Source organism: Rhizobium sp. BK049 (genome assembly GCF_014193135.1).
Lineage (GTDB): Bacteria > Pseudomonadota > Alphaproteobacteria > Rhizobiales > Rhizobiaceae > Rhizobium.
The window spans coordinates 57,468-112,683 of sequence record NZ_JACHYV010000026.1; the positions used below are offsets into that span (position 1 = coordinate 57,468).

Annotated in this window: 57 protein-coding genes; 33 read left to right on the forward strand and 24 right to left on the reverse strand. The window is 62.7% G+C overall.

The genetic code is table 11. The features are described from left to right. Positions 1 to 339 precede the first annotated feature (339 nt). The gene (locus FHT70_RS23775; RefSeq protein ID WP_183705248.1) at positions 340 to 1,011 is read right to left on the reverse strand and encodes an invasion associated locus B family protein; all 672 of its coding nucleotides are present in this window, start codon (positions 1,009 to 1,011) and stop codon (positions 340 to 342) included. 315 nt (positions 1,012 to 1,326) lie between these two features. Here FHT70_RS23775 and coxB point away from each other — a divergent pair, with 315 nt between their 5' ends. From coxB to FHT70_RS23805, 6 genes are all read left to right on the forward strand, one after another. Then, positions 1,327 to 2,211 carry a cytochrome c oxidase subunit II gene (gene coxB, locus FHT70_RS23780; RefSeq protein WP_183705249.1) on the forward strand — a complete coding sequence of 295 codons (885 nt, stop codon included), beginning with the start codon at positions 1,327 to 1,329 and terminating at the stop codon, positions 2,209 to 2,211. Between the two features lie 18 nt (positions 2,212 to 2,229). Beyond that, positions 2,230 to 3,930: a cytochrome c oxidase subunit I gene (ctaD, locus tag FHT70_RS23785; RefSeq protein WP_183705250.1), complete on the forward strand. Its 1,701-nt coding sequence runs from the start codon at positions 2,230 to 2,232 to the stop codon at positions 3,928 to 3,930. A gap of 66 nt (positions 3,931 to 3,996) precedes the next feature. Beyond that, the gene (locus FHT70_RS23790; RefSeq protein ID WP_183705251.1) at positions 3,997 to 4,947 is read left to right on the forward strand and encodes a heme o synthase; all 951 of its coding nucleotides are present in this window, start codon (positions 3,997 to 3,999) and stop codon (positions 4,945 to 4,947) included. Next, complete coding sequence (locus FHT70_RS23795) at positions 4,947 to 5,087, forward strand: hypothetical protein (RefSeq protein ID WP_004672998.1); 141 nt, start codon at positions 4,947 to 4,949, stop codon at positions 5,085 to 5,087. Before FHT70_RS23790 ends, FHT70_RS23795 begins: the two co-directional genes overlap by 1 nt. Continuing rightward, entirely contained in the window at positions 5,084 to 5,692 is a 609-nt protein-coding gene (locus FHT70_RS23800; protein WP_183705252.1) for a cytochrome c oxidase assembly protein, read from the forward strand. Before FHT70_RS23795 ends, FHT70_RS23800 begins: the two co-directional genes overlap by 4 nt. A 60-nt stretch (positions 5,693 to 5,752) precedes the next feature. Further along, positions 5,753 to 6,631 (forward strand): cytochrome c oxidase subunit 3, encoded by an 879-nt coding sequence (locus FHT70_RS23805; RefSeq protein WP_183705253.1) that lies wholly within the window; start codon positions 5,753 to 5,755, stop codon positions 6,629 to 6,631. Between the two features lie 110 nt (positions 6,632 to 6,741). On the opposite strand, the gene FHT70_RS23810 is transcribed toward FHT70_RS23805, so the two are convergent. After that, a complete protein-coding gene (locus FHT70_RS23810) occupies positions 6,742 to 7,005 on the reverse strand; it encodes a hypothetical protein (RefSeq protein WP_097597707.1) in 264 nt (87 codons plus the stop codon). A 240-nt stretch (positions 7,006 to 7,245) separates the two neighbouring features. Next, entirely contained in the window at positions 7,246 to 7,887 is a 642-nt protein-coding gene (locus tag FHT70_RS23815; protein ID WP_183705254.1) for a chloramphenicol phosphotransferase, read from the reverse strand. A 236-nt stretch (positions 7,888 to 8,123) separates the two neighbouring features. On the opposite strand from FHT70_RS23815, the gene FHT70_RS23820 reads away from it, so the two are divergent. From FHT70_RS23820 to rnhA, 5 genes are all read left to right on the forward strand, one after another. Further along, entirely contained in the window at positions 8,124 to 8,504 is a 381-nt protein-coding gene (locus FHT70_RS23820) for a DUF983 domain-containing protein (protein WP_183705256.1), read from the forward strand. Then, on the forward strand, positions 8,497 to 9,252 hold the full coding sequence (locus FHT70_RS23825; RefSeq protein WP_183705258.1) for an SURF1 family protein: 756 nt from the start codon (positions 8,497 to 8,499) through the stop codon (positions 9,250 to 9,252). The genes FHT70_RS23820 and FHT70_RS23825 overlap by 8 nt, the downstream gene beginning before the upstream one ends. 76 nt (positions 9,253 to 9,328) lie before the next feature. Next, positions 9,329 to 10,330 (forward strand): 4-hydroxy-3-methylbut-2-enyl diphosphate reductase, encoded by a 1,002-nt coding sequence (gene ispH / locus FHT70_RS23830; RefSeq protein WP_183705259.1) that lies wholly within the window; start codon positions 9,329 to 9,331, stop codon positions 10,328 to 10,330. A 55-nt stretch (positions 10,331 to 10,385) separates the two neighbouring features. Then, positions 10,386 to 11,351 carry a homoserine kinase gene (locus FHT70_RS23835; protein ID WP_183705261.1) on the forward strand — a complete coding sequence of 322 codons (966 nt, stop codon included), beginning with the start codon at positions 10,386 to 10,388 and terminating at the stop codon, positions 11,349 to 11,351. Then, the gene (rnhA, locus tag FHT70_RS23840) at positions 11,348 to 11,803 is read left to right on the forward strand and encodes a ribonuclease HI (protein ID WP_183705263.1); all 456 of its coding nucleotides are present in this window, start codon (positions 11,348 to 11,350) and stop codon (positions 11,801 to 11,803) included. Before FHT70_RS23835 ends, rnhA begins: the two co-directional genes overlap by 4 nt. A gap of 423 nt (positions 11,804 to 12,226) precedes the next feature. Here rnhA and FHT70_RS23845 read toward each other — a convergent pair whose 3' ends face one another. The 3 genes from FHT70_RS23845 to FHT70_RS23855 all read right to left on the reverse strand — a co-directional run bounded on the left by FHT70_RS23845 (position 12,227) and on the right by FHT70_RS23855 (position 14,289). After that, positions 12,227 to 13,300 (reverse strand): putative zinc-binding metallopeptidase, encoded by a 1,074-nt coding sequence (locus FHT70_RS23845; protein WP_183705265.1) that lies wholly within the window; start codon positions 13,298 to 13,300, stop codon positions 12,227 to 12,229. 90 nt (positions 13,301 to 13,390) lie between these two features. Beyond that, the gene (locus tag FHT70_RS23850; protein ID WP_064800933.1) at positions 13,391 to 13,582 is read right to left on the reverse strand and encodes a CsbD family protein; all 192 of its coding nucleotides are present in this window, start codon (positions 13,580 to 13,582) and stop codon (positions 13,391 to 13,393) included. Between the two features lie 101 nt (positions 13,583 to 13,683). Continuing rightward, positions 13,684 to 14,289 carry a YqgE/AlgH family protein gene (locus tag FHT70_RS23855; RefSeq protein WP_011424313.1) on the reverse strand — a complete coding sequence of 202 codons (606 nt, stop codon included), beginning with the start codon at positions 14,287 to 14,289 and terminating at the stop codon, positions 13,684 to 13,686. A gap of 141 nt (positions 14,290 to 14,430) precedes the next feature. Between FHT70_RS23855 and FHT70_RS23860 the strand changes: the two genes are divergently transcribed. From FHT70_RS23860 to FHT70_RS23880, 5 genes are all read left to right on the forward strand, one after another. Beyond that, on the forward strand, positions 14,431 to 15,270 hold the full coding sequence (locus tag FHT70_RS23860) for a protein-disulfide reductase DsbD domain-containing protein (protein ID WP_183705267.1): 840 nt from the start codon (positions 14,431 to 14,433) through the stop codon (positions 15,268 to 15,270). 75 nt (positions 15,271 to 15,345) lie between these two features. Then, a complete protein-coding gene (locus FHT70_RS23865; protein WP_183705269.1) occupies positions 15,346 to 15,831 on the forward strand; it encodes a peroxiredoxin in 486 nt (161 codons plus the stop codon). Positions 15,832 to 16,314: 483 nt separating this feature from the next. Beyond that, positions 16,315 to 17,064: a metal ABC transporter ATP-binding protein gene (locus tag FHT70_RS23870; RefSeq protein ID WP_183705270.1), complete on the forward strand. Its 750-nt coding sequence runs from the start codon at positions 16,315 to 16,317 to the stop codon at positions 17,062 to 17,064. Further along, positions 17,061 to 17,933, forward strand: coding sequence for a metal ABC transporter permease (locus FHT70_RS23875; RefSeq protein ID WP_183705272.1), 873 nt, complete (start codon positions 17,061 to 17,063; stop codon positions 17,931 to 17,933). The genes FHT70_RS23870 and FHT70_RS23875 overlap by 4 nt, the downstream gene beginning before the upstream one ends. 16 nt (positions 17,934 to 17,949) lie before the next feature. Beyond that, on the forward strand, positions 17,950 to 18,849 hold the full coding sequence (locus FHT70_RS23880; protein WP_183705274.1) for a zinc ABC transporter substrate-binding protein: 900 nt from the start codon (positions 17,950 to 17,952) through the stop codon (positions 18,847 to 18,849). 61 nt (positions 18,850 to 18,910) lie between these two features. Here the strand turns inward: FHT70_RS23880 and FHT70_RS23885 are convergent, their stop codons facing one another. The 6 genes from FHT70_RS23885 to thrC all read right to left on the reverse strand — a co-directional run bounded on the left by FHT70_RS23885 (position 18,911) and on the right by thrC (position 26,104). Next, positions 18,911 to 19,219: a Dabb family protein gene (locus FHT70_RS23885; protein WP_097597683.1), complete on the reverse strand. Its 309-nt coding sequence runs from the start codon at positions 19,217 to 19,219 to the stop codon at positions 18,911 to 18,913. Positions 19,220 to 19,323: 104 nt separating this feature from the next. Beyond that, entirely contained in the window at positions 19,324 to 19,743 is a 420-nt protein-coding gene (locus tag FHT70_RS23890; RefSeq protein ID WP_097597680.1) for a hypothetical protein, read from the reverse strand. An 84-nt stretch (positions 19,744 to 19,827) separates the two neighbouring features. Then, on the reverse strand, positions 19,828 to 22,740 hold the full coding sequence (locus FHT70_RS23895; RefSeq protein WP_183705276.1) for a sensor domain-containing phosphodiesterase: 2,913 nt from the start codon (positions 22,738 to 22,740) through the stop codon (positions 19,828 to 19,830). Positions 22,741 to 22,761: 21 nt separating this feature from the next. Beyond that, positions 22,762 to 23,352, reverse strand: a complete 591-nt coding sequence (locus tag FHT70_RS23900) for a GNAT family protein (protein ID WP_183705278.1) — start codon at positions 23,350 to 23,352, stop codon at positions 22,762 to 22,764. Positions 23,353 to 23,380: 28 nt separating this feature from the next. Beyond that, positions 23,381 to 24,676, reverse strand: coding sequence for a pitrilysin family protein (locus FHT70_RS23905; protein WP_183705280.1), 1,296 nt, complete (start codon positions 24,674 to 24,676; stop codon positions 23,381 to 23,383). Between the two features lie 3 nt (positions 24,677 to 24,679). Further along, positions 24,680 to 26,104 carry a threonine synthase gene (gene thrC / locus FHT70_RS23910; protein WP_183705282.1) on the reverse strand — a complete coding sequence of 475 codons (1,425 nt, stop codon included), beginning with the start codon at positions 26,102 to 26,104 and terminating at the stop codon, positions 24,680 to 24,682. A 264-nt stretch (positions 26,105 to 26,368) separates the two neighbouring features. Here thrC and FHT70_RS23915 point away from each other — a divergent pair, with 264 nt between their 5' ends. Continuing rightward, a complete protein-coding gene (locus FHT70_RS23915; protein ID WP_183705318.1) occupies positions 26,369 to 27,016 on the forward strand; it encodes a hypothetical protein in 648 nt (215 codons plus the stop codon). Between the two features lie 757 nt (positions 27,017 to 27,773). Here the strand turns inward: FHT70_RS23915 and FHT70_RS23920 are convergent. Continuing rightward, on the reverse strand, positions 27,774 to 28,463 hold the full coding sequence (locus FHT70_RS23920) for an HAD family hydrolase (protein WP_183705283.1): 690 nt from the start codon (positions 28,461 to 28,463) through the stop codon (positions 27,774 to 27,776). A 153-nt stretch (positions 28,464 to 28,616) separates the two neighbouring features. Further along, a complete protein-coding gene (locus tag FHT70_RS23925; RefSeq protein WP_183705284.1) occupies positions 28,617 to 30,005 on the reverse strand; it encodes an MFS transporter in 1,389 nt (462 codons plus the stop codon). A 118-nt stretch (positions 30,006 to 30,123) separates the two neighbouring features. Here FHT70_RS23925 and FHT70_RS23930 point away from each other — a divergent pair, with 118 nt between their 5' ends. Continuing rightward, positions 30,124 to 31,023, forward strand: a complete 900-nt coding sequence (locus tag FHT70_RS23930) for a LysR family transcriptional regulator (RefSeq protein ID WP_097597667.1) — start codon at positions 30,124 to 30,126, stop codon at positions 31,021 to 31,023. Between the two features lie 218 nt (positions 31,024 to 31,241). Here FHT70_RS23930 and FHT70_RS23935 read toward each other — a convergent pair whose 3' ends face one another. The 4 genes from FHT70_RS23935 to FHT70_RS23950 all read right to left on the reverse strand — a co-directional run bounded on the left by FHT70_RS23935 (position 31,242) and on the right by FHT70_RS23950 (position 33,850). Beyond that, the gene (locus FHT70_RS23935; RefSeq protein ID WP_183705285.1) at positions 31,242 to 31,685 is read right to left on the reverse strand and encodes a hypothetical protein; all 444 of its coding nucleotides are present in this window, start codon (positions 31,683 to 31,685) and stop codon (positions 31,242 to 31,244) included. 9 nt (positions 31,686 to 31,694) lie between these two features. Then, positions 31,695 to 32,039: a hypothetical protein gene (locus FHT70_RS23940; protein ID WP_085777237.1), complete on the reverse strand. Its 345-nt coding sequence runs from the start codon at positions 32,037 to 32,039 to the stop codon at positions 31,695 to 31,697. A 54-nt stretch (positions 32,040 to 32,093) separates the two neighbouring features. Then, complete coding sequence (locus FHT70_RS23945) at positions 32,094 to 32,666, reverse strand: hypothetical protein (RefSeq protein ID WP_085777238.1); 573 nt, start codon at positions 32,664 to 32,666, stop codon at positions 32,094 to 32,096. Positions 32,667 to 33,166: 500 nt separating this feature from the next. Further along, a complete protein-coding gene (locus FHT70_RS23950) occupies positions 33,167 to 33,850 on the reverse strand; it encodes a metalloregulator ArsR/SmtB family transcription factor (protein ID WP_183705286.1) in 684 nt (227 codons plus the stop codon). A 69-nt stretch (positions 33,851 to 33,919) separates the two neighbouring features. Here FHT70_RS23950 and FHT70_RS23955 point away from each other — a divergent pair, with 69 nt between their 5' ends. From FHT70_RS23955 to FHT70_RS23970, 4 genes are all read left to right on the forward strand, one after another. Then, positions 33,920 to 34,249, forward strand: coding sequence for an NIPSNAP family protein (locus FHT70_RS23955; protein WP_183705287.1), 330 nt, complete (start codon positions 33,920 to 33,922; stop codon positions 34,247 to 34,249). Further along, positions 34,246 to 34,596 (forward strand): antibiotic biosynthesis monooxygenase, encoded by a 351-nt coding sequence (locus tag FHT70_RS23960; protein ID WP_183705288.1) that lies wholly within the window; start codon positions 34,246 to 34,248, stop codon positions 34,594 to 34,596. Before FHT70_RS23955 ends, FHT70_RS23960 begins: the two co-directional genes overlap by 4 nt. Before the next feature lie 248 nt (positions 34,597 to 34,844). Then, the gene (locus FHT70_RS23965) at positions 34,845 to 35,111 is read left to right on the forward strand and encodes a hypothetical protein (protein ID WP_246721958.1); all 267 of its coding nucleotides are present in this window, start codon (positions 34,845 to 34,847) and stop codon (positions 35,109 to 35,111) included. A 156-nt stretch (positions 35,112 to 35,267) separates the two neighbouring features. Then, positions 35,268 to 36,398 (forward strand): site-specific DNA-methyltransferase, encoded by a 1,131-nt coding sequence (locus FHT70_RS23970; protein WP_183705291.1) that lies wholly within the window; start codon positions 35,268 to 35,270, stop codon positions 36,396 to 36,398. A gap of 118 nt (positions 36,399 to 36,516) precedes the next feature. Here the strand turns inward: FHT70_RS23970 and FHT70_RS23975 are convergent, their stop codons facing one another. From FHT70_RS23975 to mutY, 3 genes are read right to left on the reverse strand one after another with little or no spacing between them, the layout of a single operon-like run. Further along, a complete protein-coding gene (locus FHT70_RS23975) occupies positions 36,517 to 36,882 on the reverse strand; it encodes a nuclear transport factor 2 family protein (protein WP_183705293.1) in 366 nt (121 codons plus the stop codon). A 5-nt stretch (positions 36,883 to 36,887) separates the two neighbouring features. Beyond that, positions 36,888 to 37,502 (reverse strand): HAD family phosphatase, encoded by a 615-nt coding sequence (locus FHT70_RS23980; protein ID WP_183705295.1) that lies wholly within the window; start codon positions 37,500 to 37,502, stop codon positions 36,888 to 36,890. A gap of 2 nt (positions 37,503 to 37,504) precedes the next feature. Then, positions 37,505 to 38,596 (reverse strand): A/G-specific adenine glycosylase, encoded by a 1,092-nt coding sequence (gene mutY / locus FHT70_RS23985; protein ID WP_183705297.1) that lies wholly within the window; start codon positions 38,594 to 38,596, stop codon positions 37,505 to 37,507. Between the two features lie 96 nt (positions 38,597 to 38,692). Between mutY and FHT70_RS23990 the strand changes: the two genes are divergently transcribed. After that, complete coding sequence (locus tag FHT70_RS23990) at positions 38,693 to 39,184, forward strand: DUF721 domain-containing protein (protein WP_183705299.1); 492 nt, start codon at positions 38,693 to 38,695, stop codon at positions 39,182 to 39,184. A 45-nt stretch (positions 39,185 to 39,229) separates the two neighbouring features. On the opposite strand, the gene FHT70_RS23995 is transcribed toward FHT70_RS23990, so the two are convergent. Further along, complete coding sequence (locus FHT70_RS23995) at positions 39,230 to 39,673, reverse strand: RbsD/FucU domain-containing protein (RefSeq protein WP_097597641.1); 444 nt, start codon at positions 39,671 to 39,673, stop codon at positions 39,230 to 39,232. Between the two features lie 52 nt (positions 39,674 to 39,725). Between FHT70_RS23995 and FHT70_RS24000 the strand changes: the two genes are divergently transcribed. From FHT70_RS24000 to FHT70_RS24040, 9 genes are all read left to right on the forward strand, one after another. Beyond that, entirely contained in the window at positions 39,726 to 39,929 is a 204-nt protein-coding gene (locus FHT70_RS24000) for a hypothetical protein (protein ID WP_183705301.1), read from the forward strand. Continuing rightward, positions 39,913 to 40,917: a LacI family DNA-binding transcriptional regulator gene (locus tag FHT70_RS24005; protein WP_183705303.1), complete on the forward strand. Its 1,005-nt coding sequence runs from the start codon at positions 39,913 to 39,915 to the stop codon at positions 40,915 to 40,917. Before FHT70_RS24000 ends, FHT70_RS24005 begins: the two co-directional genes overlap by 17 nt. 1 nt (position 40,918) lies before the next feature. After that, on the forward strand, positions 40,919 to 42,406 hold the full coding sequence (locus tag FHT70_RS24010) for a sugar ABC transporter ATP-binding protein (RefSeq protein ID WP_183705304.1): 1,488 nt from the start codon (positions 40,919 to 40,921) through the stop codon (positions 42,404 to 42,406). 13 nt (positions 42,407 to 42,419) lie between these two features. Then, positions 42,420 to 43,355 carry an ABC transporter permease gene (locus tag FHT70_RS24015; protein WP_097597634.1) on the forward strand — a complete coding sequence of 312 codons (936 nt, stop codon included), beginning with the start codon at positions 42,420 to 42,422 and terminating at the stop codon, positions 43,353 to 43,355. 25 nt (positions 43,356 to 43,380) lie between these two features. After that, the gene (locus FHT70_RS24020) at positions 43,381 to 44,382 is read left to right on the forward strand and encodes a substrate-binding domain-containing protein (protein WP_097597631.1); all 1,002 of its coding nucleotides are present in this window, start codon (positions 43,381 to 43,383) and stop codon (positions 44,380 to 44,382) included. 191 nt (positions 44,383 to 44,573) lie between these two features. After that, positions 44,574 to 44,849 (forward strand): type II toxin-antitoxin system ParD family antitoxin, encoded by a 276-nt coding sequence (locus tag FHT70_RS24025; protein ID WP_097597629.1) that lies wholly within the window; start codon positions 44,574 to 44,576, stop codon positions 44,847 to 44,849. Next, the gene (locus FHT70_RS24030) at positions 44,839 to 45,141 is read left to right on the forward strand and encodes a type II toxin-antitoxin system RelE/ParE family toxin (RefSeq protein ID WP_097597627.1); all 303 of its coding nucleotides are present in this window, start codon (positions 44,839 to 44,841) and stop codon (positions 45,139 to 45,141) included. The genes FHT70_RS24025 and FHT70_RS24030 overlap by 11 nt, the downstream gene beginning before the upstream one ends. Positions 45,142 to 45,288: 147 nt before the next feature. Beyond that, positions 45,289 to 46,065: a DsbA family protein gene (locus tag FHT70_RS24035; protein WP_183705306.1), complete on the forward strand. Its 777-nt coding sequence runs from the start codon at positions 45,289 to 45,291 to the stop codon at positions 46,063 to 46,065. 321 nt (positions 46,066 to 46,386) lie between these two features. Next, positions 46,387 to 49,848: a chromosome segregation SMC family protein gene (locus tag FHT70_RS24040; RefSeq protein WP_183705308.1), complete on the forward strand. Its 3,462-nt coding sequence runs from the start codon at positions 46,387 to 46,389 to the stop codon at positions 49,846 to 49,848. Between the two features lie 559 nt (positions 49,849 to 50,407). On the opposite strand, the gene FHT70_RS24045 is transcribed toward FHT70_RS24040, so the two are convergent. Next, complete coding sequence (locus FHT70_RS24045; RefSeq protein WP_183705310.1) at positions 50,408 to 51,061, reverse strand: glutathione S-transferase family protein; 654 nt, start codon at positions 51,059 to 51,061, stop codon at positions 50,408 to 50,410. An 896-nt stretch (positions 51,062 to 51,957) separates the two neighbouring features. On the opposite strand from FHT70_RS24045, the gene ppdK reads away from it, so the two are divergent. Further along, on the forward strand, positions 51,958 to 54,624 hold the full coding sequence (gene ppdK / locus FHT70_RS24050; RefSeq protein ID WP_183705312.1) for a pyruvate, phosphate dikinase: 2,667 nt from the start codon (positions 51,958 to 51,960) through the stop codon (positions 54,622 to 54,624). 19 nt (positions 54,625 to 54,643) lie between these two features. Here ppdK and FHT70_RS24055 read toward each other — a convergent pair whose 3' ends face one another. Then, positions 54,644 to 54,919: a hypothetical protein gene (locus tag FHT70_RS24055; RefSeq protein ID WP_183705314.1), complete on the reverse strand. Its 276-nt coding sequence runs from the start codon at positions 54,917 to 54,919 to the stop codon at positions 54,644 to 54,646. Between the last annotated feature and the right edge of the window lie 297 nt (positions 54,920 to 55,216).

Here is a 55,216-nt window from a genome sequence, read left to right on the forward strand (position 1 = left end):
CGTACGAGGTATTATGCAGCAACGGCACTCTAACCTTCGTCGTCCCATGCCCCCGAACTTGGGATCATCGGCGCCTCCGAGTGCGGCGTGGATGCTCGGGTCAAGCCAGGTCAAGCCGGAGCATGACGGAGTGTGAGGGGACATGCGGAGTAACACATGGAAGGCGAGGGAAGAGCACCGGCCATGCGCTGTCGTCGAGTTTGGCGGCAGCCCACCCCAACCTCCGTCATCCCAGGCCTTGAGCCTGGGATCCATGGCTGCCTCGCGGGCCCCGTGAAATGCTCGGGTTTGAAGGGTAGCGGAGCTGCGCTCAGCGTTCGAAATCCGCAGCCGCCAGCCTCACGGCAGCGCGTCAAAACCTTCGGCGAAGCCCTTGAGGTCGACGGGGATGCCGATGCCTTCTTCCGGGGTCTGGAAGACGATGAAGGTGGCCTGGGCGCCGCTGCGGAAGGTCTTCAGCAGCTCGTCCTCGAGCACGACTTCGGCATAACAGCCGTCGGCGAAGCAGCGGACGAAGTAGGCGCGGCCGATATCCTTGCCGTCGACATTGAGGCCGAGGCCGTTCGGCAGAAGCACGCCGAGCGGCGCCAGCACGCGCAGGATCTTCGATTTGCGGTCGGCCGTCTTCAAGACGACGACGGAAAGCCCGACCTCCGGCCGGTCCTCGGCGATGACATTCTGCATCAGCGCGCATTGCTCGGTCGCCGCCCCCGCCGGCTTGTCGCAGACGACAGACCATGCGCCGTGATTGGATTTCACTGTGCCCGGCGCCTGCGGCTGGGTCTGGCCGGGCGTCACCTGGATATTCGGGTTGGCAGCCGGGGGCTGCTGGGCCGGGGCAGGGGCGGCCGGTGCAGGGGTGGCCGGTGCAGGGGTGGTGGGCGTGGCCGGGGAAGGGGCGGGTTGCTGCGCGAAGACGGGCGTCGTCGCTGCGGCCGCGATGCTTGCAGTCACGAGAAGCGACCGCGCGAGGGAACGGAAACCCATGGAAACCTCTGGATATCGAATCATTGCGGCTATTGTTGAAGCTGCCCACCGGAAATGAAAAGCCCCACCCCGTGAAAACCGGGGGACTGCGGCAGAAATTGGACCTTTGTCATATAATGTACGGCGGGCGGATCGGCCGGAAAGGGCATTTTTCATATGCCGATGAAAAACTTGGGATGTTTTGCCGTTCGGCCTGCCTGTGCTTTAAGCAAAAATGCCGCATAGACAATTGCTCCTGCCTGTTGCGGCAAATGCCAAACTGTGGTTTGAAGCGCTGAAGATGGCAAGGATTCTGCGTTCGATTTAGCAGGTCAAGCGCTCGAGGGAGATAATAAGGTGATGAAGAAGGCTTATGCAGCCCTGACCACGCTGGTCTGTCTGCTTTTTGCTTCCGGCACATATGCCGACCAGCCGACGCCGTGGCAGGCGACGCTGCAGCCGGCGGCGACGCCGATCATGCGGGAAATTCATTGGTTCGAACAATATACCCTGTGGTTTATCGTTCCGATCACGCTCTTCGTCCTGATCCTGCTCATCGTCGTCTGCTTCAAGTTCCGCGCCAGCGCCAATCCAGTGCCTTCGAGGACGAGCCACAATACGCTGATCGAGGTCATCTGGACCGTGGGGCCGGTCCTGGTGCTGCTCTTCCTCGCCATTCCCTCCTTCAACCTTCTGACAGCGCAGCTGACGCTGCCCGAAAATCCTGACGTGACGATCAAGGCGACCGCCACCCAGTGGCAGTGGAACTATGAATATGAAGGTTCGGGCGACAGCCCGCTCGCCTTCGATTCCTACCTCTTGAAGGATCAGGATCGCGCGGCCGCCGGCAAGGAAGACAAGTCGGTCTATCCGAGACTGCTCGCCGTCGACAACGAGCTGGTGCTGCCGGTCAATAAGACGGTGCGCGTTCTCGTGACCGCGGCACCGACCGACGTCATCCATGCTTTCGCCATGCCGTCCTTCGGCATCAAGATCGACGCCGTGCCGGGCCGCCTGAACGAGACCTGGTTCAGGGCCGAGCGCGAAGGCCTGTTCTATGGCCAGTGTTCCGAGCTTTGCGGCAAGGACCATGCGTTCATGCCGATCGCCATCCGCGTCGTCTCCGAGGACAAGTACAAGCAGTGGCTGACCACGGCCGCCAGCGACCTGCCCGGCGCCTACAAGACACTCATGGCCGCAACCGATGGTCCCGCAAAGACCGTCGACGTTGCCGAAGCACAGTAATTAAAAGGGATCGGGACAATGGCTGGACCTTCCGCTCACGACGATCATTCTCACGCCCATCACGATCATGCGCATGATGATCACGATCACCATGATCACGGGCACAAGCCGAGCTTTGTCAATCGCTGGCTGTTCTCGACCAACCACAAGGACATCGGCACGCTCTACCTGATCTTCGCGATCATCGCCGGCATCATCGGCGGCGCGCTGTCGGTGGCCATGCGCATGGAGCTGCAGGAGCCGGGCATCCAGATCTTCCATGGCCTGGCCTCGATGGTCTACGGCTATGAAGGCGATGCCGCCATCGACGGCGCCAAGCAGATGTTCAACATGTTCACGACGGCGCACGCGCTGATCATGATCTTCTTCATGGTCATGCCGGCGATGATCGGCGGATTCGCCAACTGGATGGTGCCGATCATGATCGGCGCCCCCGACATGGCCTTCCCGCGCCTGAACAACATCTCCTTCTGGCTGATCGTTCCGGCCTTCGCGCTGCTCTTGCTGTCGATGTTCGTCGAGGGCCCGGCAGGCGCTTACGGCACCGGCGGCGGCTGGACGATGTATCCGCCGCTGGCGACGAGCGGCACGCCCGGACCGGCGGTCGATTTGGCGATCTTCGCGCTGCATATCGCCGGCGCCTCGTCGATCCTCGGCGCGATCAACTTCATCACAACGATCCTCAACATGCGCGCCCCCGGCATGACGCTGCACAAGATGCCGCTGTTTGCCTGGTCGGTGCTGATCACCGCTTTCCTGCTCTTGCTGTCGCTGCCGGTTCTGGCAGGCGGCATCACCATGCTGCTGACCGACCGCAACTTCGGCACCTCCTTCTTCTCTCCGGAAGGCGGCGGCGACCCGATCCTCTACCAGCACCTGTTCTGGTTCTTCGGTCATCCCGAGGTCTACATTCTCATCCTGCCGGGCTTCGGCATGATCAGCCACATCATCTCGACCTTCTCGAGGAAGCCGATCTTCGGTTATCTCGGTATGGCTTACGCCATGGTCGCGATCGGCGCCGTCGGCTTCGTCGTCTGGGCCCACCATATGTATACGGTCGGTCTGTCGCTCGATGCGCAGCGCTACTTCGTCTTCGCCACGATGGTCATCGCCGTCCCGACGGGCGTGAAGATCTTCTCCTGGATCGCGACGATGTGGGGCGGCTCGATCTCGTTCCGCACCCCGATGATCTGGGCGATCGGCTTCATCTTCCTGTTCACGGTCGGCGGCGTCACCGGCGTCCAGCTTGCCAATGCCGGTCTCGACCGCTCGCTGCATGACACCTATTACGTCGTGGCTCACTTCCACTACGTTCTGTCGCTCGGCGCCGTCTTCGCGATCTTTGCCGGCTGGTATTACTGGTTCCCGAAGATGACCGGCTACATGTACAACGAGTTCCTCGGCAAGCTGCATTTCTGGGTCATGTTCATCGGCGTCAACCTGGTGTTCTTCCCGCAGCACTTCCTTGGTCTCGCCGGCATGCCGCGCCGCTACATCGATTATCCGGATGCCTTTGCCGGCTGGAACTATGTTTCCTCGATCGGCTCCTACATCTCGGCCTTCGGCGTGCTGATCTTCCTCTTCTCGGTCTTCGAAGCCTTCGCCAAGAAGCGCATTGCCGGCGAAAATCCGTGGGGCGAGGGTGCGACGACGCTGGAATGGCAGCTGCCTTCGCCGCCGCCCTATCACCAGTGGGAACAGCTGCCGCGCATCAAGTAAGTCGCGCGGAAAACCGGACGCCGCACTCGAAACGGCGTCCGGCGTAAGTAAATTCAGGACGGAATGATGACGGTTATCGACAATCACGAGGCGCTTGCAGAGGACGGCGAAATGTCGGAAGCGAGCGCGCGCGATTATTTCGAGCTCTTGAAGCCACGGGTCATGTCGCTCGTGGTCTTCACCGCCTTTGCCGGCCTGGTGCTGGCCCCGGGCCACATCAACCCTGTCCTCGGCCTGATCGCGATCCTTTGCATCGCCGTTGGCGCCGGTGCCTCGGGCGCACTGAACATGTGGTACGACGCCGATATCGACGCCGTCATGAGCCGCACGGCCAAGCGCCCGATTCCGGCCGGCCGGGTCGCGCCGTCGGAAGCGCTCGCCTTCGGCCTGGTGCTGTCGGGCTTTTCCGTCGTCATTCTCGGCCTTGCCGTCAATTGGCTGTCGGCCGGCATCCTCGCCTTCACCATCTTCTTTTATGCCGTCATCTACACCATGTGGCTGAAGCGCTCGACGCCGCAGAACATCGTCATCGGCGGTGCTGCCGGCGCCTTTCCGCCGATGATCGGCTGGGCCTGCGTGACGAATTCGGTGACGATCGAGAGCACCGTTCTCTTCCTGATCATTTTCCTGTGGACGCCGGCGCATTTCTGGGCGCTTGCCCTCTTCAAGATGCGCGATTACGAGGCCGTCGGCGTGCCGATGCTGCCGAACGTCGCCGGGGAGCGGATGACCAAGCATCAGATCGTCGCCTATGCGGTGCTGACCGCCATCTGCGCGGTGCTGCCGTCCTTCCTCGGTTTTGCAAGCTTCGGCTACGGCCTCGTCGCCGCCGCTCTTGGAGCGATCTTCATCACCTGTTCCATCGCCGTCTGGCGGATGCCGGACGGCGATCTGAAGATGATCCCGGCAAAGAAGCTCTTCGCCTTCTCGATCTTCTATCTCTTCGCCATCTTTTCCGCGCTGATGATCGACCGGCTGGCCGCTACGCTGGTCTCGCAAGCAGGAGGCTCGTTCTGATGGATCTCGTCAAGCTCACCGAAAAGCAGATGAAGTCGCGCCGCAACCGCAACATCGCCCTCGGGCTGGTGCTAGCCGGCCTTGTCGTCCTGTTCTATGCGATCACGATCGTGAAGATCGGCGGAGGAATGGCCGGATGAGCGAAAAGGCCGCCGCACCCAGGATGCAGGGCCGTAACAACGGCGCCGTCGTGTTGATGTGCCTGAGCTTCGTCTTCGGCATGGGCGCGATGAGCTATGCCGCCGTGCCGCTCTACCGCATCTTCTGCCAGGTGACCGGCTATAACGGCACGACGCAGCGCGTCGAGCAGATGTCGAGTGTCGTGCTCGACCGCAAGATGCGTGTGACCTTCGACGCCAATGTCGCTCCCGGCCTGCAGTGGAATTTCAAGCCGGTCGAGCGCGAGGTCAATCCGAAGATCGGCGAAACCATCCAGGTCAATTTCGTCGCCGAGAACCGCTCGAACGAGACTCAGCGCGGCCAGGCGGTGTTCAACGTCACGCCGGGCGAGGCGGGCGCCTATTTCAACAAGGTTCAGTGCTTCTGCTTTACGGAAACGGACCTGAAGCCGGGCGAGAAGCTCGAAATGCCGGTCGTGTTCTATATCGACCCTGAAATCGTCAAGGCGGTGGAATCGAAGGATATCCACACGGTGACGCTGTCATATACGTTCTACCCGAAAGAGGGTCCGAAGCCCGTCGCTTCGAATGAGGGTGGAGCGGTAAAGATTGAAAAGAAACTTTGATCAAGGCTCGTTTCCGGCTAAGCCGGGAGCGAAGTGAGGAAGACATCCGGGGATAGCCACATGGCCGATGCGCATCAGAAGAACCACGACTACCACATCATCGATCCGAGCCCATGGCCGATTCTCGCCTCGCTCGGCGCCTTCATCATGGCGATCGGTGGTGTCTGCTACATGCGTTACCTGAACGGCGGCTCCTTCAAGGTCGCCGGCGCCGAACTCGCCAATCCCTGGCTCTTCTACATCGGTCTCGTGCTGGTTCTCTACGTCATGTACGGCTGGTGGGCCGATACGGTGAAGGAAGCCCATGAGGGCTCTCACACCCGCGTCGTCTCGCTGCACCTGCGTTACGGCATGATCATGTTCGTCGCTTCGGAAGTGATGTTCTTCGTCGCCTGGTTCTGGGCCTATTTCGACGCCAGCCTGTTTCCGAATGAGGCGATCCAGGCCTCGCGCATGGCCTATACCGGCGGCGTCTGGCCGCCGAAGGGCATCGAAGTCCTCGATCCCTGGCACCTGCCGATCTACAACACCGTTATCCTGCTGCTCTCCGGCACGACGGTCACCTGGGCGCACCATGCGCTGCTGCACAATGATCGCAAGGGCCTGGTTCAGGGCCTGACGCTGACCGTGCTGCTCGGCATCCTGTTTTCCTGCGTGCAGGCTTACGAATATGCCCACGCTCCGTTCGACTTCAAGAATTCGATCTACGGCGCGACTTTCTTCATGGCGACCGGCTTCCACGGTTTCCACGTCCTCGTCGGCACGATCTTCCTGCTGGTTTGCCTGCTGCGCGCGCTGCGCGGCGACTTCACCCCGAAGCAGCATTTCGGCTTCGAGGCAGCCGCCTGGTACTGGCACTTCGTCGACGTCGTCTGGCTGTTCCTGTTCTTCTGCATCTACGTCTGGGGCGGCTGGGGCGCTCCGGTGGCCGCAGGCTGATCGGGAGCGATGTTCAAGCGAAAGGCGGGCCTCGGGTCCGCCTTTTCTGTTTTTTGCTCCACGCACCGTGATCGCAGGGCTTAATCCACGGCGCGGCCCCTGACGTCCCGCTACGATTGAGTGAGAATCACCAAGGTCTCCGGCAACACTCCGTCATACTCCATCGCATCCGCCGCTTGCTTGGACTTCATAAATTCCTCCAGGCGGCCCATGTCGGGAACGTCCATGACGAGGCCAACGCGATTGGACGCCTGTGGATCGACAAACGTACGAATGTTCGTGCAGCCGAGGGGCTCGAAGACCTCTTTGCGGCGCGGTGAAGTGAGCCAATGCTTGACGTCCTTGACGTCGTGGTAGGCCAATATGGTAGGCATAGCATCCTCCTCTCAAAGCCAAATGGAACACTACGCCGCGATTGATCGCATTGATATTACCCGGATGGGCGGGCGCATCGTCGTCGTCAGATGGCAAAGATGTCGATGTTCTCGTCGCTTTCGGCCCCAGCTTCGCACCTGGAAGCGATCATGGTGGCATTTGCCGCCGAACTCGGCGTCGATGCTCGGGTCAAGTCGGTCAAGCCTGAGCCTCATGGAGAGTGGGACGTACGATCGGCATCACCGCCCGCTGGCGATCCGTTCGAAGGCCGAGGGGGCGGGTATGCCGAGGTCGAGTTGGTGGCGGATCGCTTCGGCGCATTCCAGCGCGGTCAGCACCGACGTATCGACCTCCATATCGTAGATGCCAGGCCGATGCACCTCGTCCTGCCAGCGCTGCACCGGTTCGGGGACCGGCATGTCTTCGGATGCTCTTGCATAAAGTGTCTCGCGCCCCTCTTGCTTGATCTCGCGCCGCTGCACGATGCTCTCGATCGGACAGCGCACGCCGACGAACAGCACGGGATATCCCTCCAGCCGCCGGGCGCAATCGGCGAGAATGCCGAGCGGCTGCGAGTAGCTATCGTGATGGCCGAGATCGGCCACCACATTGAGCCCCAGGCCGGCATGAATGGCGATCGATTCGTAAAGGGCTGCGTAGAGGAACGGCACGAGTTCCTCGAGATCCGGGCGCTCGCCGCCGGGCCTCAGGCCAATGCCGGGCAGGTAGCGCTTCGGCGTCATGTCGTTATAGGCGTCGACGCCGAGGTTGATCCACGGCCCTTCGAATTCGTCCTGAATCGCGCGCGCAATGCTGGATTTGCCGCTTCTCGGCGCCCCGTTCAGGATGATGATCTGTCCGGCATGGCTGTCATTGGTCATCAGTCTTCTTCTTCTGTTTGGCGCGAATCATTACAGCGCCGCGTGTCTTCTCAGACACGCAAAGGACGCCGTAACGCCTTGAATTGCTGCATCATTCCTCACATCGATTCCGATCGGAGGAATTATGAAGCGGCGAAACCGCGCAGGCATTTCCATTCGGGATGCGAATACTTTATGGGAGAGTTAAGGCAGCATCGAAAATGCCGCGGCCGCAAGTGGTCGCGCAAAGGAACAGCATGAGCGAAGACAGCGCGCAATTTCCCCCCCTCGATCCGGTGAAAACCGGCATCAAGGGCTGCTGCCCGCGCTGCGGCCATGGCAAGCTGTTCGATGGCCTGCTGGGCCTGCAGCCGCGCTGCGCCTCCTGCGGCCTCGACTATTCCTTCGCCGATTCCGGTGACGGTCCCGCCGTCTTCGTCATCCTGATCGTCGGCTTCATCATCATCGGCATGGTTCTGTGGCTGCAGGTCAATTACGGGCCGCCGATCTGGGTGCATATCCTCATCTTCGGGCCGCTGACGATCATCCTGTCGCTTCTGACGCTGCGCTGGTTCAAGGGCATCCTCATCGCCATGCAGTACCGCCACAATGCCCGCGAAGGACGTCTGAGTGACTGACATCGATCGCGCCGCGCCGCGCCGCCGGCTGCCTGTGATAACCGGCATTCTGGTGCTGATTGCGCTTGCCATCCTGCTGTCGCTCGGCACCTGGCAGCTTCAGCGCCTCCACTGGAAGCAAGGTCTGCTCGCCGATATTGCCGCGCGCCAGGCTGCCGCGCCGGTGCCGCTCGCCGACATCGAGGCACTGGCGGCCTCCGGCGGCGATATCGAATACCGCAAGGTCACTGCCACCGGCCGCTATATCAACAACAAGGAACGGCACTTCTTCGCCACCTGGCGCGGCCAGACGGGCTTTTACGTCTATACCCCGCTCGAGCTTGCCGACGGGCGCATCCTCTTCGTCAACCGCGGCTTCGTTCCCTATGAGAACAAGGAGCCCGAAATGCGCATGCAGGGCCAGCTGACGGATCAGCAGACGGTCACGGGCCTGGCGCGCGCCAAACTTGCCGGCAAGCCCTCTTGGCTGGTGCCTGACAACGACGTCCGCAAGAACATCTTCTACTGGAAGGATCTCGACGTCATGGCCGATAGCGTCGGTCTGGAGAAGGCGCGCGTCATCCCGTTCTTCGTCGATGCCGATTCCACGCCCAACCCGGCCGGCCTGCCGATCGGCGGCGTCACCCAGGTCGATCTGCCGAACGATCATCTGCAATATGCCCTGACCTGGTACGGACTTGCCGCCGTGCTCGTCGCCGTGGTGGCGATCTCCTGGTTTCGAAAACCCGGCAAGGCGCCTCGGCAATAGTATCGCTTCAATTCCCGGCCATATTGGGCTAGAGGTCCCTTACTCCCACGCTGGACGGAATTTTGACGGAACGGACATGAATATTGCGGCGAAACCTCCTTTGACGATCAGGCTCTGCGGCCCGCGCGGCTTTTGCGCCGGAGTCGACCGCGCCATCCAGATCGTCGTGCTGGCGCTGAAATCCTATGGCGCGCCGGTCTATGTACGCCACGAGATCGTCCACAATCGTTATGTCGTCGAGGGACTGGAGGCAAAGGGCGCCGTGTTCGTCGAGGAACTGGACGAGATCCCGGCCGAGCATCGCACCCAGCCGGTGGTCTTCTCCGCCCATGGAGTGCCGAAATCGGTTCCGGAGGATGCGGTGAGCCGCAATCTCTTCTATCTCGACGCCACCTGTCCGCTGGTTTCCAAGGTCCACAAGCAGGCGATGCGCCACAATCGCCTTGGCCGCCATGTCGTCCTCATCGGCCACGCCGGCCACCCCGAAGTGATCGGCACGATGGGGCAGTTGCCGGAAGGCGCGGTTTCGCTGATCGAGACCATCGAGGATGCCGACGCCTACGCCCCCGCCGATCCCGACAACCTCGGCTATGTCACTCAGACGACGCTGTCAGTCGATGATACGGCCGGCGTCATTGCCCGCCTGCAGGAGCGCTTCCCGAATTTGACTGCGCCGGCGGCGGACTCGATCTGTTACGCCACGACCAACCGCCAGGAAGTGGTGAAGCAGGCAGCCCCCGGCTGCGATCTCTTCATCATCGTCGGTGCGCCGAATTCGTCCAATTCCAAGCGCCTCGTCGAAGTGGCGCTGAGGGCAGGGGCGAAGAAATCGATCCTGGTGCAGCGCGCCGCCGAGCTCGACTGGGAGGAGATCGGCGCGATTTCGACGCTGAGCCTTTCCGCCGGCGCCTCGGCGCCTGAGGTGATCGTCAACGAGATCATCGAAGCCTTCCGCGCCCGCTTCGATGCCCGCGTCGAACTGGCCGAGACGGTGCAGGAAACCGAAAACTTCCTGGTCAACCGCGAATTGCGCAGCATCGAGCTGACGGCGGCCGACATGGCCTTCGTCAACGGCTAGGCCGCCACCCGCGTCCCGGTCATCTACCATCCACAATACAGAGACGAGACCTCACTTGGCAGTCTACACCGATATCGCCGAAGACGATCTGAAATGGTTCCTGACGGAATATGATGCAGGCACGCTGCTCTCCTATAAGGGCATTGCCGAAGGCGTCGAAAACTCCAACTTCCTGCTGCATACTTCCAAGGCGCCGCTGATCCTGACGCTTTATGAGAAGCGCGTGGAAAAGCGCGACCTACCGTTCTTCCTCGGCTTGATGCAGCATCTTTCGGCCCGCGGCCTCTCCTGCCCGCTGCCGCTGCCGCGCCGCGACGGCGCGCTGCTCGGTTCGCTCTCCGGCCGCCCGGCCGCGCTGATTTCCTTCCTCGAAGGGATGTGGCTGAGGAAGCCGGAGGCGAAGCATTGCCGCGAGGTCGGCAAGGCGCTGGCCGAGATGCATGTGGCGGGCGAGGGCTTCGATCTGAAGCGCCCCAACGCGCTGTCGATCGACGGCTGGCGGGGGCTCTGGGAGAAATCCGAGGCGCGTGCCGATGAGGTCGAGCCCGGCCTGCAGGGCGAGATCCGCAATGAGCTCGATTCTCTCGCCGCCGTCTGGCCGAAGAGCCTGCCGTCCGGCGTCATCCATGCCGACCTCTTCCCCGACAACGTCTTCTTTTTGGGTGATGAGCTCTCCGGCCTGATCGATTTCTATTTCGCCTGCAACGACCTGCTCGCCTATGACGTCTCGATCTGCCTGAATGCCTGGTGCTTCGAGAAGGACGGCGCCTACAACATCACCAAAGGCATGGCGATGCTCGAGGGTTACCAGAGCGTCAGGCCGTTGAGCGGTGAAGAAATCGCCGCCCTGCCGGTGCTCGCGCGCGGCTCGGCGCTGCGCTTCTTCCTGACGCGGCTCTATGACTGGCTGATGACGCCGGAAGGCGCCATGGTCACCAAGAAAGATCCGCTCGAATATCTGCGCAAGCTGCGCTTCCACCGCCAGATCGGTTCGGCCGCCGAATACGGGTTGAGCCTATGAAACATGTCGATATCTTCACCGACGGCGCATGCTCCGGCAATCCCGGTCCCGGCGGCTGGGGCGCGGTGCTGCGCTACGGCGAGGTGGAAAAGGAGCTTTGCGGCGGCGAGGCGGAGACGACCAACAATCGCATGGAACTAATGGCGGCGATCTCGGCGCTGCAGGCCCTGAAGAGCCCTTGCGAAGTCGACCTCTATACCGACAGCGCCTATGTCAAGGACGGCATCTCCAAGTGGATCTTCGGCTGGAAGAAAAACGGCTGGAAGACATCGGACAAGAAGCCGGTGAAGAATGCCGAGCTCTGGCAGGCGCTTGAGGAAGCCCGCAACCGCCACAAGGTGACGCTGCACTGGGTCAAGGGCCACGCCGGCCACCCGGAAAACGAACGCGCCGACGAACTCGCCCGCAAGGGCATGGAGCCTTTCAAGAAGGGCAAGGCGGTTTCGTTTTAAGGGTGCGCGGTTTGCCGTCTCGCTCCTATTCCTATCATCTCGCTCGCGGCTTGAATGAGCCCGTCGGTCCAACCCAATCCCCGTCATGCTGGGGCTCGACCCTAGATCCACGCGACACCCACCAGATTGGGCATGGATCCTCGGCTCAAGGCCGAGGACGACGGAATGTGCGGTGACATCCCATGAACGCAGTTCCGCTGTCTCGGACATGGTGGGATCTTGCTGTTTTCGAGGGCAGAGCAAAGCCCGCAATGGAGGCTGGCATCTCGCCATGCTCCCTCATTCCTGTGACGAGCACAGGAATGAGGGTGGAGATATGGCGGGCGCCACGACAACCAGGGTGCCGATCTGGCGTTCCCCTGCACTGGTGGTTGCCTCCTGCTCTCTCATTTCGGTGACGAGCTCGGGGAGAGGCTTTGCCTCTCACGGCTGCCGCACCGCTGCCCCCTGGATCAGCCGATGCAGATATTCGAGCTTGGCCACAACAGGCGAAGAGAGCACGAAGGGGTAGGAATCCGGCTGACCCATGCTGCGCTGGATGGCGTTGATCGCGATGCTGAGCGGCACCCAGGCGCTGACGAGCTGCTCGGCGCTCTTTGCCCTATAGGGAAGAAAATCGACCTCGCCGGCGATTTCCTCGTGGCCGCGCGGATCGATGGCGATGCCGAAGGCGCGGGCCGTCTCCAGCGTGTCGACTATATGGAGGTAATGCGCGAAACATTCGGCGAAATCCTCCCAGGGGTGCGACGAAGCATAGGCGCTGATGAAATTATCCTGCCATCCCAAAGGCGGGCCGTTGGCATAGTGGTTTTGCAGCGCGGCCGCATAATCCTGCCGCTCGTCGCCGAAGACGGCGCGGAAATCGTCGAGGCCGTTCTGGTCGCGCACCAGCTTGTTCCAGATGAAATGGCCGGCCTCGTGGCGGAAATGGCCAAGCAGCGTGCGGTAGGGCTCGTTCATCGAGCTGCGCGCCTGTTCGCGCGTCGCGTCGTCGGCTTCGGCGGCGCGGATGGTGATCAGGCCTTCCTCATGACCGGTCATGGCGGGCACGACATTGCCGTTGCCCTGCAGTGAATCTTCGAGGAAATCGAAGACCAGGCCGCCTTGCGGATCTTGGCCGCGATCGGGATGCGGCAGCTTCCAGCGCAAGAGTGAATAGAACAGATGACGCTGCGCCTGACCGATGCGCCGCCAGCGATCGATGCCGTCCTGGGTGTCGGTATTCGGAACCAGGCGGTTATGGCGGCAGGCGGTGCAGAATTCACCGTCGCTCTCGACGTCTACCAGCCAGTTGCAAATGTCGAGGCCGGCATTGGCGCAGAAGCGCACGTGCCGGTCGGGGTCGGAAACGAGCTGCCAGACCATTTCGTCGCGCGGCTCCAGCGCATGCATGGCAAGGTCGCCTGGGAGGAAGCCGAGACGGTGATTGCAGCGGACGCAGTGCCGGTTATCGAAGTGGACGACCTGATCGCAATTGTCGCAGGCAAAGAGTTTCATCGTTTTGATCTCTGCAAAGCAGGGGCGGATGAAAAATGCCCGCCGCGCGCGTGCGCGGCAGGCATGGTTCATCCGGGCTGAGCTGGTGGTTCAGAGCCGGTCGACGGCGCCTTTGAGCTTGTCCTTGACCTTGCCTGTTGCGACCTGTCCCTTGCCTTTGGCTTCCTGGACGTCGCCCTCGGCCTGCATGTCGCGATTGCCCGTGGCCTTGCCGGCGGCCTGCTTGGTCTTGCCGGCAATTTCGTTTGCCTTGCCTGAAATCTTGTCGCTGGTGCTACCCATCTGTGATGTCTCCATGCTTCGGCGTCGGACCTGTCGTCCGCGCGGAAAGGGAACGTCACTGGCGGCTATTCGTTCCCGCGACCGCCAGGGAGCCGCGACCGTCAGGCGTGGCCGGCCTCGGCCGATAGCATGGCGGCGTTGATGCCCATGCCGGCAAGCGCCCGCTCGTACTTGTCGTCGAGGTTGCGGTCAAAGATCAGTTCCTCATTGGCCGGGCAGGTGAGCCAGCCATTGTTGGCGACCTCGTTTTCGAGCTGGCCGGCCGCCCAGGAGGAATAGCCGAGCAGCATGGTCGCGCGCTTCGGCCCGGCGCCCTTGGAGATGGCGCGCACGATATCGAGGGTCGCCGTCAGGCAGATGTCGTCGCTGACCGGGATCGAGGAGTCGCTGGCATAATCGTCCGAATGCAGCACGAAACCGCGGCCGCTCTCCACCGGGCCGCCCGTCTGGATTGGGAAATCGCGCGCCCGCTGCGGCAGCACGATCGGTTCTTCCTGCTTGATCATGTCGAGATGCAGGAGCACGTCGGTGAAGGTGAGGCTCTGCGGTCGGTTGATGACGAAGCCCATGGCGCCGGCATCCGAATGCGCGCAGATGTAAATCACCGTGCGCGCAAAATTGCGGTCTTCCATGCCTGGCATGGCGATGAGGAACTGGCCATCGAAGAAGCCGCGTTCCCGTCTGTTCTTCAGCGTCGATAAGGACATCATTCCTCCTGCTGCCAGACCGCACCAAGGCCCCGACAAGAGAAAGATGGGCCAATGTCACAAATCAATCAACCGAAAATGAAGATTTAAATGGGCGCGGCTTCTGGCGGCCGGAGAGCACTTTCGGTAAACCGTTGTTCCATGATGATTATTAGCTTGGTCCCGCGTAGGTTTTTAATTGCGGCCGTCTCAGGGACCGCTGTTCTTATGCCCCTTTGCCAGGCCCATGCGGAAATGAGCGCCTGGGCCAAGGCCGAGGGCGGCCGCATGCGCCTCGTGGCGTTGGCGCCGGATGCCGGCGGCAAAATTCGCGCCGGCCTGCAGATCGAGCCGAAACCCGGCTGGATCACCTACTGGCGCGAACCCGGCAACAGCGGCATTCCGCCTCAGGTCACCATAGCGCCGGCGACCGGCGTCACGCTCGACGCCATTGGCTATCCCGTGCCGAAGCATTTTTTCAATGGCGAGATCGAGGATATCGCCTATGACGCGCCGGTGACGCTGCCGCTGTCCATGAGGGCGGCCGGCAAAGGCGAGGTGAAGATCGACGCCGCCGTCTTCATCGGCATCTGCAAGGATATCTGCATTCCCTTCCAGGCGAATTTAAGCCTGAAGCTCGGCCGTGCCATGCAGTCGCATCCGCAGGAAGAGGCGATCCTTGCGGCCGCTGATGCGACGCTGCCGAAGCCGCCTTCGGACGATTTCAAGGTGACGGCGCATGCGATCTCACCTGACAGGAAGACGTTGTCGCTGACGCTCGCTTTGCCGGGTGACGGGAAGGGCGCCCCCGATATCATCGTCACCGGTCCGAGCGGTTATGCCTTCACCAAGCAGAGCGGCGGCAAACGCGATGGCGCCATCTTCAAGACTGATATGATGATCGGCAGGCTGCCCAAGGATTACGATATTTCAGGCAAGCGCTGGGACGTGCTCGTCATCAATGGCGACAGGGCGATGGAGACCACGCTTGCCTTTGACTGATCGGCACTTATAGTCGCCCCATCCCCGGCGGCGCCCGCCGCAGAGCCCGAACCCACAGAACCCGAGGAGAAAACCATGACCATCGCGATCGGCGACAAGCTTCCTGCCGCCACCTTCAAGGAAAAGACCGCCGACGGCCCGGTCGAAATCACCACCGAGCAGCTCTTCGCCGGCAAGCGCGTCGTGCTCTTTGCCGTGCCGGGCGCCTTCACGCCCACCTGCTCGCTGAACCACCTGCCGGGCTATCTCGAAAACCGCGATACCATCCTCGGCAAGGGCGTCGACGACATCGCCGTTCTCGCCGTCAACGACTGGCATGTGATGGGCGCCTGGGCGCAATCCTCCGGCGGCCTCGGCAAGATCCACTTCCTCGCCGATTGGGACGCCGCCTTCACCAAGGCCGTCGGCCTCGACGCCGACCTCTCCGCCGGCGGCCTCGGGCTGCGCTCCAAGCGCTATTCGATGCTGGTCGAAGACGGCGTGGTGAAAGCCTTGAACGTCGAGGAAAGCCCCGGCCAGGCCACCGTCTCGGGTGCTGCCGCGATGCTGGAACAGCTCTGAGCGATCGAAAACCCGTCACCTAACCTGCTGATGTCGCTACAAGATCTGCCCCTCACCCTAACCCTCTCCCCGTAAAAACGGGGAGAGGGGACGTGCCCTGCGAGAGGTTGGTGGGGAATGGAGAGGTGCGGCATATCCCCTTCGCCCCGCAAGCGGGGAGAAGGTGCCGGCAGGCGGATGAGGGGCGTGCCGCGGACTCGAGCGCTGCCATCGTCTAAAGATTACACAGACATCGCGACACATGAAGGGCGGCCGTTCGGTCGCCTTTTTCAATTGTGTGAGCAGCTTTAAACTCCGCCTCAATCCTGCCGCAATCGTTATAACATAACCGTAATGTTATTACATTGTAGGACGAGCCATGCCGCGAAACCCCGATCGCCTCCCCATCAGCCTCATGGGACAATCGGCCCTATCGAGGGTAGTCGGCATCACCCTGGTCATTGCCGTCCTCTGGCTCGCCATCCATTGGGCGGTTCTGCTGCCATGACGCCGTTGATCCGTCTCGACGATCTCACCGTCGCCTATGATAGGCATCCCGCCGTCCATCATGTCTCCGGCGCCTTTGCTCCGGGCAGCCTGACGGCGATTGCCGGGCCGAATGGGGCGGGCAAGTCGACGCTGCTGAAGGCGATCATCGGTGAGCTTCGTCCGGCCGAGGGCAGGGTCGAACACCGGCTGGGGCGGGCGGAAATCGGCTATCTCCCGCAGGCGGCCGAGATCGATCGCCGCTTTCCGATCTCGGTCATCGATACCGTCATGCTCGGCGTCTGGAAGACGAGGGGAGCCTTCGGCCGTGTCGCGCCAGTCGACCTGAAGAGAGCAGGCGAGGCGCTTGCCGACGTCGGGCTCGAGGGCTTCGGCCGGCGCCATGTCGGATCGCTTTCGGCCGGCCAGTTCCAGCGCGTGCTCTTCGCCCGGCTGCTGCTGCAGGATGCCGGCGTCATCCTGCTCGACGAACCTTTTACCGCAATCGATGCCCGCACGACCCGGGACCTCATCGAACTCGTCATCCGCTGGCACGGCGAGGGCCGCACCGTCATTGCCGTGCTGCACGATTTCGAGCTCGTCCGCGCGCATTTCCCGCAAACCTTGCTGCTGGCCCGCGAGCTTGTCGGATGGGGCCTGACCGCCGAGGTCATGTCCTCCGCCAATCTGATGAAGGCGCGCGCCATGGCCGAGCGCTGGGACGAGGATGCCGCGGCCTGCGAATCCCAAGAGGCGCCGGCGGCATGACGGCCTATGATCTCTTCCTCGCGCCCTTTGCCGATTTCGGTTTCATGCGCCGCGCCCTTGTCGCCTGCCTGTGCCTCGGGCTCGGCTCCGGGCCGATCGGCGTCTTCCTGATGCTGCGGCGCATGAGCCTGATGGGCGACGCCATGAGCCATGCCGTGCTGCCGGGGGCGGCGATCGGTTATCTCGTCGCCGGCTCGCTGTCGCTGACGGCGATGGGCCTCGGCGGCCTTGTCGCCGGCCTGTCGGTGGCGCTGCTGTCGGGCGCCGTCAGCCGCATGACCGTGCTGCGGGAGGATGCGAGTTTTGCCAGCTTCTACCTTGCGTCGCTGGCGCTCGGCGTGCTGATCGTCTCGCTACGAGGTTCGAACATCGATTTGCTGCACGTGCTCTTCGGCACCATCCTGGCAATCGATGCGCCGGCGCTTTATCAGATCGGCGCGATCACCTCGCTGACGCTGGTCGTCCTCGCGGCCATCTACCGGCCGCTGGTGGCCGAATGCTTCGATCCGGGTTTCCTGCGCGCCGTCGGCGGCCGCGGCCCGGTCTATCATGTCCTCTTCCTGCTGCTCGTGGTGCTGAACCTCGTCGCCAGTTTCCAGGCGCTCGGCACGCTGATGGCGGTCGGCCTGATGATGCTGCCGGCGGCCGTCGCCCAGCTCTGGTCGCGCAGCCTGCCCATGATGATGTTGATCGCGACCGCGAGCGCCGCCGCCTCCGGCTATCTCGGCCTGATCGCCTCCTACCATCTCGAGCTTGCCTCCGGCCCGACGATCATCATGACGGCGGCGGCGATCTACACATTTTCGATCCTTTTCGCGCCCTCTGGCCTCGCCCGGCGCTTCTTTCCCCGCCCGCATCTGAAGGGCTGATCTCAAGGAGACTTCGATGAACCCGCGCAGACTGCTTCTTGCCGCCGCACTTCCCGCGCTGATGGCGCTCTCGGCCGCGCCGGCTTCCGCCGAAACGCTGAAGGTGGTTGCGTCCTTCACCGTGCTTGCCGATGTCGTCAAACAGGTCGGCGGCGACCATGTGCATGTGACGAGCCTGGTCGGAGCGAACGGCGACCCCCATGAATTCGAACCGTCGCCCGCCGATGCGAAGAATTTGAAGGCGGCGCAAGTCACCTTTGTCAGCGGCGAAGGGCTGGAAGGCTGGATGGACAGGCTGATCACCGCCTCAGGCTACAAGGGCAAGCCGGTCATGGTGTCCGAAGGCATTGCCACCCGCACGATGGAGGAGGACGGTGCTGAGATCACCGACCCGCATGTCTGGAACAGCCCCGTCAACGTCAAGGTCTGGGTCGCCAATATCGAGAAGGCGCTGTCGGCGGCCGATCCGGCCGATGCCGCAGCCTTCAAGGCCAATGCCGAGAAGTACACGCAGAAGCTGGATGAACTGAACGCCTATGCCCATGCGAAATTCGATGGGATCGCCGACGATCGCCGCAAGGTGCTGACCAGCCACGACGCTTTCGGCTATTTCGGCCGCGAATATAAGATCAGCTTCCTCGCGCCGCTCGGTCTTTCCACCGAAAGCGAAGCCTCGGCCGCCGATGTCGCCAAGCTGATCGACCAGATCAAGAGCGAGCATGTGAAGGCCTATTTCTTCGAGAATTCCAACGATCCGCGCCTCGTCAAGCAGGTCGCCAGGGCCACCGGCGCCGAGCCCGGCGGCGAGCTCTATGTCGAATCGCTCTCCGACGCCAAGGGTCCGGCGCCGACCTATGAGAAGATGTTCCGCTACAATGTCGATCAACTCGCCGCCGCTATGGCGAAGTCGAGCTAAAGGCTGGCCGCTCTGAAAGGGCGTCGCATGGAGCTTTGAATCAAGCGGCGCGCTTCCTACGCTAGAGATTGAGGTCGAAGACCAGGATGCCGGCAAGGCCGCCGTCCGTCGAGGAGACGATACGCTCGCCGACCGCCACATGTTCGGGATGGACGAGATAGGCGTCCCGGGCTTCGGCGCTTTCGAAGGTTACGGCAAAACCGTCGACGAAGCCGGCATGCAGGCCTTCTGGCGAAACATTCGGCCCGTATTTGATATCCAATATGCCCGTGATGACCTGTTTTAGCGCGACGATCGCGTCGAACAGCGATTGCTTGTCGTCCATCGTCAGCGCCGTCTTCAGCCGCAGGAACACGCAATGCAGGATCATTATGGTCCTCCCGATTTTCTTGAGAGGAGAATAGCGGCCAAAGCCGCAAGGGCAATGAGATTTATTTTAACGTGTCGTCGGCCGAGCGCCGCAGGAGGCCGGGCCTACATCTGGTCGGTCGCCGCCATGTCACGATTATAGATCTTGCGGACGAGCTCGCCGGCGTGAGCACGGGCTTCGTCCTTCTGAGCCGGCGTCATCGGCCGGCAGGTGTTCCTGAGGTTGGACCGGTCGAGCACGGTGGCCGCACCTGAATTGGTGATGACGAGATGCCAGCTGCAGGAGGCGACCTTGTCGACGACCACCGCGCCATGGCATCCGGAAGACAGGCAGAAGGCCACGGTCTGCTGTGCGGCATGATCGCCCTTCTGTGCCAGCGCCAGCGCCGTCTGGAATTCCTGGGTCCATCGTTCACAATGCTTCACCCCAGGCACGCAGGCTTTCATGACGGGATGGACGTCACCGGCCTGAAGCGGCGAAACGAAAAAGACGCCGATCGACAGGGCGAGCAGAAGTTTGAGCATCGCAAATTCCTTATATGATAAGCGAGTGGCGCATATTGCCGGCCGCCGGTCAATCGCCATTTCTAGGGAGATCATTGCCGGTGATCACGCCCGTTTTGTCAGCGGAAACCGATCGCGAAGCAGCCGCAGCACCGAGTCCGACGGCATCGGCGGGCCGAAGAGATAGCTCTGCCCGTAGCTGCAGCCCATTTTGGCAAGCTCGATCGCATCCTCGTTGGATTCGATTCCCTCGGCCACCACCTTCATCTCGAGCTCGGCCGCCATCGATATCACCGATCGGAGCACGGTTGCCTTCTTGTCGCTGCTGTCGCGCACCAGCGCCTTGTCGAGCTTGATCGTATCGAAGGGGAAGCGGGTGAGATAGGCAAGCGACGAATAGCCGGTGCCGAAATCATCGAGCGCCAGCCCGATGCCGGCTTCCTTGAGCTTCTGCAGAACGAGGCGGGCCTGTTCCGGATTTTCCATCACCATGGATTCCGTCAGTTCCAGCTTGAGCCGCGAGGGCGTGCAATGCGTCTTGGCGAGAACCGAGCGCACATCGTCATAAAGCTCGTTGTTGAGCAGCTGCACACTCGACAGGTTGATCGACACGAAGATTGGCAGTTCGCCGGTCTGGTTCTGCCAGCTCATCAGGTCATTGGTCGCCTGTTCGAGCGCGAACATGCCGAGCGCCCCGATGATGTCGGACGCCTCGGCAAGCGGAATGAATTCCGACGGCGGGATATTGCCGCGTTTCGGATGCTCCCAGCGCATCAGCGCCTCGAAGCCGGCGACCTCGACATCTTCAAGCCGGGCGATCGGCTGGTAGACCATCGACAATTCCCTGCGCTCGATGGCGCGGCGCAGATCGGTTTCGAGCTGCAGCCGGTCGGTGCCGAAGTCGCGGAAAGCCGGCTGGAACGGCTCGACGCGGTTGCCGCCGGCCCGTTTTGCCCGATACATCGCAAGCTCCGCATCACTGAGCAGGCCGCTGGCGCTCTCCTGCCGGTCCACCCAGGAGGCGAGCCCGATCGAGGCGGTCAGGATGATCTCACGATTGGCGAAATTGATCGGCACCATGATCGCCTTGCTCACAGCATCGGCGAAATCGGCGACCTTGGCCGGATCGTGCTCGGAGACCAGGATGAGGCCGAACTGGTCTCCGGCAAGCCGCGCCAGCGTGTCCTGCGGCTTCATCAGACGCCGCAGGCGCCGCGTCAGCGCAATCAGGATGTTGTCGCCGGCTGCAACGCCGAGGGAATCATTGACCAGCTTGTAGCGGTCGATATCGATCACCATCACAGTCGGGCGCAGCGTCTCGCCGCCCGGCGCCAGCGCCAGCACCGACTGCAGCCGGTCGAGGAAGACCTGCCGGTTCGGCAGGCCAGTCAGATTGTCGTGCAGCGCATCATGCAGCAGCCGCTCGACGGAGTTCTTCTGCTCGGTGACGTCGACAATCGTGCCGACGCAGCGGATGATCTCGCCATTGGAGCCGAGCACCGGCCGGGCGCGGATCAAGAGCCAATGGAAATGCCCGTCCTCGGCGCGGATGCGGAATTCGTGGTTCAGCCGGCCGCGCCGGTGTTCGAGCAGCACGTCGAGCGTGGCGCGGAAGCGGTCGCGGTCGTCGGGATGCAGCCGCGGCAGCCAGTTGCGCGCCGCCCCATGCATGGTGCCGGGGGAGAGGCCGAGCTTGACCGAGACGTCGGGAATGGTGACGACGCGATCGCGCGCCACGTCCCAATCCCACACCATGTCGCCGGAGCCGGTCAGGGCCAGCGATTGCCGCTCGAGATCGGAAAACAGTCCCTGCTGAAAGGCGCCGCCGGCAAAGGCGTGCTGCATGACGGTGAAGCCGATCAGGAGCACGATCAGCACCAGGCCGCCGCCGAGCGCCGGCTGGATGATGTCGTTGTCCAGCCGTCCGGTCACGGTCAGCCACGCCCCGAACAGCCAGACGAGTGTCAGCGCCCAGGCCGGCACCAGCAGAATGGCGCGATCATAGCGATTGAAGCCGAGATAAATGATGAGCAGCAGGCCGGTCGCCGCCGTCAGCGCAAAGGACAGTCGGGCGATTCCGGCGGCGATCGACGGATCGTAGATCGCCACGCCGAACAGCAAGGCAAGGCCGAGCACCCAGGCGAGCGTGGCGTAGCCGAGATGGGCGTGCCAGCGATTGAGGTTCAGATAGGTGAAGAGGAAGATGACGAAACTGGAGGCGAGCGCCACTTCGGCGCAGGCGCGCCATATTCGCTGGTCCGCCGACGCGACGCTGATGAGCTTTCCGAGGAAACCGAAGTCGACGCAGATATAGCCGAGCACTGCCCAGGCGAGCGCCGCCGTTGCCGGCAGCATCGAGGTGCCCTTGACGACGAAGAGGATGGTCAGGAACACGGCGAGCAGGCCGGCAATGCCGAGCACGATGCCGCGATAGAGCGTGAAGGCGTTGATCGTATCCTTGTAGGCGTTCGGTTCCCAGAGATAGATCTGCGGCAGTTGCGGCGTCGACAGTTCGGCGACGAAGGTGATGACGGCGCCCGGATTGAGCGTGATGCGGAAGACGTCGGCCTCGTCGCTGGGCTGGCGATCGAGCGCAAAGCCTTCGCTCGGGGTAATGGCGATAATGCGCTGCGAACCGAGATCCGGCCAGAACAGCTTGGAATTGACCAGGCGGAAGTGCGGCGCGACGATGACGCGCTCCAGCTGTTCCTCCGAGACGTTGGCGAGCGCAAACACCGCCCAGTCGCCCTGATGGTTCTCCGAACTCGCCCGGACCTCGATGCGCCGGCGGATGCCGTCGGCGCCGGCGGCCGTGGACACCTGGAAGGCCTCGCCCTGGTTGGCGTAGATCTCGGTCGTCGCCGTCAGGTCGAGCGCGGTATCGTCGCGGGAAATCTTCACCGGTTCGGCCGCCTGCGCAACGCCCGCCGAAAGGGCGAAGACCGCCAGGAAAAGGGCTGCGATCACCGCGATCACTCGTCCGGACGGTGACTTGGGCAGCATGCTGTTTCTGGTCATCGGCTGTCGGTTTTCCTGCCTTTATCCGGTATCCGTGGCGAGCCGTGAAAACATCACGTGGTCGTGCCACTGACCGTTGATCTTCAAATATCCGCGCAGATAACCTTCCCGCTGAAACCCGGCCTTTTCAAGCAGGCGCATGCTGCGCGCGTTATCTGGAATACAGGCTGCTTCAATACGGTGCAACTCAAGCCCGGAGAAGATGTAAGGAATAACCAACTGAAGGGCAGCGTACATATGCCCCTGGCCGGCATGGCGTTCGCCCATCCAGTAGCCGATCATGCAGCTTTGTGCCGCCCCCCGCCTGATATAGCCGATGGTGATGCCGCCGACGAGTGTCCTGTTTTCCTTGAGGAAGATGAACAGCGGGATCGCCTGGCCGGAGGCATATTCCTGCTTGCCGCGGATGACGCGGGCGCGGTAGGCGCCTTCCGTCAGCTCGTCGCGCCGCCAGGTCGGTTCCCAGGGTTCCAGGAACTTGCGGCTTTCGGCGCGCAGCCGGTGCCACTGGTTGAAATCCTGATAGCGCGGCAGCCGCAGGAGATATTTGTCATTCTCCAGCTCAACCGCATCCGGCTGCCGCGACAGAAACCGAAACACCGATTTTGGCATCGATCACTCCCGGCAGACGGACGTCGGCTCAACTGGCCTGCATCGTCTTCGGCGCCGGGACCGAAAGCGAGGCAACGATGTCTTCCATCGGCGCGAGCTGCTCGAGCGGCCCGATCGCCGAAAGCGTCGGCACCGTGTCGTAGAACAGCCGGCCGGCGAGGTCGGTCAGCCGCTCGATGGTGATGCCTTCCAGCCGTTCCATCATCTCCGGATTGGAGATCGGCCGGCCGTAGAGCATCATCTGCCTGGCGACCTGGCCGGCGCGGGCGGCCGGGCTCTCCTGGCCCATCAGCAGCTGGGCGCGGATCTGGGCGCGGGCGCGCTCGATTTCCTTCTGGTGGATCTGATTGGCCGACTTGTGCAGCTCGTCGATAAGGACGGGCACCAGCTCCGGCAGGTTCTCGCCGCCGGTCGCGGCATGAATGCCGAAGATGCCGGTGTCGGAAAAACCCCAGTGGAAGGCATAGACGGAATAACAGAGGCCGCGGAATTCGCGCACCTCCTGGAACAGCCGCGAGGACATGCCGCCGCCGAGGATATTGGCCAGAATCTGCGAGCAGTAAAAATCGCGGGCGTGGTAAGGCTTGCCCTCGAAGCCGAGCAGGATCTGCGCATCCATCAGGTCGCGCGGTTCGCGCACGCTGCCGCCGATATAACGCGCCGCTTCCATGACCGGCGGCGCGGATGGCGCGGTCGGCAGGCTCGCGAAGCGATCCTCGACCATGCGCAGGAATTCCTGATGATCGACGGCGCCGGTCGCCACCACGAACATGCGGTCGGTCGTGTAGTTGCGGCCGAGATAGGTGCGGATCTGCTGCGGCGTGAAGGAGACGACGGTCTGCGGCGTGCCGAGGATCGCGCGCCCGAGCGTCTGGTCGCGATAGGCGGCCTCGGAGAAGCGGTCGAACACGACGTCGTCGGGCGTGTCGTTGGCAGCGTTGATCTCCTGCAGGATCACCTGCTTCTCACGCTCCAGCTCCTCCTCCTCGAAGGCCGATTCCGTCAGGATGTCGGCGAGAATGTCGACGGCGAGCGGCACGTGGTCCTTGAGCACCCGGGCATAATAGGAGGTCGTTTCGGTCGAGGTGGCGGCATTGACCTCGCCGCCGACATCCTCGATCTCCTCGGCAATCTGGCGGGCCGAGCGGCGCGCCGTGCCCTTGAAGGCCATGTGTTCGAGCAGGTGGGCGATGCCGTGCTCATCTTCCGTCTCGTTGCGCGATCCCGATTTGATCCAGACTCCGAGCGCAACGCTTTCCAGGTGCGGCATGGTTTCTGTGACTACTGTCAGCCCGGATTTGAGCCGGGTGCACTCAACTGTCATTGGCTATCTTTCTGCGCCTGCCGTCGTCTCGCTGCGGGCGTGTTTGCCGATGAAGGTCTCAACGGCTTTCAGCTCCGGTTTGATGATCTGGAAACGCTCCTCCCTTTGCATCAGACCAGCAAGCCACGTCGGAAGCGCCGGGTCAATACCGCTGGCCGATTTTACGGCAACCGGGAATTTCGCCGGATGCGCGGTCGCAAGCGTCACCATCGGCGTATTCGGCTTCTCTTTCTTCTTTGCCACGAAGACGCCGATCGCCGAATGCGGATCGAGCAGGTAGCCGGTCTCGGCATGGGTCTTGCGGATCGTCTCGGCCACCTGCCGCTCGCTCGCGCGCCCGGCCCGGAAGTCGCGGCGAATCGCCTTCAGCGCTTGGCCGCCGATCTCGAAGCCGTTGGATTGTTTCAGGCTTTCCATCGCCGCGCGTACCTTCGAGGCATCGCGCCCATAGGCTTCGAACAGCAGCCGCTCGAAGTTCGACGAGATCTGGATATCCATCGACGGCGAGCTTGTCGCCTTGACCGCCTTCATATCGTAGCGGCCGGTCTTCAGCGTCCGCGTCAGGATGTCGTTTTCATTGGTGGCGATGACAAGCCGGTCGATCGGCAGGCCCATGCGCTTGGCGCAGTAGCCGGCGAAAATATCGCCGAAATTGCCGGTGGGCACCGTGAACGAGATCTTCCGGTCCGGCCCGCCGAGCGCCACCGCCGTCGTAAAATAATAGACGATCTGGGCCATGATCCGGGCCCAGTTGATCGAGTTGACGCCGGAGAGACGGACCTTGTCGCGGAAGGCCGCATCGTTGAACATCGCCTTCACCAGGTTCTGGCAATCGTCGAAATTGCCCTCGACGGCGAGCGCATGCACGTTGGAAGAGGTTGAGGTCGTCATCTGCCGCTGCTGCACCGGCGAGACCTTGCCGTGCGGGAAGAGGATGAAGATATCGGTGCGCTCGCGCCCGGCGAAGGCATCGATCGCCGCCCCGCCGGTATCGCCCGAGGTGGCGCCGACGATCGTCGCCCGCTCGCCGCGCTTTTCCAGCGCATAATCCATCAGCCGCGCCAGCAGCTGCATCGCCACGTCCTTGAAGGCGAGCGTCGTACCGTGGAACAGTTCCATGACGAAGCTGTTCGGCCCGGTCTGGATGAGCGGAGCGATCGCCGGATGGCGGAAGGTGCCGTAGGCCTCGTCGATCATTGCCCGGAAGGTCGCCTCGGGGATCTCGCCATTGGTGAAGGGCGAGAGAATGGTGAAGGCGATCTCCTGATAGGTCTTGCCCCTGAGCGCACGGATCTCCTTCTTGGAGAAGTGCGGCCATTCACGGGGAACGTAGAGCCCGCCGTCGCGCGCCAGCCCGGTCAAGAGGGCGTCGCAAAAGCCGAGGGAAGGGGCCTCGCCGCGGGTCGAGATATAGTCCACGTTCATCATCCTTGATCTATCGCTGAAAGACATCGGGCCGGGCGCGGCCATGGGCTTGCCTTGCCGGAAACCGAGAAGGCGTGGCCCTGCGGACATACGATCGCCGTTATCTTGTTGAAGTTGCCCGCATCCGGCGGCGAAAAGTGCATCAAAACGGCGCGTACCCAATCGATTTTTATTTGAGCCGCTGATATAGACCATCGCAAACCGTCGTGAAAGGCCTCACGCAAAAGACATGGGGCCGCCAAGAAACGCTTGTGCAAGGGGTGGAATATCGTGCTCGGCAAGGTCTCGCGTCTCATCGTCTCCGCTTCTCTTGTCGGCCTGCTCGCCGGCTGCAATTCGCTCGGCATCGGCGGCGACAGCAAACCGGAGGCTGCGCCCGCCCAGCCGAACGGCAACGCCCAGATCATGCCGCTGGCACCCGCCAACCCCTCCTCGAACAATCCTTCGATCGGCACGGCCAAGACCGCGCAGGGCACGACTGCCCCGGTCGTCCAGGGCGCCTGCCCGCAGATCTTCATGCGGGATCAGGATGCGATCTTCCGCACTTATGCCAAGGGCAAGAAGGACGATCCGCAGCAGATCGCCGTCCAGGCCTCCTTCGGCGATTACACCCGCCAATGCATGCTGAACGACACCAATCTGACGATGACGGTCGTCGCCCAGCTGCGCCTGATCACCGGCCCGGCCGGCGCTCCCGGCCCGGTGACGCTGCCGATTCGCGTCAGCGTGCTCGACGGCGAAAACGTGCTCTACTCCGAGGTCACCAAATTCCCGACTGAAATCCCGGCGGGCTCGCCGGGCACGCAGGTCATCTTCCGCAAGGAAGGCATCAAGATGCCCGTCGGCGCCGGCGCCCTGGTGCGTGTCAACGTCGGCTTCGACACCCAGCCGGTCAAGAGCAAGAAGAGCAGCTAGATTTTGCATTCGCACGAGCTTCGGCAGGAGCGCCCCTCACAAGCCTCGGTAATAGCGACGTCTTAAAAGCTGCGCCGCCGATGCGTTTGGCAACATCGCCAACCCCACATTCCGTCATCTGGGCTTGACCTGGCTTGACCCTGGGATCCACGACCCGGCATTAGGCTTCTGTGATTTTCCTGCAGTTGGATGCCGTGCCTTTCCACGCCGTGCCCGCCGCATGGATCCCAGGGTCAAGCCCTGGGATGACGGAGGAGAGGTGGTGCCGCGATCGATAACTCCGCGGCGTGGAGAGAGGTGGTGCCGGATGCATTAGTCCGCCGGCGCATCAGAGGTGGTGTCTGGGCTCATCGGCACAGCTACGGCGATGAAGCGACGCCAGATCCGGCGCCCACAAGCTTCGGCGAAAGCGACGTGTCACAAGCTGCTTCGGCGGTACGTTTGGCAGGAGCGTCCTTCACAAACCTCGGCAATAGCGACGTCTCACAAGCTGCGCCGCCGATGCGTTTGGCGAGAACGCCAACCCCACACTCCGTCATCCCAGGGCTTGACCCTGGGATCCACAACCAAGCACGCGGCCTCAATAATTCCCTGCAGCTGCACTCCATCGCTCCTGACGGCGTGCCCGCCGCATGGATCCCAGGGTCAAGCCGTGGGACGGAGGAGAGGCGTTGCCGGGAGGCATACGCCCGTCGGCGTGGAGGAGGGGTGTGCCGCGACCGCATCGGGCCCAGCAGCCGAGCAAATGGCCGAGGCCTTAAAGCACGCCTTCCCAGGCGGCCAGCGCGGCAACGACGCCCGGCAGGTCGTTCATGCGTGAGATCACCGTCTCGGCGCCGGCATCGGTCAGTTTATCGGCATGGGCGGGGTAGCTGTGCGAGGCGCCGGTAAAGCCGATGACGCGCATGCCGGCGGCGCGCGCCGCATGTACGCCGTGAACGGAATCCTCGACCACGACCGTCTTGTCGGGAGTGACGCCCATGCGGCTTGCGCCGTGCAGGAAGATATCCGGCTCCGGCTTGACGCGGTCGGCGCCGAGATCCTTGGCGGAGAAGATGTTCGGCGCGAAGAGCGGCATCAGGCCGACCTTGCCCAGCATCATGTCGAGCCGCTTCATGCTCGAATTCGAGCAGATGCAGCGCTTCATCGGCAGCCTGGAGACGGCGAATTCGACGCCTGGGATCGCCTTGACGTCATTGGCCAGCCTGATGTCGAGCAGCTTCTCGGACTTGTCGAGCAGAGAGGCCGAAAGCGGGATGCTGGCCTCACGCTCGACCTGCAGCAGGATGTTGTGCCAGGTCATGCCGGCGAAACGCTCGCCCATTTCCTCGACGCCGATCGGATATCCGGCCTCCGTCAAAAGCGCGGATTCAACTTCGGCCGCGATGATTTCGGAATCGACGAGAACGCCGTCGCAATCGAAGATGATGAGGTCGAAGCCGTCCATTGTTCACGCCTTGCTGGAAATCTTGTCTTGTCCGGGGATGCTGCGGCTTTACACGATGGCCGGCCAAAGCTCAACCTGATCTCAAGCATGGCTGGGATGCGGCAGGCGACCGGCTCCGTAAAGCCGCTTCCACCCGGATGACCAGAAGCTCGTTCAGGACGCTCCGGGCTGTCCCGCCACTTCGTAGCGCGCCCGGCTCAGGCTGACCAAACTGGCTGCGGCTGCGCAGCCGCCCGATATGACGACCGCAAAGTCGAGTGCCGTCGACAGCGCCAATGTTGCAAATAGGATTGACATGGAGATCCCGCCCAGGGTTTGGCCGAGAAGCCGCGCGGTGCCCTGCATGGCGCCGGCCGCACCGCTTCTGGCTTTCGGTGCCGAAAGAAGGAGAATGCGGTTGTTCGGCGTCTGGAACAGTCCGAAACCGAGGCCGGCGACCACGGTGCCGACGACAAAGGCGATGCCGCGCGGATCGGGCGGCGTCAGGCCCGCCACCAGCAGACCAAGCGCCAACAGCGCCCCGCCGATGGCGCAAAGCCATGCCGTCTTGACGCGGTTTGCCAGGCGTCCCGAGATGGGCGCAATGATCGCAGTCGCGGCCGGCCAGGCCATCATGTAGAGACCGGCCAGAACCGGCGTCATGTGCAGCCTGTGCTGCAGGTAGAAAGGGAGCGCGATGGTGCCCAGCATCTGACCGCAGAAGCAGAAAATCGAGGCAATGACCGATACGCGGAATGCCGGTGCGGCCAGGAGATCGGTCGGAATGAGCGGGACGTCACTGTTCCGTTCGAGGCGCAGCAGGCTGAACAGGCAGGCGAGCGACGCCACGATGAGGGCGGCGCCGCTGACCGGCGCGGTCGCAATCCGATCGGCGCCTGAAAAGAACAGGATGAACATCGCTGTATTGGCCAGCAACACCTTCGCATTCAGCTTCCGCTTCGCGCCTTCGACCTGCCCCAGCAGGCCGCCGCCGAAGAGAACGATCATGCCTAGCGGTATGTTGACCGCAAACAGCCAGGGCCAGCTCGTAACGGAAAGGATGGCGCCGGCAAGGCCCGGGCCCGCCGCGGAGGAAATGGCGATGATCATGGCATTGACGCCGATGATCGGACCCAGCATGTGCTGCGGCAGGGCCTGGCGCAGGTTCATCATCGCGAGGGCCATGATCGCGCCCGCGCCAAGGCCCTGCGCGAAACGAGCAAGGATCAGCACGGGCAGATCGCTCGCCAAGGCGCAGGCTGCTGACGCCGCGGTAAACAGCGCGACGCCGATCAGGAAGACCCTGCGCGCGCCGTAGATCTCGCCGAGCGCCCCGCAGGGAAGAATGGCGACGAGCACGGCCAGCTGATAGGCGGAGACGACCCATACGGTGCTATCCGCTTGCGCGTGCAGCGAAAGCGCGATCGAAGGCAAGGCGACATTGGCGATCGCCCCATCCAGAACGACGAGAACAATTGCCAGAAGCAGGAGGGCGACAGCCAGGTACCGTCGGGGTGACGCCAGGCCATCTTGAGAGATCGGGGGGGTGCAGGTGAGGGACATGGAAACTCCGGGATGCTTATGGGATGGCCGATTCATTAGCCCTCGTCGATCTCCTGCGCCAGACGCAACTGAAGCAATTGACCGTTGCATACAGCGCCATGCCTGATAGAATAGCGCCATGTCCGATCTCGATTTCAATCTTCTGGTGGCGCTGGATGCGTTGCTGCGCGAGCAGAGCGTATCGGCCGCCGCTCGCCGGCTTGGCCTCAGCACATCGGCCATGAGCCGGACGCTGTCGCGCTTGCGGGCGGCACTCGGGGATCCGATCCTGGTGCCGGCCGGGCGCGGCATGGTCGCCACACCGCATGCCCTGGCGATTGCCGAAGAGGTGCAGGTGTTGAAGGACGCCGTGAAAGCGGTGCTGAGTCCGCCATCGACCGTGGAAATCCGGGAAGTGCGGCGCGACTTCACCATCCGTGCCAATGAGGCCTTCGTGCTTCTCTACGCCGCCGATCTCAGCGCCGCCGTGACCAACGCCGCACCGGGGATAAGGCTTCGTTTTGCGCCGCGATCGGACAAGGACGTTCAGGCTTTGCGGGACGCGGCAATCGATTTGGATATCGGTGTCCTGCCGCGCGACGGCGGGGAGCTGCGTTGCCAGAGCCTTTTCGAGGACCGGTTCGTCGGTGTCGCAAGGGCGGGGCATCCGATCTTCGATGCAGGGCTAACGGCTGCGGGCTATGCCGCCTGTGGTCATGTGGTCTTCTCGCCGCAAGCGGACTATGCCGGTCCCGTCGACAGGGCGCTCGCCGAGCTGGACCTTTACCGGGACGTCAGGCTGATCGTCCCGAGCTTTCCAGCGGTGATCGCCGTTGCAGCGGCTTCCGATCTGATCGGCTCTATCCCGAAGTCCTATTGCAAGTCTTCCCCGATCAGCGGGATCAGGACCTTTGACCTGCCAGTCGCCGTGCCGGTTTTCAACATCGTCCAGGCCTGGCACCCTCGCATGGATGCAGATCCCGCCCATCGCTGGCTGCGGGCGCTGATTTTCGAGACTTTCCACAACGCAATGAACTGAGGAAGCGAGGCACGCCGCAGGCTGCGTCGAAGCTGTCGAACGCAGCTTGAATCGGGAAACGAGCTCACGCAGCTTTGCAGCTCCGCAGGTTGTAGCGGTTTCGCTCGATGGATGGTTGAATGCTCTGTGTTGGCGGCAGGGGGACCGTCATTGAGCGCCGGTCCGCAATGGCGGCAAGGCACGGCTCACCTTGTTCAAGAGAGGTGAGCCCACTTACCTTATTGTTGCGGCAAGATGATCTTCTGAGTGGTCGTGCCTTTCACCGGCTTCTCGCCGGGAACATGCGACATCGTACGCGTTGTGCTTTGCAAGCTGTCGCCGTCCGTGCTGGTCTTGGTGCGGGACTTGCTGAACGTGCCCTGGTCGACCGCCTGGGCCTTGGTCTGCGCCTTCAGCTTGTCGCCATTGTCATTGATGTGGGTCTTGCTTTGCGCCTTTCCGTCGACCGTCGCGGCACTTCCGCCGGATCCGATCGACGATGTCGTGCCGCCGTCAGTCTGGCAGGCGCCGGCCGTCCCGACGGAGCTCGCGGATGTGCCGCCGACAGCAGCGCTTCCCGCCGTTCCAACGGTTCCTGCCGCGTTACACTCTTCTGCAAGAACGGTCGGGCTCGATGCGAGCAGTGCGATCGAGGCGGCAGCAATAAGATTGATAGGTTTCATTGCCATCTCCTATTTCTTCGGTTTCGTCACCGAACAGGTTCCATCGGAACGTTTGGTGATGACGGTGCCGTCGGGCCGGGTAACGCTGGCGGTCGAATAGCTGTCGACGCTTCCCGAACTCGACGAGGATCCGGCGGAGGCCGATGACGAGGTGGAGCCAGCCGAACCGCTCCCCGTCGTGGTCGACGAGGACACGTGCCCGTTGCCGGCGGTGACGGTGGTGGACATGTCGCCTGCCTGGGACTGGACGACGGTGCACGTCGTTCCGTCGTCGAGCTTGATCTCCTCGGCCATGGCCTGCCCGCCGATCGCCACGAGCGATGCCGTCAATGCGATTGTCGGAAATCTGGTCATTGCTTTCATCTCCAAAGGTTTTGGCCGGCGCCATCAAGGCGCCGGCCGACATCGTCAGCAACCTTTAGTGCCGGCGGCGTCCTTCTTGACCTGGCCCGGTGCGCAGCCTTTCTTGCCTTTGTTGTCGTGCGAAGAGCCTGCAGCACTGCTGCCGGTGCCGACAGTACTGCCGGTCTTGTCTCCATCCGCCGACGATGCGCCGGTTCCGACACTCGAAGCGGAATTGGCATCGCCCGAACCTGCGGCGCTACCGCCGGTTCCCACGCTGCTGCTGGACGTGCCGCCGCCGGCCGATGAACCGCCGGTGCCGAGCGTCGAAGCAGAGCCCGAGCCGGACCCCGACCCAGCAGCGCTACCGCCGGTGCCGACGGAACTGCTGGATGTGCCGCCGCCAGCCGACGAGCCGCCGGTGCCGAGGGTCGAGGACGAGCCGGAATTGCAGTTGGTCGTGCCGGCCGGGCAGGTGCCCCCGGCAGAGCTGCCACCAGTACCGACGGTGCTGCTCGCAGTTCCGCCGCCTGCCGACGAACCGCCGGTTCCGACCGTGCTTGACGATTGGGCGTAGCCGGACGCCGCCGTGCCGGCCAGAAGGGCCGCTGCCAATGCCAGATGTGTTACCTTCATCATAGGATATTCCTCCGTTTGTTCTTGAAGCGCTTTCGCATCCGGAGCGGATGGATAGCTCCATGGCAAACTTCGGTTAAACCTCACTGTTCCTCTCTTAAGCCCTCGGTCGGATAAAACCCCGACTTTGGTCTGATCCCGATCGCGATCGGCTGGCGGCGAAGAAATTAGCAATGCTGTTCTGCAGCGGCGCGACACGAGCAGCGTTGCCGGTCCAAGGGCTTGATCCTACTATGGGCGACAAGAGGAGAGGGACCATGAGGCTGTCAGCTCTTTGCCCGCGCCCGACATACGCCGGATGACCCGCTTTACGGTGCTCAACTGCGTGAAACGGCGGAAGGCCAAAGCGTCCTGGGTGAAGCCGAGAGCAATCACGCGGCGTTGGCGCTGACGCTGGCGGCGCTGCGGGCGCACGTACGGCAGGAAGGTGAAAAGACGGCAAGTGCATAATGGCGCGCCGTTTCCGCAACTTCGCGGCAGGTTTTTGCAGATCTGCGGCCAGTCTATCCAGCCGGAAAAAGCAATAGAAATTGCCGGTCGCCTTCCGGGGTAAAGAGGATCGAGCGGCTTTCCGTCGTTCGCCGCGCCCAGCCCCTGTCGAGGAAACTTGCAAGCAGGGCCTTGCCGAGACTGCCGGCCAGATGGGCGCGCCTTTCGCTCCAGTCGAGGCAGGAGCGGCAAAGCGGGCGGCGCGAGGATCGGAGATTGCCGACGTCGATGCCGATGCGGGCGAGATCGCTTTCGCCCTTTTCGGTCAGCGCCAGCCCTTCGCCGACCGCCTCGATCGCGCCGGAGGCGATCAGACTGTCGAGCATGCGCACGCCGTAATCGCCGGCCAGATGATCGTAGCAGATGCGCGCCTTGCGCAGCGCCGGTTCCTTCGGGCCGGGCCGGTGGCGCAGATGGCCGCGTCCGGCTGCAAAACCCATCATGCTTTCGATCAGCCGGGCGACGGCCTCGTCGGCCAGCGTGAAATAACGGTGGCGCCCCTGCTTGCGCTGGGTCAGCAGCCCGCCGGCTTCGAGCTTGGCAAGATGGGTGCTTGCCGTCTGCAGCGTGATGCCGCCGACGCCGGCAAGCTCGGTTGCCGTCAGCGCCCGCCCGCCGGTCAGCGCCGCCAGCATGTTGGCCCGCGCCGGATCGCCGATCAGCGCGCCGATCTGCGCAATGTCAGGTCCTTCCTTCATACTTCGATCGTAGCCGAAGCATCGCCGTCGGGCAATGTGCGAAAACGGGGAAGCACAAAGGAGAACCCGATGATCACCTGCTTCATCCGTTATCAGATCGACCCCTTCAAGAAGGAGGCCTTTGCCGAGTATGCGCGCAACTGGGGCCAGGCAATTCCGAAGAACGGCGCCGACCTGATCGGCTACTACGCTCCGTATGAGGGGTCGGCAACGACGGCTTACGGCGTCTACAATATCGAGAGCCTCGCCGCCTATGAAGCCTATCGTGCCAGGCTGGCGGCCGACCCGCTCGGTCGCGAGAATTACGAATTTGCCAGACGCGAAGGCTTCATCCTGAAGGAGGATCGCATCTTCCTGAAAAATGTCTCCGCCCCTCACGCCAAGCTAGTGCTGCCATGATCGCCGTCATCTTCGAAGTCGTGCCCTATATGGGCGAACGCCACAAATATCTCGATCTTGCCGGCGAGCTGCGCACCGAGCTCGAAACGATCGACGGCTTCATCTCGATCGAACGTTTCGAAAGCCTGACCAACCGCGGCAAGCTACTGTCGCTCTCGTTCTTCCGCGACGAGGCGGCGGTCAGGGAATGGCGCAATCGCGAGGCCCACCGGGCCGCCCAGCAGGCTGGCCGCGGCGGCGTCTTCGCCGATTACCGCCTGCGGATCGCCAGTGTCGTGCGTGATTACGGCATGTTCGAACGCGACGAGGCGCCGGCCGACAGCCGCAAAGTCCATGATGCGGCATGATGCAGAGCCGCTCCGGGCGGGCCACCGGCGCCCTGAAAGTTGCTTATCTATGGCCTCTTGGCAGTCACGCAACTGGCGCGCGCGTGACAGCAAATTATATCCGTCAGATGATGAAGAGAATGCTATCTACGGTCTTCATCTGAAACCAGACCGGAAACCGAACTGTGTGGACTTCAAGGATCGTTAAATTTGCTTGGACGGCTATATTTTCCTTTATCTTCATTGTCTTCGCATTTTACGTCCTCTCGATGATTGTCGCTTTTATCCAATATCCTGATCGCATTGGAGTTACATTCCCGGAGCGAGCAATCTCAGATGCTGCTGGTTTGATCAACGGCAATCCAAGTGAAATTGACGGTGAGTGTAGCGAAAATGGTAGTTATTTTGAGAAGAAAGTTAGTTGCGAGATGAGAAGAATTAAAGGTAATAAAATAACGGATACTATATCATTGGAATATGAGCTGATTTTTGACTCGATACTGAGTTTTTCTGATGTGAGGGAAAATCTGGAATAAAAAGATGACAGATGCCCTCGGTCCGATGGGACCTGCGCCCGGTTACCCCGGCAGCCACAATAAATTCCCGAATTCGGTCATCGCTTCAGGCTTTGGTAACTAAGTTGGGTAACCATAACGGAGAGTTAAGCGTAAAGCGTATGAGTGAGTATCAGAATGGCGTCAGTTTTTCCGCTTGCCGACCTCAAGGCTTCCGTCAAGGCGGACTCCTGGGTTGACACGATCATCAAGGGCGACTGCGTGAGCGCCCTTGAAGCCTTGCCCAACCACTCCGTCGATGTGATCTTCGCCGACCCTCCGTATAATCTTCAGCTCGGCGGAACGCTGCACCGTCCCGACCAGTCGCTGGTCGATGCGGTCGACGACGAATGGGATCAGTTCGCCTCCTTCGAAGCCTATGACGCCTTCACCCGCGCCTGGCTGCTCGCCTGCCGCCGGGTGCTGAAGCCGACGGGCTCGATCTGGGTGATCGGCTCCTACCACAATATTTTCCGCGTCGGCGCCACGTTGCAGGATCTGAATTTCTGGATCTTGAACGACATCATCTGGCGCAAGACCAATCCGATGCCGAATTTCAAGGGCCGCCGTTTTCAGAACGCCCATGAGACGATGATCTGGGCAAGCCCGAATGCCAAGGCCAAGGGCTATACCTTCAATTACGATGCGATGAAGGCCGCCAATGACGACGTGCAGATGCGCTCCGACTGGCTCTTCCCGATCTGCAACGGCAATGAGCGGCTGAAGGGCGAGGATGGCAAGAAGGTGCATCCGACGCAAAAGCCGGAAGCGCTGCTTGCCCGCGTCATCATGGCTTCGACGAAGCCCGGCGATATCGTGCTCGATCCCTTCTTCGGTTCGGGAACGACGGGTGCGGTCGCCAAGCGTCTCGGCCGTCACTTCGTCGGTATCGAGCGGGAGCAGGATTATATCGACGCGGCTTCGGCCCGCATTGCCGCCGTCGAGCCGCTCGGGAAGGCGGAACTGACTGTCATGACCGGCAAGAAGGCTGAGGTGCGCGTTGCCTTCAACGTGCTTGTCGAAAGCGGCCTGATCAAGCCCGGCCAGGTGCTGACCGACGCAAAGCGCCGCTACAGCGCCATCGTTCGCGCCGACGGCACCGTCGCCTCGGGCGGCGAGGCCGGCTCCATTCATCGTCTCGGCGCCAAGGTGCAGGGTCTCGATGCATGCAACGGATGGACCTTCTGGCATTTCGAAGACGGGCAGTCCCTGCGCCCGATCGACGATTTGAGGTCCGTCATCCGCAGTGATCTGGCAAAGGTGGATTGAGCAGCGCCTTCGCGGGATCGAAATACCTTCTTCCGGTTTCCTCCAGTTGCGGAAGAAGACCAAGGCGCCCGGGGTTCAAGCCTCGGGCGTCTTCTATTTCAAGATCCGGCTTGCCTCGTCAAAAGGCCTTGTAGTCGGTGACCTCGACGCGCGTGATGCGGCCGTCTTCATTGAAGGTGATCGTCTCCTCGCCCTCGCGCAGCAGCGGCTTGCCGGTCTGGCTGTGGGTGGCGCGGAGCGACCAGACGGCGCGGCCGGAGAAGGGCGTCAGGTTTTCCACCAGCGAATTCTCGGCCGTCTGATCGGCGTAATCGTCGAAATAGCGCCGGAAGGCGGCCATGATTTCGGGTCGTCCGGCAAGGCTGCCGACCCCGTTCGAGACATAGGTCGCGTCCTCGGCGAAATAGTCCTCGATTGTGGGAAAATCCAGCGCGTTGATGGCGGCGTGGAAGCGTTCGATTTCTTCTGCCGGGTCGAAGGCCATGGGTCTCAGACCCTCACGCCATGGGCGGCGAGATCGCTGCGCAGTTTATCCGCGCCCGAAAACAGCACTGCGTTCCAGCCGAAAGCCTTGGCGCCTTCGACATTGGCCGGCGCGTCGTCGATGAAGATCGTCGCGGCGGGGTCGAGGCCGAAGCTCTTCGTATGCGTCTCGTAGATCGCGATGTCAGGCTTGATGAGGCCGACATCGCCGGAAACGGTGACGCCGCGTGGTTTCGTCAGGAAGGGGAAACGCACCTGCGCCTCGCGAAACGTGTCGGAGGCGAAGTTGGTGAGCATCGTCACGTCACGGCCCTCCTCGATCAGCCCCTCCATGATCGCGACGCTCTCCTCATAGGCATGCGGGACCATCTCGTGCCAGTATTTGCGGAAGGCGCGGATATGCTCCTCGCGTGTCGGATGCGCTTCGATCAGCAGCGCTTCGGCCTCCGCCCAGGTGCGGCCGCGGTCCTGCTCGACGTTCCAGTCATGGGTGCAGATATTGGCGAAGAACCAGTTGCGCTCGGCCTCGTCGGGAATGAGGCGGGCGAAGGGTAGATTGGGATCGTAATGAATTAGGACTTTGCCGATATCGAAAACGATATGCTTTATTTCGGTGGTCATGTTTATGCCCTGGATGTTTTGAATGCGAGAGGAATAGCCGCTGCGATCGCTTTTTTCATGACGGTCGGCAAGGCCTGCGTTTCAAGATTTGTAACTGGTTCCCACCATCCGTCATCCATGTCAGGCTTTTGGGCAATCGCCGCCCGCCAGATTGCAAGCCTGAGCTCGAAATGGGTGAAGACATGGGTAACAGTGCCGCTGGCCTGCCATCCGGCGGCGAAAGGAGCGGCCGCCGCCGAGGTTTCGCCGTCGAGCCGCGCCGTCCAGGCCGTCGTCGGCACCTCGGTCATGCCGCCGAGCAGGCCGCTTTCACCGCGCCGCCTGAGCAGGATCTCGCCCTCTCTGGTCACGGCGATGAAGGCCGCGCCATGGCGCACCGGCTTTTCCTTCTTCGCCGCCTTGACCGGAAAGAGCTCGGGATCGGACAATTTCAGCGCCTGGCAGGCGTCTCGGAACGGACAGAGCGAACAGGCCGGGCGCTTCGGCGTGCAGATCGTCGCCCCAAGATCCATCATCGCCTGGGCGAAATCGCCCGGCCGGCCCGGCGGCGTCAGCAGCGCCACCTTCGCCTTCATCAGCGGCTTGGCGCCAGGAAGCGGTGTTTCGATCGCATAAAGCCTGGAGATCACCCGCTCGACATTGCCGTCCATGACGGCAGCCTGCCGGTTGAAGGCGATGGCCGCGACGGCCGCTGCCGTATAGTCGCCGATCCCGGGGAGCGATTTCAGATCCTCCTCTGTATCGGGAAAGACGCCGCCATGTTCCCTCGCCACCGCTTCGGCGCATTTCTTCAGATTGCGGGCGCGCGCGTAATAGCCGAGGCCCGCCCAGGCGGCCATCACCTCGTCGTTGTCGGCCGCGGCGAGATCGGTGACGTCAGGCCAGCGCCGGAGAAACTTCTCGAAATAGGGTTTGACCGCCTGCACCGTGGTCTGCTGCAGCATCACTTCGGACAGCCACACCCGGTAGGGATCGGCGCGGACGCCGCGCGCCGCCATGCCGGGCGAAACGCGCCAGGGCAGATCGCGGTGATGGCGGTCGTACCAGTCGAGGAGGGGCTTTGCCGAGAGCGTATCGAGTGTCGTGGTCGTCATGATTTGCCGCAATGGGGGGAAGGCCTTATACTTGGCGAAGCAATGGCGCGCGATCAAGTCGGCCGTGCCACTTCGTGGCGCCGTCCAAGGGTTTCGATGAGTTATCCACGCAAAGATGTGAAACAGATTTCCGAGCTGGCGAACGGGCTGATCGATCCGGTCCTGGCGCGCCGCGCCGGCATCAACACGGCGCTGCTTGGCTCCTGGAGCGAGATCGCCGGCGAGGATTTCGCCGATTGCACCCGCCCCGAAAAAATCGCCTGGGCCCGCGGCGGCGGCGATGACGGCAGCTTCCGCCCCGGCGTGCTGACCATCGCCTGCGAAGGCGCGCGCGCTCTTTTCCTCACTCATGCCCAGGGCGAACTCATCCAGCGCATCAACAGCTTCTTCGGCTTCGCCGCCATCCACCAGATCCGCATCGTCCAGAAGCCGGTGTCGCAAGCCGTCCGCCGCTCCCGCACCCCGCCGTCGCTGAAGGGCGAAGCCGCCCGCAAGCTCAAAGGCATGATGGAGGGGATAGAGGGAGACAAGCTGCGCCAGGCGATTGAGCGACTGGGCACGGCGGTGATGGGCAAGCGGGGACGATGAATGCAGTGGACAAGCATCCGGCTCTAGCGCGGTTCCAGGGCGTTCCTAAATCACACCCTTCTTCAGGATGAAGTTTCCATAGGGCCGTGTTTCACCCGTCTGAACCACCGCGAAGCAGGCTTCTGCAATCGGATAGTAGGCGAAGCGCTCGACAGGCTTGCTCCTGATGCCGCGCTGTTCGGCGGTCGCGCAAAGCAATTCCACATCCGAATGAACGGGCAGTAATATCCCGGCCTGATCCGGATCCTCCATGTGCATGAGCGGCTGTTCGACGAAGTGATCGAGCGGCATGACCGCCAGGATCGCTTCTATGGTCTCCGTGGCGCTGGCCGCGTTCATCGATATGAGTTTGCCGCTTCCGGTCTTTTTCGACACGCGGGACGCCGAGAAATTCTTGTCGACGATGGCTATCTCGTCGCCATGGCCCATCGCGCTCAGTATCCACAAAAGATCCGGGCAGAGAATCCCGGGTATGTTTTTCAGCGCCATGTGCGTTCCTCCCTTACGCCCGTATATCACCATAAATCACCGAAGAAAACGCTTGCGCAAACGTTTCGATGGCCATACGCTGCCTGCGATCGTTTCATTGGAGGATGAAGCGGACAGAAAGCGACCGGCGAGCTGCGGCTTGTTCGGGATCGCCTGGCTATTTCGATTTCGTTCGGAGAAGGCGACGCGGCGACGGCTTGAAGCTGTCGCGTCGGGCGTGGGGGAGGAGGTCTGCAATCATGGCGACAATCACTGATGTCGCGCGCGCCGCGGGCGTGTCGGTCTCTACCGTTTCGCACGTCATCAATGGCACGCGGCATGTGAACGAGGCGACCGCGAAGCTCGTCAAAGAGGCGATCGAAAACCTCGGATTCGTGCCGAATGCCGTCGCCCGGTCACTGGTGCGATCCTCGACCGATGCCGTCGGGATCGCCATTTCGATCAGCACTAACTACTATTTCAACGATATCGTATCCTCGATCGAACGGGCCTGCGCCGCGATCGGGCAGCTCGTCTTTCTCTGCGACACGCAGAACGATCCGGCGACCGAACTGAAGCTCGTCCGCGAATTGGTCCAGCGGCGTGTGGATGGAGTGATTCTGGCTCCATCAAGCGATCCCGAAAACCGCGCCGTCGAATATCTCAGATCGGCTCGCATGCCATTCGTGCTCGTCGACCGTCTGACCGTTGATGATGCGGACGGGGTCTGCCTGGACAACGAGGCGGCGATGGAAACGCTGATCGATCATCTGGTGGGCCACGGCCATCGCCGCATAGGCCTCATCGCCGGTGAGCCGGGGCTGCGGTCCACGCTCGAGCGCGTGCGTGGATACGTGCATGCGATGCGCAAGAATGGTCTCGAGATCGATCCCACTTTGATGAGCGAAGGCAATGCCAATAGCGCGGATGCTCACCAGTCCGCGCTTGCCATCCTTGGTCGGGTCGATCGTCCGACCGCCATCGCCTCGGGCAACAATTTGGCGACGATCGGCGTCATGCGCGCGGTGCGGGACCTCGGCTTGCGCATCTCCGAGGATCTGGCGCTGATCGGCTTCGACGATTTCGATTGGGCCGACTGTTTCGAACCGCGGCTGACCGTCATGGCGCAGCCGAGCGAGATGATCGGCATGCAGGCGGCGGAAATGCTGTCCAGGCGGATCAAATCGGGCACCGAAAGCGTGCGACAGGTCCGTCTGCCGGCAAAACTGACAATTCGCCGCTCCTGCGGCTGCGGAGGACACTGAAATGACGTCGGCGCTGGCTCTTGCAGGGATCACCAAATCCTTTCCGGGCGTGCGCGCCCTGAAGGGCGTGTCGTTTTCTCTGCAGCCCGGAGAAATCAGGGCGTTGGTGGGGGAAAACGGCGCCGGCAAATCGACGCTGATGAAGATCCTTTCCGGCGCCTATTCCGCCGATGAGGGGCGTATCGAGCTTTTTGGCGAAGAGGTTCTCGATCCGACTCCGGCGGGCATGATCGCACGGGGTGTGGCGGTTATCTATCAGGAACTGGCTCAGGCGCCGCACCTGACCGTCGCCGAAAACGTTCTGATGGGGCGATTGCCGCGCAAGGGCGCCCTGATCGACTGGGGCGAAGCAAAGCGCCGGACCATCGAGGTCATCGATCGGCTCGGTTTCGATGTCGATCCGACGGCCCGTATCGGAACGCTTTCCGTTGCCAAGCGCCAGATGGTTGAGATCGCCAAGGCGCTTGCGCGCAACGCGAAGATCATCGTTCTCGACGAGCCGTCGGCCGTACTGGCGCAGGCGGAGATCGACCAGCTGTTCCGGGTCGTCAGGCAGCTGGCGCGCGAGAGCGGCGTGGCATTTGTCTATATCTCGCATCGCCTGCGCGAAGTTTTCGAGCTGAGCGATACGGTGACCGTTCTGCGTGACGGCACCGTCGTCCACAACGGACCCTCCAACGGGCTGACGACGGACGATCTCATTCGCAGCATGGTGGGCCGGGAGGTGGGCGACGTTTTTCCCAAGCGCACGCCCCGGATCGGCGAGGAAGCCCTGTCCGCCAAGGATATTTCGACGCACGCGCTGCTCAGGAACGTCAGTATCCACGTTCGAAAAGGCGAGATCGTCGGTCTGTTCGGGTTGGCCGGCGCCGGCCGCACGGAGCTTTTGCGCGCCATCTACGGTGCCGACCCGCGCGATGCCGGCGAGGTCAGCATCAACGGCGCCAGCACCAGCATCGGTTCGCCGCGCGCCGGCATCGTCAAGGGACTGGGCCTCGTGCCGGAAGACCGCAAGACCGAAGGCCTCTTCCTGATACAGAGCGTCGGTTTCAACATCATGTCGGCCAGTCTCGCGCAGATCATCCGGTTCGGACTTCTATCCCTTGGCCGCGAGCGCCGAATAGTCAGCGGTCTCATCGAGCGGCTGCGGATCAGGACGCCGAACGCCGCAGCGGCGACGCAGAACCTTTCGGGTGGCAATCAGCAGAAATGCGTGCTGGCGAGGCTCGTCAGCGCCGGATGCGAGATCCTGCTCGCCGACGAGCCCACGCGCGGCGTCGATGTCGGGGCCAAACGTGAGATCTACGATCTGCTGGTCGAGCTGGCGGAAGCCCGCGGCTTGGCGATCGTCATCGCCTCTTCCGAATTACCGGAAATCCTGGGTCTGTGCGACCGGCTCTATGTTTTGAGAGAGGGCGAAATAACGGCCGAACTCGATGCACGCACTGCGACCGAAGAAGAAGTCATGCACTTTGCGGCGCTACATTAATGAGGGGACCACCATGAAAAAAAGTCTTCCGCGCGGGACGGGTCTTGCCGGTGCACTGATCGTACTGATCATCGCCGCCTCGCTGATCTCTCCTCATTTTCTCAACCCCATCAATATTCTGAACGTTCTGAGGCAGGTCGCGCTCTACGGGATTCTCGGCATCGGCATGACATTCGTGATCCTCACCAAGGGGATCGATCTTTCGGTGGGCTCGATCGTGGCGCTGGTCGGCGTCACCGGCGCGGTCCTGATGGAGCAGGGCATGCCCATCCCGCTGATGGTACTGATCTGTCTCTCCATTGGCGCCCTCGTCGGCTGCGTCAACGGCTTCGGAATTTCCCATTTCCGCATTCCGGCCTTCATCATGACGCTGGGCTGCATGGTGATGGTGCGCGGCTTCGCGCTGATGATTGCCGACGGCGGAACCGTCAATCCGGGAAAGCTCGCCGACAGCTTCTTCGTGCTCGGCGGCGGTTATATTCTGGGCGTGCCCACTCCGATCTACGTCTTCGCGATCGTCTGCATCATCGCTGCCATCGTGCTGAGCTTCACGCCGTTCGGACGGGCGATCTATGCGGTTGGCAGCAATGAGGAGGCGGCGAGGCTGTCCGGCATCAACGTGCCGCTCGTCATCTTCAGCGTCTACATCATCTGCGGCGTGCTGGCGGCGCTTTCCGGCCTGATTTTCCTGTCCCGCCTTTCCGTCGGCGACCCGAATTCCGGCCTCGGCCTCGAACTGGAAGCGATCACGATCGCGGTGATCGGCGGCACGTCGCTGTTTGGCGGCGAGGGCACGGTTCTCGGCACGATGGGGGGCGCCATGGTGCTCGCCATCATCGCAAACATTCTCAATCTCGCAGGCGTTTCACCATTCTCACAACAGGTGGTGAAGGGCGGGATCATCGTTCTTGCCGTGCTGCTCGAAGCCGGAAGAAAGCCACGCAGCTAGCGTGTTCAACAGAGGGAGAACTAAAATGCTCAATATCACCAGACGCATGCTCATTATCTCCGCCGGCCTCGCCACCGTCCTGACAGCGGTCCCCGCCTTCAGTGCGGACAAGATCGTCATCGGCTTCTCACAGGCGAGCTCGAACTCGGCGCATCGCAACACGATGACCAAACGCAACCAAGCCTATGCCGCCGAAAACTTCAAGGATGTCGATCTGATCGTCACCAACGCCGAAGGCAAGTCCGCAAAGCAGATTTCAGACGTCGAAAGCCTCATGGTTCAGGGCATGAAGGTTCTGATGATCTCGGCGCAGGATGGCGCCGCGATCGCTCCGACCGTCAAGCAGGTGCTGGCCGCCGGCATTCCGGTCATCACGCTCGAGCGCAGCCTTGATATTCCCGTGACGCTGCATGTCGGCCCGCACAACAAACCCATCGGCACGCTTGCCGGCAAATACATAGCTGAAGCCCTGAAAGGCAAGGGCAATGTCGTGGAGATCAAGGGCGACCCGGCTGTCGCTCCCGCGGTCGAGCGCCATGAAGGTTTTGCCGAAGCCATCGCCGGCACCGATATCAAGGTTATCGCTGAAACCCACGCCGACTGGGACCAGGAAAAAGCGCTGAAGTTCATGGAGGATACGCTCCAGCGTTTCCCGGCCGGACAAATCCAGGCCGTTTACGCCCATAACGACAATATGGCCTTTGGCGCGCTGCGGGCGATCCAGGCCGCCGGCCGTGACAAGGAAGGTATCCTCATCATCGGCATTGACGGCGAGAATGCCGCCATCCGTGCCGTCGCCAAGGGTGACCTCACAGCGACCTTCACCTATTCCACCGTCGCGCCGGAAGGCGTCATCGCCGCGCACGCGCTCGCCACCAACGATACCGCAGCGCTTGAAAAGCTCGGAACCTTGACGAAGAAAGACGATGGCTCGATGGAAATCGAGATCGCATCGAAAATGATCACCAAGGAAAACGCCGCCGAGTTCTTCTGCAAGGGCTTCGGCGACGACCCTGAATGCAAATGATCCGATAGACGTCGAAGTCCGGCGCGATCCATGGGGAGCGCCGGACTTTCGGTTGAGATCCGACGATCAAGCTGCCTGGTCGGCGGCTGGTCGAGCAGCCCGACGTCAGTTAGAAAGCCTAGGCATGAAGCCGGTCTTGAACTCCATCGCAAGTGTATTACACTGTAATCACCTGAGAGGAGTGAACAGGAATGCGCAGCAGCAAACCCATTACGGTGACGCTCGGGAGCCAGCAGAAGAGCTTGGAAGCGCGGCTGGAATCTGGCGCCTATAGTTCGGCGAGCGAGGTTATCCGCGCCGCGTTGCGCGCGCTCGACCGGGAAGAGAATGCGATCGACGAAATCATGCGTCGGAAAATCCGTGAGGCGATTGACGATCCGGGTTCGGATATCGACGCTGATGTGGTCTTCGAGCGACTCGAACGTCTGCACACCGATCGAATGAAGCCCCAGGGCGATGATGCCTAAGGTGGTATTTCGCCCTAGGGCGGAGAAGGATCTGCTCGATATTTACGAATTCATCGCTGCAGACAATCCAATGGCGGCAATAGAACTCGTTCGCCGGCTGAGACAGTTTTGTCATGGCTTGGAAGACATGCCGGAAAGGGGAGCGCCGCGTGAGGATTTTGCCCCGGGTGTTCGCATTCTGGTTTTCGAGCGGCGCGTGACCATTGCTTATCGGGTCGTGAAGGAGCAGGTGCAGATACTGAGGCTATTTTATGCTGGCCGGAATACGCCTTCGGCCTTCCGTGAAAACTGAGAATCGCTCATTTCGGCTACGGCATCTGCTTTCGGTCCCATCACGGTCACAATTCTTTGAAGGAAGTTGCTGATCAGTGCCTTGTGAGCGGCCCCTAGCCGTTATATCGCACAGTCAGCCGTCACTCTCATTACTTATGGGGAACCCATGCAGATGTCCGAAATGCAACTGACGAAACGCCGCCTCTTGGGTGGGATCGCCATCGCCGCAGCTGCCGCCGTGCTTGTCGCCTGCAACGACAGCAAGGACGCTGCCGATGCTTCGTCTTCCGGCAAGACCATGGCCGACGGCACCAATGTCGATACCATCAAGACGGCAGCCACCTCGGCGGGGGACATGCCGCAGTCCGACGGCGATGTCGATATGGCCGAGGTGCTGAAACCCGGCGCGCTGCCGGAAATGGCGCTTGGCAAGGCCGACGCGCCCGTCAAGATCGTCGAATATATGTCGATGACCTGCCCGCATTGCGCCCATTTCCACAACACCACCTTCGACGCCATCAAGCAGAAATATGTCGACACCGGCAAGGTGCAGTTCATCATCCGCGAATTCCCGTTCGATCCGCGTGCGGCGGCCGCCTTCATGCTCGCCCGCTGCAGTTCCTCCAATCCGGAGCAGTTGAGCACGCCGGAACAGTATTTCCCGATGGTTTCGATGCTGTTCAAGCAGCAGCAGGTCTGGGCCGCCGCCGATGACGGCCGCGCGGCACTGCTGCAGATGTCGAAGCTTGCCGGATTTACTGAGGATAGCTTCACGAAATGCTTGACGAACCAGAAGCTTCTGGATGAAGTGAACGCCACGCGGGAAAGGGGATCGAAGGATTTCGGCGTCAACGCCACCCCAACCTTCCTCATCAATGGCAAGCGCTATTCTGGAGACATGCCGGTTGACACCATGTCGAAGCTCATCGACAGCCTCATCTGAACCGGATCGTTCGACCACAACGGGCGACGGCGAAAGCCGTGCGCCCGTTTTTTTGTGGCTGCGTGGGGGATACCCCCATCTGTCCTGCCGGACCCGGGGTCGAGCCACGGGTCTCGGCCCGTCCTTCGGACCCCCACAAGGGGGGAGATCGGCTGGGCGCGCTGTCTCTTCCTTCATGACCGTCGCTTTTACGGCTGCGCTGCATGGGCACTCAGTTGTTTGGCGGAGCCCTAGCCACTTGCCGATCTCCCCCCTTGTGGGGGAGATGCCCGGCAGGGCAGAGGGGGGCTGCACGCCCGCAGAGCGCCCCGGAGCGGCTGCATGAAGTTCAACAAGCTGCGCCTGGTCGGCTTCAAATCCTTCGTCGAGCCGACGGAATTCATCATCGAGCGGGGGCTGACCGGCGTCGTCGGCCCGAACGGCTGCGGCAAGTCCAATCTCGTCGAGGCGCTGCGCTGGGTGATGGGCGAGAATTCCTACAAGAACATGCGCGCCTCCGGCATGGACGACGTGATCTTTTCCGGCTCCGGCAACCGCCCAGCCCGCAATACCGCCGAGGTGGCCCTCTATCTCGACAATGGCGAGCGGACCGCACCTGCCGCCTTCAACGACAGCGACGAGATCCAGGTCACCCGCCGCATCGAGCGCGAGCAGGGCTCGCTCTATCGCATCAACGGTAAGGAAAGCCGCGCCAAGGATGTGCAACTGCTGTTTGCCGATGCCTCGACCGGCGCCCGCTCGCCCTCGATGGTCGGCCAGGGCCGTATCGGCGAGCTGATCCAGGCAAAGCCGCAGGCCCGCCGCCAGCTCTTGGAAGAGGCGGCCGGCATTTCGGGCCTGCATTCGCGCCGCCATGAGGCCGAGCTGCGTCTGCGCGCTGCCGAAACCAATCTCGAGCGCCTCGACGACGTCACCTCGCAGCTCGAAAGCCAGATCGAGAGCCTGAAGCGCCAGGCCCGCCAGGCCAATCGCTTCAAGACCCTCTCGGCCGATCTCCGCGCCCGCGAGGCGATGCTCCTGCATATCCGCTGGGTGCAGGCCAAGGAGGCTGAGGCCGAGGCCGACAGCGCCCTTAATCAGGCAACATCAATCGTCGCCGAAAAGGCGCAGATTCAGATGGAGGCCGCCAAGCAGCAAGGCATCGCCAGCCTGAAGCTGCCGGAACTGCGCGACGGCGAGGCGCGCGCCGCCGCCGCCCTGCAGCGCCTGCAGATCGCCAGGAGCCAGCTGGAGGAGGATGCCGGCCGCATCCTGCGCCGCCGCGACGAACTGACCCGCCGTCTCGCCCAGCTTGCCGAGGATATCCGCCGCGAGGAGCGGCTGGTGGCCGATAATGCCGTCATCCTCGCCAAGCTCGACGCCGAAGAGGCCGAGATTTCGGACATCCTCGCCGATTCCGGCCGTCATGCCGAGGAGACCCGAGAAGCCTTCGAAGCGGCGGCGGCAAAACTTGCCGACAGCGAGCGCATCTTCACGCAGCTGACGGCCGAGCGCGCTGAGGCGGCCGCTGGCCGCAATCAGCTGGAGCGCGCCATTCGCGATCTGGCCGACCGCCGCATGCGACTCGAGCGCCAGATGGACGAAGCAAATGCTGAATTGTCGGCGATCGGGGAGAAGATATCGGGACTGCCCGATCCGGATGAAAAACGCGCGATGGTCGAGGCAGGCGAAATCGCGCTTGCCGACGCCGAAGCCGCCGTCCAGGTGGTCGAACAGGCGCTGGCTGGCGCCCGCCAGACCGAGGCATTGTCGCGCGCCCCGGTCGATCAGGCCCGCGCCGGCCTGAATGCGCTGGAGACCGAGGCCCGCACTATTTCCCGCATGCTCGCCGCCGGTGCCGCCGCCGGCAAGTTTCCGCCGGTGGCCGAGGAGCTGAAGGTCGATCGCGGCTTCGAGACGGCGCTCGGTGCAGCACTCGGCGACGATCTGGAATCGCCGCTCGATGCCGAGGCGCCGGCCCATTGGTCTGTCAATGGCGATGGCGCCGGCGATCCGGCGCTTCCCGAAGGCGCCGTGCCGCTGATCGCTCATATCAGCGCGCCATCAGCTCTCACCCGCCGCCTGCGCCAGATCGGCCTGGTCGCGGAAGCGGAGGCGCGCTCGCTGATGGCGGCGCTGAAGCCGGGCCAGCGGCTGGTGACGAAGGAGGGCGCCGTCTATCGCTGGGACGGCCATGTCACCGGCGCCGATGCCCCGAGCGCTGCCGCGCTGCGCCTTGCCCAGAAGAACCGCCTGGCCGAACTCGAAAGCGAAGCGGCAATCGCCCGTGATGTGCTTGCCGAGGCCGAAGAGCGGCAGGCAGCGGCGGCCGAAGCGATCCGCCTCGAGGAGCGGCGGCTGGCCGAGGCCCGCGACATGAGCCGGCTGTCGGCGCGTCATCTGGCCGAAGCGCGCGAGGCGCTGGCTGCGGCCGAGCGGGCTTCCGGCGATCTCATCCGCCGGCGCGATGTGGTCAGCGAGGCTGCGAGCCAGCTGGGCGCGCAATTGGAAGAGATCGGCGTCCAGGAAGAAAATGCCCGCATCGAGCTGGAGGACGCGCCTGATCTGACCGAGATCGACGAGCGTTTGCGCTTCCAGCAGGCGGAGGTGGCGACCGACCGCGGCACGCTCGCCGAGGCCCGCGCCCGCCATGAAAGCCTGGCGAGGGAGAACGAAGCCCGCCAGCGCCGCATCATGGCGATCGGCCAGGAGCGCGAGACCTGGCGCCAGCGGGCGGCAAGCGGCGAGGATCATGTCGCCACACTGCGCGAGCGCGAGGAAGAGGCGCGCGAAGAGGCGGCCGATCTCGAAATGGCGCCTGACGAATTCGACGACAAGCGTCGCGCCCTGCTCAGCGAATTGCAGAAGGCCGAGGAGGCGCGCCGCAATGCCGGCGATCTTCTGGCCGAAGCCGAACGCATCCAGCGCGATGCCGATCACAAGGCGGCGACCGCGCTTTCCGAGCTTGCCGAATACCGCGAACGCCGCGGCCGCGCCGAGGAGCGCCTGGTCTCGGCCCGCGAACGTCGGCACGAAAGTGAAGTCCGCATCCGCGAGGCGCTGAACGTGCCGCCCTATGAGGCGCTTCGGCTCGCCGGCCTGCAGCCGATGCAGGCGCTGCCCGATCCGCGCGAGGTCGAGCGCGAGCTGGAGCGGCTGAAGATGGAGCGCGAACGGCTCGGCGCCGTCAACCTGCGCGCCGACGAGGAGCAGAAGGAGCTGAGCGAGAAGCTCGAAGCGCTGATCAAGGAGCGCGACGACGTCATCGACGCAATCCGCAAGCTGCGCGGCGCCATCCAGAGCCTGAACCGCGAGGGCCGCGAGCGCCTGGTCGCCGCCTTCGACGTCGTCAATGGCCAGTTCCAGCGGCTGTTCACCCATCTTTTCGGCGGCGGCACCGCCGAGCTGCAGCTGATCGAATCCGACGATCCGCTTGAGGCCGGCCTCGAAATCCTGGCCCGCCCGCCCGGCAAGAAGCCGCAGACCATGACGCTGCTTTCGGGCGGCGAGCAGGCGCTGACGGCGATGGCGCTGATCTTTGCCGTCTTCCTGACCAATCCGGCGCCGATCTGCGTGCTCGACGAGGTCGACGCGCCGCTCGACGACCACAATGTCGAGCGCTACTGCAACCTGATGGACGAAATGGCGGCTTCCACCGAAACCCGCTTCGTCATCATCACCCATAATCCCATCACCATGGCCCGCATGAACCGCCTCTTCGGCGTCACCATGGCCGAACAGGGCGTCTCCACCCTCGTCTCCGTCGACCTGCAGACAGCCGAACGCCTGCGCGAGATTGCCTGAGGTCTTGCGAGGAGGCTGTGCTCCCAGGGTCAAGCCCTCGGATCACCAATGAGAGTTGGTGCGGGGCGCCATGAAGCTACGGCCGGCGCAGAGCGGCAAGCTGCGTCGCCGGTGCGTGGTGAGAACGCCAACCACACTCTCCGTCATCCCAGGGCTTGACCCTGGGATCCATGGCCAAACACGCGGACTTCTATTTCTCTGCCGTGGGACGCCTTCGTCGTTCACCCAGTGCCAGCCGCATGGATCCCAGGGTCAAGCCCTGGGATGACGGAGGAGGTGGTGCCCGTCGACGGAGGAGAGGTGGTGCCGGGGCGACGGACGAGAAATGGTACAAACTTGAGGGCGGAGGGGTGGTGCTGAGGCCCATGGGGCGCGCCTGGCGCGATGAAGCTACGGCAGGCGCGGCGGAGCAAGCTGCATCGCCGGTGCGTCTGGCAACAAAACCAACCACACTCTCCGTCATCCCAGGGCTTGACCCTCGGATCCATACCAAGCAGGCGGCTTCTATTTCTCTGCGGTGCAACTCCTTCGCTGTTCACCGACCCGCCATGATCCCTGATCAGTCCCCCGCCGATGCGGCCTGGAAGACCGCGAGCTGCGCGGCGAAGGCGCGCTGATAGGCGGATCGCGCCTCAGCGCGAGCGACATAGGCGGCAAGGCTGGGGTAATCCTCGAGTATGTTTGACGACTTCAGGCGCAGCAGCACCGACACCATCAGCAAGTCACCGGCGCTGAATGCGCCGTCGAGCCAGTCGGCATCGCCGAGGTGCGTGGAAAGGCTGTCCAGCCTTCTGCGGATGCTGCCTTCGAGGGCACGCAGGCGCTGCTCGTACCAGGGTTCGTCGCGCTCCAGGATCCTGGCGAGGCTGTGATCGAAGACCGGCGGCTCCACTGTGTTCAGCGCGGCAAACATCCAGGCGATCGCCCGCGCCCGGCCATTGGCATCTTCGGGCAGCAGGCGGCCATGCCGCTCGGCGATATGCAGCACGATCGCGCCGGACTCGAACAATGTGAGATCGCCTTCCTCATAGGTCGGGATCTGGCCGAAAGGCTGGCGCGCCAGATGCGCCGGCTGCTTCATCGTCTCGAACGTGACGAGGCGAACCTCATAGGGCTGGCCAGCTTCCTCCAGCGCCCAGCGAACCCGCATATCGCGCGCCAGGCCGCGGCCCCGATCGGGTGAACGTTCAAAGGCGGTGATGGTGATCGTCATCGTTTTCTCCATGGCTTGTCTGCATTGAAGACGTGCGGCCAAACGGGGTTCCGACATTCACCGCCGTCGGGCGTCAGCTTTTGCAGAAACGGCTGTCTGCAATCGGCGCAGGATCTGCCTCGCCGCATTTCGAGAGGGTCGTTTCGACGACGGGGCGATTGCTCACCGGTCGGTCGGGACTCGCGCTCGAAACGGAATTCGCACAAATCGCGTGCAATTTTCCCGCATTCGGCGATAAACACCAAAAAAGGTCGGCTGTCTTGCGGTCTCTACCCCATTTGGGTGATGCTCTTTTCTCTGACTTGCATTAGAAGTTGTTTCAACGCAACCTGATGACTTTGCTGAAGAGCGGGGCGGTCAAAGTTGCGGATTTGTCGAATTTGCGATGCGCTTTTCAGGTAGAGGGCAAGGACCTGGAAGCTGTTTGAGCAATCCCTGGAAATGCGAAGCGTCTCTTGAGGAGTTGCGGAAAACAAAGATCAGGGCGGGTCCATGAATCGCCCTGGGTTGAGGGACCCCCCGTCCGGTTTTCCTGGCCGGACGGAAACAAGGCTTTGCGGGACATTGTTGCAGTCCCGCAAAGCTTTTTTTATGCCTTCTTCAGGCGGGGTTACATGGCTTTCAGCCGCCAGTGACGGTGAAAATATTGTGCGACGCAGCATTTTCGCCGCATTTGTCGATTTTCATTTCAACTCCAAGGCATTAAGCTGATTTCCCAGACGCTGGCGGTGTTTGTTAAACTTCTCCTTCGTCATGCTGGGGCTTGTCCCGAGCATCTGCAACCAGTCGATATGGAGCAGATCCTCGGCACAAGGCCGAGGATGACGGCGAGGGGAGCAAGGACATGTCAGCAAACTGAGGGATCACGCTGATCCTTTTGTGGTGTTGGGGGGAAGATGACCAAGTGGGTCTATAGGTTCGGCGACGGACAGGCTGAGGGTGGCGCGCGCGACCATGAGATTCTCGGCGGCAAAGGCGCCAACCTCGCTGAAATGTGCGCTCTCGGTCTTCCCGTCCCGCCGGGGCTGACGATCGTCAGCAGCGCCTGCAACACTTATTACACGAATGGCGGCCATATCGACGACCGGCTGAAGGCCGAGGTGCGCGCCGGCATAGCGGCGATCGAGGCCATCACCGGCCGCCATTTCGGATCCACCAGCCAGCCGCTGCTGCTCTCCGTGCGCTCCGGCGCTCGCGTCTCCATGCCCGGCATGATGGACACGGTGCTGAACCTCGGCCTCAACGACGAGACGGTGCAGGCGCTCGGCCACGATGCCGGCGATGCGCGTTTTGCCTGGGACAGCTACCGCCGCTTCATCCAGATGTATGCCGACGTCGTCATGGGCCTCGGCAACGACGCCTTCGAGGAGATTCTCGAAGACGAGAAGGCCAAGCTCGGCCACGAACTCGATACCGAGCTCAGCGCCACCGAATGGCAGCATATCGTCTCGCTCTACAAGAGGCTGATCGAGGAGGAGCTCGATCGGGAATTCCCGCAGAATCCGGAAGTCCAGCTCTGGGGCGCGGTTGGCGCGGTCTTTTCCAGTTGGATGAGCGCGCGCGCCGTCACCTATCGCCAGCTGCACAATATCCCCGAAGGCTGGGGCACGGCGGTCAATATCCAGGCCATGGTCTTCGGCAATCTCGGCAATAGCTCGGCCACCGGCGTCGCCTTCACCCGCAACCCCTCGACCGGCGAGAAGGCGCTTTACGGCGAATTCCTCGTCAATGCGCAAGGGGAGGATGTCGTCGCCGGCATCCGCACGCCGCACAGCATCACCGAGGAGGGGCGGCTTTCCTCCGGCTCCGACAAGCCCTCGATGGAAAAGCTGATGCCGGAGGCCTTCCGCGAGCTCACCCGCATCTGCAGCGAGCTCGAGATGCACTACCGCGACATGCAGGATATCGAATTCACCATCGAGCGCGGCAAGCTGTGGATGCTGCAGACCCGCGCGGGCAAGCGGTCGACCCGGGCGGCGATGAAGATCGCCGTCGACATGGTCGACGAGAAAGTGATTACCGAGGAGGAGGCGGTGCTGCGCATCGAACCGTCGAGCCTCGATCAACTCCTGCATCCGACGATCGATCCGCGCGTCAACCGCCAGGTGATCGGCACCGGCCTGCCGGCCTCGCCGGGGGCTGCGACCGGCGCCATTGTCTTCACCGCGGAAGAGGCGGTGGAGGCGGAAGCCGAGGGCCGCAAGGTCATCCTGCTTAGGGTCGAGACCAGCCCGGAGGATATTCACGGCATGCATGCCGCCGAAGGCATCCTGACGACGCGCGGCGGCATGACCAGCCATGCGGCGGTCGTCGCCCGCGGCATGGGCATTCCCTGCGTCGTCGGCGCCGGCACCATGCGCATCGATCAACGCAACGAACGGCTGCTCGGCATCGGCGTCACCCTGAAGAAGGGCGACATCATCACCATCGACGGCTCGGCCGGCCAGGTGCTGAAGGGCGAGGTGCCGATGATCCAGCCGGAGCTGTCGGGCGATTTCGGCCGCATCATGGGCTGGGCCGACCGGGCGCGGCGGATGACGGTGCGCACCAATGCCGATACGCCGGCCGATGCGCGCGCCGCCCGCTCCTTCGGCGCCGAGGGCATCGGCCTTTGCCGCACCGAACACATGTTCTTCGAGGGCGAGCGCATCCATGTCATGCGCGAGATGATCCTTGCCGAGGATGAGAAGGGCAGGCGGCTGGCGCTCGACAAGCTCTTGCCGATGCAGCGCCTGGATTTCACCGGCCTCTTCACCGTCATGCATGGCCTGCCGGTGACGATCCGCCTGCTCGATCCGCCGCTGCACGAATTCCTGCCGAAGACCGACGACGAGGTCGCCGAGGTTGCCTTTGCCATGGGCATGGAGCCGCTTGTCCTGCGCCAGCGCGTCGATGCGCTGCACGAGTTCAACCCGATGCTCGGCCATCGCGGCTGCCGGCTGGCGATCTCCTATCCGGAGATCGTCGAGATGCAGGCCCGCGCCATCTTCGAGGCGGCCGTTGCCGCAGCCCAGGAGACCGGGGCGGCCGTCGTGCCTGAAATCATGGTGCCGCTCGTCGGCCTGCGTTCCGAGCTCGATTACGTCAAGGCCTGCATCGATGCCATTGCCGGCAATGTCATGGCCGAGGCCGGCATGAAGATCGATTATCTCGTCGGCACGATGATCGAGCTGCCGCGCGCGGCGCTACGCGCCCATGTGATCGCCGAGGCGGCCGAGTTCTTCTCCTTCGGCACCAACGACCTGACGCAGACCACTTTCGGCATCTCGCGCGACGATGCCTCCGCCTTCATCCCCACCTATCAGCGCAAGGGCATCATCGAGCACGACCCCTTCATCTCGCTCGATTTCGACGGGGTGGGGGAGCTGATCAGCATCGCCGCCGAACGCGGCCGGCGCACCCGCAACGACATGAAGCTCGGCATCTGCGGCGAACATGGCGGTGACCCGGCCTCGATCCGCTTCTGCGAAACGATCGGCCTTGATTACGTCTCCTGCTCGCCGTTTCGCGTGCCGATCGCCAGATTGGCGGCGGCGCAGGCGGTCATTTCGGAAAACCGGTAAAACCGGGCGAGGCCTGCCGTCAGTGGTGATAGCGCCAGTGATCCCGGTAGACATAGGGCCCGTTCAGATCCCAGGCCATGCTGTGCATCAGCTCGGCACTCGCAGCCCGCGATTCGGCCCGCCGGTCGAGATCGATGCGCTGCAGGCAGGTGGCAAACCCATCGGTGCCGCGGCGGAAACCATAGCTCAGGCATCGCTGCACATCCGCCGCCCGCCGCTCCTCCGGCGTCATCGTCTGACAGGCGGAAAGCCCGGCGAGCGTGGCGAGAAGGGTGAGGAGAAGGGGGAGGCGCATCGGGTTGGTCCTTGCTTTTCCCTGAGGAAATGCCATTCGGGCGAGGCCGTCAAGCTGCCCCTCATCCGCCTGCCGGCACCTTCTCCCCGCGCGCGCGGGGAGAAGGGGATATGCCGCACTGTCTCGGCTCCCATCAACCTTTCGCGGGGCACGTCCCCTCGCCCCGTTTACGGGGAGAGGGTTAGGGTGAGGGGCAAATCACGGTACAGCCCGGGCTGATACCTGACAGAATGAACCGGGTTGATGGTCGACAAGTCATAGTGTGTCGGAGGGAGGGCTTCCGATGCCATTTGTGGA

Bases quoted from the DNA above. Each gene is read 5' to 3' on its own strand.
- FHT70_RS23980 (WP_183705295.1), bottom strand. From the start codon at position 37,502: ATGACCACCGAAATAAAGCATATCGTTTTCGATATCGGCAAAGTCCTA.
- FHT70_RS23860 (WP_183705267.1), top strand. From the start codon at position 14,431: ATGATGATTATTAGCTTGGTCCCGCGTAGGTTTTTAATTGCGGCCGTC.
- FHT70_RS24040 (WP_183705308.1), top strand. From the start codon at position 46,387: ATGAAGTTCAACAAGCTGCGCCTGGTCGGCTTCAAATCCTTCGTCGAG.
- FHT70_RS23815 (WP_183705254.1), bottom strand. From the start codon at position 7,887: ATGACCAATGACAGCCATGCCGGACAGATCATCATCCTGAACGGGGCG.
- FHT70_RS23935 (WP_183705285.1), bottom strand. From the start codon at position 31,685: ATGAAACCTATCAATCTTATTGCTGCCGCCTCGATCGCACTGCTCGCA.
- mutY (WP_183705297.1), bottom strand. From the start codon at position 38,596: ATGACGACCACGACACTCGATACGCTCTCGGCAAAGCCCCTCCTCGAC.
- FHT70_RS23945 (WP_085777238.1), bottom strand. From the start codon at position 32,666: ATGATGAAGGTAACACATCTGGCATTGGCAGCGGCCCTTCTGGCCGGC.
- FHT70_RS23940 (WP_085777237.1), bottom strand. From the start codon at position 32,039: ATGACCAGATTTCCGACAATCGCATTGACGGCATCGCTCGTGGCGATC.
- thrC (WP_183705282.1), bottom strand. From the start codon at position 26,104: ATGATGAACGTGGACTATATCTCGACCCGCGGCGAGGCCCCTTCCCTC.
- ispH (WP_183705259.1), top strand. From the start codon at position 9,329: ATGAATATTGCGGCGAAACCTCCTTTGACGATCAGGCTCTGCGGCCCG.
- FHT70_RS23885 (WP_097597683.1), bottom strand. From the start codon at position 19,219: ATGATCCTGCATTGCGTGTTCCTGCGGCTGAAGACGGCGCTGACGATG.
- FHT70_RS24030 (WP_097597627.1), top strand. From the start codon at position 44,839: ATGATGCCTAAGGTGGTATTTCGCCCTAGGGCGGAGAAGGATCTGCTC.
- FHT70_RS23930 (WP_097597667.1), top strand. From the start codon at position 30,124: ATGTCCGATCTCGATTTCAATCTTCTGGTGGCGCTGGATGCGTTGCTG.
- FHT70_RS23950 (WP_183705286.1), bottom strand. From the start codon at position 33,850: ATGAAGGAAGGACCTGACATTGCGCAGATCGGCGCGCTGATCGGCGAT.
- FHT70_RS24010 (WP_183705304.1), top strand. From the start codon at position 40,919: ATGACGTCGGCGCTGGCTCTTGCAGGGATCACCAAATCCTTTCCGGGC.
- FHT70_RS23870 (WP_183705270.1), top strand. From the start codon at position 16,315: ATGACGCCGTTGATCCGTCTCGACGATCTCACCGTCGCCTATGATAGG.
- rnhA (WP_183705263.1), top strand. From the start codon at position 11,348: ATGAAACATGTCGATATCTTCACCGACGGCGCATGCTCCGGCAATCCC.
- FHT70_RS23795 (WP_004672998.1), top strand. From the start codon at position 4,947: ATGGATCTCGTCAAGCTCACCGAAAAGCAGATGAAGTCGCGCCGCAAC.
- FHT70_RS23790 (WP_183705251.1), top strand. From the start codon at position 3,997: ATGACGGTTATCGACAATCACGAGGCGCTTGCAGAGGACGGCGAAATG.
- FHT70_RS23845 (WP_183705265.1), bottom strand. From the start codon at position 13,300: ATGAAACTCTTTGCCTGCGACAATTGCGATCAGGTCGTCCACTTCGAT.
- FHT70_RS23920 (WP_183705283.1), bottom strand. From the start codon at position 28,463: ATGGACGGCTTCGACCTCATCATCTTCGATTGCGACGGCGTTCTCGTC.
- FHT70_RS23975 (WP_183705293.1), bottom strand. From the start codon at position 36,882: ATGGCCTTCGACCCGGCAGAAGAAATCGAACGCTTCCACGCCGCCATC.
- FHT70_RS23890 (WP_097597680.1), bottom strand. From the start codon at position 19,743: ATGCTCAAACTTCTGCTCGCCCTGTCGATCGGCGTCTTTTTCGTTTCG.
- FHT70_RS23855 (WP_011424313.1), bottom strand. From the start codon at position 14,289: ATGTCCTTATCGACGCTGAAGAACAGACGGGAACGCGGCTTCTTCGAT.
- FHT70_RS23800 (WP_183705252.1), top strand. From the start codon at position 5,084: ATGAGCGAAAAGGCCGCCGCACCCAGGATGCAGGGCCGTAACAACGGC.
- FHT70_RS23955 (WP_183705287.1), top strand. From the start codon at position 33,920: ATGATCACCTGCTTCATCCGTTATCAGATCGACCCCTTCAAGAAGGAG.
- FHT70_RS24035 (WP_183705306.1), top strand. From the start codon at position 45,289: ATGCAGATGTCCGAAATGCAACTGACGAAACGCCGCCTCTTGGGTGGG.
- ctaD (WP_183705250.1), top strand. From the start codon at position 2,230: ATGGCTGGACCTTCCGCTCACGACGATCATTCTCACGCCCATCACGAT.
- FHT70_RS23810 (WP_097597707.1), bottom strand. From the start codon at position 7,005: ATGCCTACCATATTGGCCTACCACGACGTCAAGGACGTCAAGCATTGG.
- FHT70_RS24020 (WP_097597631.1), top strand. From the start codon at position 43,381: ATGCTCAATATCACCAGACGCATGCTCATTATCTCCGCCGGCCTCGCC.
- FHT70_RS23880 (WP_183705274.1), top strand. From the start codon at position 17,950: ATGAACCCGCGCAGACTGCTTCTTGCCGCCGCACTTCCCGCGCTGATG.
- FHT70_RS23970 (WP_183705291.1), top strand. From the start codon at position 35,268: ATGGCGTCAGTTTTTCCGCTTGCCGACCTCAAGGCTTCCGTCAAGGCG.
- FHT70_RS23925 (WP_183705284.1), bottom strand. From the start codon at position 30,005: ATGTCCCTCACCTGCACCCCCCCGATCTCTCAAGATGGCCTGGCGTCA.
- FHT70_RS23805 (WP_183705253.1), top strand. From the start codon at position 5,753: ATGGCCGATGCGCATCAGAAGAACCACGACTACCACATCATCGATCCG.
- FHT70_RS23875 (WP_183705272.1), top strand. From the start codon at position 17,061: ATGACGGCCTATGATCTCTTCCTCGCGCCCTTTGCCGATTTCGGTTTC.
- FHT70_RS23865 (WP_183705269.1), top strand. From the start codon at position 15,346: ATGACCATCGCGATCGGCGACAAGCTTCCTGCCGCCACCTTCAAGGAA.
- FHT70_RS23995 (WP_097597641.1), bottom strand. From the start codon at position 39,673: ATGGCGCTGAAAAACATACCCGGGATTCTCTGCCCGGATCTTTTGTGG.
- FHT70_RS24025 (WP_097597629.1), top strand. From the start codon at position 44,574: ATGCGCAGCAGCAAACCCATTACGGTGACGCTCGGGAGCCAGCAGAAG.
- FHT70_RS24045 (WP_183705310.1), bottom strand. From the start codon at position 51,061: ATGACGATCACCATCACCGCCTTTGAACGTTCACCCGATCGGGGCCGC.
- FHT70_RS23965 (WP_246721958.1), top strand. From the start codon at position 34,845: ATGATTGTCGCTTTTATCCAATATCCTGATCGCATTGGAGTTACATTC.
- FHT70_RS24005 (WP_183705303.1), top strand. From the start codon at position 39,913: ATGGCGACAATCACTGATGTCGCGCGCGCCGCGGGCGTGTCGGTCTCT.
- ppdK (WP_183705312.1), top strand. From the start codon at position 51,958: ATGACCAAGTGGGTCTATAGGTTCGGCGACGGACAGGCTGAGGGTGGC.
- FHT70_RS23990 (WP_183705299.1), top strand. From the start codon at position 38,693: ATGAGTTATCCACGCAAAGATGTGAAACAGATTTCCGAGCTGGCGAAC.
- coxB (WP_183705249.1), top strand. From the start codon at position 1,327: ATGAAGAAGGCTTATGCAGCCCTGACCACGCTGGTCTGTCTGCTTTTT.
- FHT70_RS23895 (WP_183705276.1), bottom strand. From the start codon at position 22,740: ATGACCAGAAACAGCATGCTGCCCAAGTCACCGTCCGGACGAGTGATC.
- FHT70_RS23850 (WP_064800933.1), bottom strand. From the start codon at position 13,582: ATGGGTAGCACCAGCGACAAGATTTCAGGCAAGGCAAACGAAATTGCC.
- FHT70_RS23775 (WP_183705248.1), bottom strand. From the start codon at position 1,011: ATGATTCGATATCCAGAGGTTTCCATGGGTTTCCGTTCCCTCGCGCGG.
- FHT70_RS23960 (WP_183705288.1), top strand. From the start codon at position 34,246: ATGATCGCCGTCATCTTCGAAGTCGTGCCCTATATGGGCGAACGCCAC.
- FHT70_RS24015 (WP_097597634.1), top strand. From the start codon at position 42,420: ATGAAAAAAAGTCTTCCGCGCGGGACGGGTCTTGCCGGTGCACTGATC.
- FHT70_RS23900 (WP_183705278.1), bottom strand. From the start codon at position 23,352: ATGCCAAAATCGGTGTTTCGGTTTCTGTCGCGGCAGCCGGATGCGGTT.
- FHT70_RS24055 (WP_183705314.1), bottom strand. From the start codon at position 54,919: ATGCGCCTCCCCCTTCTCCTCACCCTTCTCGCCACGCTCGCCGGGCTT.
- FHT70_RS23820 (WP_183705256.1), top strand. From the start codon at position 8,124: ATGAGCGAAGACAGCGCGCAATTTCCCCCCCTCGATCCGGTGAAAACC.
- FHT70_RS23905 (WP_183705280.1), bottom strand. From the start codon at position 24,676: ATGACAGTTGAGTGCACCCGGCTCAAATCCGGGCTGACAGTAGTCACA.